This window comes from Serratia sp. BNK-17, from assembly GCF_048684935.1.
Classification (GTDB): Bacteria; Pseudomonadota; Gammaproteobacteria; order Enterobacterales; family Enterobacteriaceae; genus Serratia; species Serratia nematodiphila.
In genome coordinates, this window is sequence record NZ_JBLQTR010000001.1 from 2,215,501 (window position 1) to 2,270,047 (window position 54,547).

General features: G+C 60.4%; 58 protein-coding genes and 1 other RNA gene (1 of these 59 cut by a window edge). 21 read left to right on the forward strand and 38 right to left on the reverse strand.

The window, feature by feature from the left end; translation table 11 throughout:
* Window positions 1-92: 92 nt before the first annotated feature.
* From ptsN to ACMGF7_RS10600, 9 genes are all read right to left on the reverse strand, one after another.
* Complete coding sequence (gene ptsN, locus ACMGF7_RS10560) at window positions 93-554, reverse strand: PTS IIA-like nitrogen regulatory protein PtsN (protein WP_016930212.1); 462 nt, start codon at window positions 552-554, stop codon at window positions 93-95.
* 155 nt (window positions 555-709) lie between these two features.
* Window positions 710-997, reverse strand: coding sequence for a ribosome hibernation promoting factor (gene hpf / locus ACMGF7_RS10565; protein WP_004937038.1), 288 nt, complete (start codon window positions 995-997; stop codon window positions 710-712).
* Window positions 998-1,020: 23 nt separating this feature from the next.
* Window positions 1,021-2,454, reverse strand: a complete 1,434-nt coding sequence (rpoN, locus tag ACMGF7_RS10570; RefSeq protein ID WP_021505109.1) for an RNA polymerase factor sigma-54 — start codon at window positions 2,452-2,454, stop codon at window positions 1,021-1,023.
* A gap of 52 nt (window positions 2,455-2,506) precedes the next feature.
* Window positions 2,507-3,232, reverse strand: a complete 726-nt coding sequence (gene lptB, locus ACMGF7_RS10575) for an LPS export ABC transporter ATP-binding protein (RefSeq protein ID WP_004937040.1) — start codon at window positions 3,230-3,232, stop codon at window positions 2,507-2,509.
* 6 nt (window positions 3,233-3,238) lie between these two features.
* Window positions 3,239-3,778, reverse strand: a complete 540-nt coding sequence (gene lptA, locus ACMGF7_RS10580; RefSeq protein WP_004937045.1) for a lipopolysaccharide ABC transporter substrate-binding protein LptA — start codon at window positions 3,776-3,778, stop codon at window positions 3,239-3,241.
* A complete protein-coding gene (lptC, locus tag ACMGF7_RS10585) occupies window positions 3,747-4,325 on the reverse strand; it encodes an LPS export ABC transporter periplasmic protein LptC (RefSeq protein WP_004937047.1) in 579 nt (192 codons plus the stop codon). Before lptC ends, lptA begins: the two co-directional genes overlap by 32 nt.
* Window positions 4,322-4,876 carry a 3-deoxy-manno-octulosonate-8-phosphatase KdsC gene (gene kdsC / locus ACMGF7_RS10590; protein ID WP_004937049.1) on the reverse strand — a complete coding sequence of 185 codons (555 nt, stop codon included), beginning with the start codon at window positions 4,874-4,876 and terminating at the stop codon, window positions 4,322-4,324. The genes lptC and kdsC overlap by 4 nt, the downstream gene beginning before the upstream one ends.
* Before the next feature lie 17 nt (window positions 4,877-4,893).
* Entirely contained in the window at window positions 4,894-5,880 is a 987-nt protein-coding gene (gene kdsD / locus ACMGF7_RS10595; protein WP_004937051.1) for an arabinose-5-phosphate isomerase KdsD, read from the reverse strand.
* 16 nt (window positions 5,881-5,896) lie between these two features.
* Entirely contained in the window at window positions 5,897-6,874 is a 978-nt protein-coding gene (locus ACMGF7_RS10600) for a calcium/sodium antiporter (protein WP_015379175.1), read from the reverse strand.
* Between the two features lie 303 nt (window positions 6,875-7,177).
* On the opposite strand from ACMGF7_RS10600, the gene mlaF reads away from it, so the two are divergent.
* From mlaF to murA, 7 genes are all read left to right on the forward strand, one after another.
* Window positions 7,178-7,993: a phospholipid ABC transporter ATP-binding protein MlaF gene (mlaF, locus tag ACMGF7_RS10605; RefSeq protein ID WP_004937055.1), complete on the forward strand. Its 816-nt coding sequence runs from the start codon at window positions 7,178-7,180 to the stop codon at window positions 7,991-7,993.
* A 4-nt stretch (window positions 7,994-7,997) separates the two neighbouring features.
* Complete coding sequence (gene mlaE, locus ACMGF7_RS10610) at window positions 7,998-8,780, forward strand: lipid asymmetry maintenance ABC transporter permease subunit MlaE (RefSeq protein ID WP_004937059.1); 783 nt, start codon at window positions 7,998-8,000, stop codon at window positions 8,778-8,780.
* Window positions 8,781-8,784: 4 nt separating this feature from the next.
* Window positions 8,785-9,333: an outer membrane lipid asymmetry maintenance protein MlaD gene (mlaD, locus tag ACMGF7_RS10615; RefSeq protein WP_420286431.1), complete on the forward strand. Its 549-nt coding sequence runs from the start codon at window positions 8,785-8,787 to the stop codon at window positions 9,331-9,333.
* A 14-nt stretch (window positions 9,334-9,347) separates the two neighbouring features.
* Window positions 9,348-9,977, forward strand: a complete 630-nt coding sequence (mlaC, locus tag ACMGF7_RS10620; RefSeq protein ID WP_420286432.1) for a phospholipid-binding protein MlaC — start codon at window positions 9,348-9,350, stop codon at window positions 9,975-9,977.
* The gene (mlaB, locus tag ACMGF7_RS10625; protein ID WP_004937064.1) at window positions 9,977-10,279 is read left to right on the forward strand and encodes a lipid asymmetry maintenance protein MlaB; all 303 of its coding nucleotides are present in this window, start codon (window positions 9,977-9,979) and stop codon (window positions 10,277-10,279) included. The genes mlaC and mlaB overlap by 1 nt, the downstream gene beginning before the upstream one ends.
* Before the next feature lie 140 nt (window positions 10,280-10,419).
* Window positions 10,420-10,674 carry a BolA family iron metabolism protein IbaG gene (gene ibaG / locus ACMGF7_RS10630; protein WP_004937066.1) on the forward strand — a complete coding sequence of 85 codons (255 nt, stop codon included), beginning with the start codon at window positions 10,420-10,422 and terminating at the stop codon, window positions 10,672-10,674.
* 55 nt (window positions 10,675-10,729) lie between these two features.
* Window positions 10,730-11,989 (forward strand): UDP-N-acetylglucosamine 1-carboxyvinyltransferase, encoded by a 1,260-nt coding sequence (gene murA, locus ACMGF7_RS10635; RefSeq protein WP_004937068.1) that lies wholly within the window; start codon window positions 10,730-10,732, stop codon window positions 11,987-11,989.
* A gap of 71 nt (window positions 11,990-12,060) precedes the next feature.
* Here the strand turns inward: murA and degS are convergent, their stop codons facing one another.
* The 3 genes from degS to zapG form a co-directional block, all read right to left on the reverse strand.
* Window positions 12,061-13,119, reverse strand: a complete 1,059-nt coding sequence (gene degS, locus ACMGF7_RS10640) for an outer membrane-stress sensor serine endopeptidase DegS (RefSeq protein ID WP_004937070.1) — start codon at window positions 13,117-13,119, stop codon at window positions 12,061-12,063.
* Window positions 13,120-13,207: 88 nt separating this feature from the next.
* Window positions 13,208-14,578, reverse strand: coding sequence for a serine endoprotease DegQ (gene degQ, locus ACMGF7_RS10645; RefSeq protein ID WP_004937072.1), 1,371 nt, complete (start codon window positions 14,576-14,578; stop codon window positions 13,208-13,210).
* A gap of 180 nt (window positions 14,579-14,758) precedes the next feature.
* A complete protein-coding gene (gene zapG / locus ACMGF7_RS10650) occupies window positions 14,759-15,160 on the reverse strand; it encodes a Z-ring associated protein ZapG (protein ID WP_004937074.1) in 402 nt (133 codons plus the stop codon).
* A 231-nt stretch (window positions 15,161-15,391) separates the two neighbouring features.
* On the opposite strand from zapG, the gene zapE reads away from it, so the two are divergent.
* The 5 genes from zapE to sspB all read left to right on the forward strand — a co-directional run bounded on the left by zapE (window position 15,392) and on the right by sspB (window position 19,093).
* The gene (gene zapE / locus ACMGF7_RS10655; RefSeq protein ID WP_197842968.1) at window positions 15,392-16,519 is read left to right on the forward strand and encodes a cell division protein ZapE; all 1,128 of its coding nucleotides are present in this window, start codon (window positions 15,392-15,394) and stop codon (window positions 16,517-16,519) included.
* 264 nt (window positions 16,520-16,783) lie between these two features.
* The gene (gene rplM / locus ACMGF7_RS10660; protein ID WP_004937079.1) at window positions 16,784-17,212 is read left to right on the forward strand and encodes a 50S ribosomal protein L13; all 429 of its coding nucleotides are present in this window, start codon (window positions 16,784-16,786) and stop codon (window positions 17,210-17,212) included.
* 15 nt (window positions 17,213-17,227) lie between these two features.
* Window positions 17,228-17,620, forward strand: a complete 393-nt coding sequence (rpsI, locus tag ACMGF7_RS10665; protein ID WP_004937080.1) for a 30S ribosomal protein S9 — start codon at window positions 17,228-17,230, stop codon at window positions 17,618-17,620.
* A gap of 325 nt (window positions 17,621-17,945) precedes the next feature.
* Window positions 17,946-18,587, forward strand: coding sequence for a stringent starvation protein SspA (gene sspA / locus ACMGF7_RS10670; RefSeq protein ID WP_004937082.1), 642 nt, complete (start codon window positions 17,946-17,948; stop codon window positions 18,585-18,587).
* Window positions 18,588-18,592: 5 nt separating this feature from the next.
* Window positions 18,593-19,093 (forward strand): ClpXP protease specificity-enhancing factor, encoded by a 501-nt coding sequence (gene sspB / locus ACMGF7_RS10675; RefSeq protein ID WP_004937084.1) that lies wholly within the window; start codon window positions 18,593-18,595, stop codon window positions 19,091-19,093.
* Between the two features lie 63 nt (window positions 19,094-19,156).
* Here sspB and ACMGF7_RS10680 read toward each other — a convergent pair whose 3' ends face one another.
* The 3 genes from ACMGF7_RS10680 to gltB form a co-directional block, all read right to left on the reverse strand.
* The gene (locus ACMGF7_RS10680) at window positions 19,157-19,636 is read right to left on the reverse strand and encodes a hypothetical protein (RefSeq protein ID WP_156866266.1); all 480 of its coding nucleotides are present in this window, start codon (window positions 19,634-19,636) and stop codon (window positions 19,157-19,159) included.
* A gap of 165 nt (window positions 19,637-19,801) precedes the next feature.
* On the reverse strand, window positions 19,802-21,220 hold the full coding sequence (locus ACMGF7_RS10685) for a glutamate synthase small subunit (RefSeq protein WP_015379170.1): 1,419 nt from the start codon (window positions 21,218-21,220) through the stop codon (window positions 19,802-19,804).
* Window positions 21,221-21,234: 14 nt separating this feature from the next.
* Window positions 21,235-25,695: a glutamate synthase large subunit gene (gene gltB, locus ACMGF7_RS10690; protein WP_164095403.1), complete on the reverse strand. Its 4,461-nt coding sequence runs from the start codon at window positions 25,693-25,695 to the stop codon at window positions 21,235-21,237.
* Window positions 25,696-26,386: 691 nt separating this feature from the next.
* Here gltB and ACMGF7_RS10695 point away from each other — a divergent pair.
* The 4 genes from ACMGF7_RS10695 to mtgA all read left to right on the forward strand — a co-directional run bounded on the left by ACMGF7_RS10695 (window position 26,387) and on the right by mtgA (window position 31,376).
* The gene (locus ACMGF7_RS10695) at window positions 26,387-27,325 is read left to right on the forward strand and encodes a TIGR01212 family radical SAM protein (protein ID WP_075684998.1); all 939 of its coding nucleotides are present in this window, start codon (window positions 26,387-26,389) and stop codon (window positions 27,323-27,325) included.
* A gap of 92 nt (window positions 27,326-27,417) precedes the next feature.
* On the forward strand, window positions 27,418-29,757 hold the full coding sequence (gene arcB, locus ACMGF7_RS10700; protein ID WP_015379167.1) for an aerobic respiration two-component sensor histidine kinase ArcB: 2,340 nt from the start codon (window positions 27,418-27,420) through the stop codon (window positions 29,755-29,757).
* Between the two features lie 237 nt (window positions 29,758-29,994).
* Entirely contained in the window at window positions 29,995-30,648 is a 654-nt protein-coding gene (gene elbB, locus ACMGF7_RS10705) for an isoprenoid biosynthesis glyoxalase ElbB (RefSeq protein ID WP_015379166.1), read from the forward strand.
* A complete protein-coding gene (gene mtgA, locus ACMGF7_RS10710; RefSeq protein ID WP_004937100.1) occupies window positions 30,645-31,376 on the forward strand; it encodes a monofunctional biosynthetic peptidoglycan transglycosylase in 732 nt (243 codons plus the stop codon). The genes elbB and mtgA overlap by 4 nt, the downstream gene beginning before the upstream one ends.
* A gap of 39 nt (window positions 31,377-31,415) precedes the next feature.
* Here mtgA and dolP read toward each other — a convergent pair whose 3' ends face one another.
* The 4 genes from dolP to ACMGF7_RS10730 are packed head-to-tail and all read right to left on the reverse strand — an operon-like array spanning window position 31,416 to window position 35,032.
* Window positions 31,416-31,991 (reverse strand): division/outer membrane stress-associated lipid-binding lipoprotein, encoded by a 576-nt coding sequence (dolP, locus tag ACMGF7_RS10715; protein WP_004937101.1) that lies wholly within the window; start codon window positions 31,989-31,991, stop codon window positions 31,416-31,418.
* Window positions 31,992-32,000: 9 nt separating this feature from the next.
* Window positions 32,001-32,591, reverse strand: a complete 591-nt coding sequence (gene diaA, locus ACMGF7_RS10720; protein ID WP_004937103.1) for a DnaA initiator-associating protein DiaA — start codon at window positions 32,589-32,591, stop codon at window positions 32,001-32,003.
* A 51-nt stretch (window positions 32,592-32,642) separates the two neighbouring features.
* Window positions 32,643-32,996 carry a YraN family protein gene (locus ACMGF7_RS10725; RefSeq protein WP_134942552.1) on the reverse strand — a complete coding sequence of 118 codons (354 nt, stop codon included), beginning with the start codon at window positions 32,994-32,996 and terminating at the stop codon, window positions 32,643-32,645.
* Entirely contained in the window at window positions 32,993-35,032 is a 2,040-nt protein-coding gene (locus tag ACMGF7_RS10730; protein ID WP_420286433.1) for a penicillin-binding protein activator, read from the reverse strand. Before ACMGF7_RS10730 ends, ACMGF7_RS10725 begins: the two co-directional genes overlap by 4 nt.
* Window positions 35,033-35,094: 62 nt before the next feature.
* Here ACMGF7_RS10730 and rsmI point away from each other — a divergent pair, with 62 nt between their 5' ends.
* Both rsmI and rnpB read left to right on the forward strand, forming a co-directional pair.
* On the forward strand, window positions 35,095-35,958 hold the full coding sequence (rsmI, locus tag ACMGF7_RS10735; RefSeq protein ID WP_015379162.1) for a 16S rRNA (cytidine(1402)-2'-O)-methyltransferase: 864 nt from the start codon (window positions 35,095-35,097) through the stop codon (window positions 35,956-35,958).
* Between the two features lie 41 nt (window positions 35,959-35,999).
* Window positions 36,000-36,377, forward strand: an RNA gene (rnpB, locus tag ACMGF7_RS10740) — RNase P RNA component class A.
* Window positions 36,378-36,433: 56 nt separating this feature from the next.
* Here the strand turns inward: rnpB and ACMGF7_RS10745 are convergent.
* Window positions 36,434-37,135: a pirin family protein gene (locus ACMGF7_RS10745; protein WP_004937111.1), complete on the reverse strand. Its 702-nt coding sequence runs from the start codon at window positions 37,133-37,135 to the stop codon at window positions 36,434-36,436.
* A gap of 107 nt (window positions 37,136-37,242) precedes the next feature.
* On the opposite strand from ACMGF7_RS10745, the gene ACMGF7_RS10750 reads away from it, so the two are divergent.
* Window positions 37,243-38,139 carry a LysR family transcriptional regulator gene (locus ACMGF7_RS10750; protein WP_004937113.1) on the forward strand — a complete coding sequence of 299 codons (897 nt, stop codon included), beginning with the start codon at window positions 37,243-37,245 and terminating at the stop codon, window positions 38,137-38,139.
* Between the two features lie 50 nt (window positions 38,140-38,189).
* Here the strand turns inward: ACMGF7_RS10750 and ACMGF7_RS10755 are convergent, their stop codons facing one another.
* The 11 genes from ACMGF7_RS10755 to ACMGF7_RS10805 form a co-directional block, all read right to left on the reverse strand.
* Window positions 38,190-39,176 carry a glutathione S-transferase family protein gene (locus tag ACMGF7_RS10755; protein WP_004937116.1) on the reverse strand — a complete coding sequence of 329 codons (987 nt, stop codon included), beginning with the start codon at window positions 39,174-39,176 and terminating at the stop codon, window positions 38,190-38,192.
* 70 nt (window positions 39,177-39,246) lie between these two features.
* Window positions 39,247-39,642, reverse strand: coding sequence for a DoxX family protein (locus ACMGF7_RS10760; protein WP_420286754.1), 396 nt, complete (start codon window positions 39,640-39,642; stop codon window positions 39,247-39,249).
* Between the two features lie 294 nt (window positions 39,643-39,936).
* On the reverse strand, window positions 39,937-40,224 hold the full coding sequence (locus tag ACMGF7_RS10765) for a YqjK-like family protein (RefSeq protein WP_004937121.1): 288 nt from the start codon (window positions 40,222-40,224) through the stop codon (window positions 39,937-39,939).
* On the reverse strand, window positions 40,221-40,622 hold the full coding sequence (locus ACMGF7_RS10770) for a phage holin family protein (protein ID WP_015379160.1): 402 nt from the start codon (window positions 40,620-40,622) through the stop codon (window positions 40,221-40,223). The genes ACMGF7_RS10765 and ACMGF7_RS10770 overlap by 4 nt, the downstream gene beginning before the upstream one ends.
* Window positions 40,623-40,624: 2 nt before the next feature.
* The gene (locus tag ACMGF7_RS10775; protein ID WP_004937125.1) at window positions 40,625-40,930 is read right to left on the reverse strand and encodes a DUF883 family protein; all 306 of its coding nucleotides are present in this window, start codon (window positions 40,928-40,930) and stop codon (window positions 40,625-40,627) included.
* A gap of 164 nt (window positions 40,931-41,094) precedes the next feature.
* Complete coding sequence (locus ACMGF7_RS10780; protein ID WP_015379159.1) at window positions 41,095-41,466, reverse strand: DUF1090 domain-containing protein; 372 nt, start codon at window positions 41,464-41,466, stop codon at window positions 41,095-41,097.
* Window positions 41,467-41,709: 243 nt separating this feature from the next.
* Entirely contained in the window at window positions 41,710-42,084 is a 375-nt protein-coding gene (gene mzrA / locus ACMGF7_RS10785) for an EnvZ/OmpR regulon moderator MzrA (protein ID WP_004937130.1), read from the reverse strand.
* Window positions 42,081-42,761 (reverse strand): DedA family protein, encoded by a 681-nt coding sequence (locus ACMGF7_RS10790; RefSeq protein WP_004937132.1) that lies wholly within the window; start codon window positions 42,759-42,761, stop codon window positions 42,081-42,083. The genes mzrA and ACMGF7_RS10790 overlap by 4 nt, the downstream gene beginning before the upstream one ends.
* Before the next feature lie 136 nt (window positions 42,762-42,897).
* Window positions 42,898-43,344 (reverse strand): hypothetical protein, encoded by a 447-nt coding sequence (locus tag ACMGF7_RS10795; protein WP_049241480.1) that lies wholly within the window; start codon window positions 43,342-43,344, stop codon window positions 42,898-42,900.
* 186 nt (window positions 43,345-43,530) lie between these two features.
* Complete coding sequence (exuR, locus tag ACMGF7_RS10800) at window positions 43,531-44,307, reverse strand: transcriptional regulator ExuR (RefSeq protein WP_004937137.1); 777 nt, start codon at window positions 44,305-44,307, stop codon at window positions 43,531-43,533.
* Between the two features lie 119 nt (window positions 44,308-44,426).
* Entirely contained in the window at window positions 44,427-45,725 is a 1,299-nt protein-coding gene (locus tag ACMGF7_RS10805) for an MFS transporter (RefSeq protein ID WP_015379157.1), read from the reverse strand.
* A gap of 294 nt (window positions 45,726-46,019) precedes the next feature.
* Between ACMGF7_RS10805 and uxaC the strand changes: the two genes are divergently transcribed.
* Together uxaC and ACMGF7_RS10815 are read left to right on the forward strand one after the other, a co-directional pair.
* Complete coding sequence (gene uxaC / locus ACMGF7_RS10810; protein WP_004937143.1) at window positions 46,020-47,432, forward strand: glucuronate isomerase; 1,413 nt, start codon at window positions 46,020-46,022, stop codon at window positions 47,430-47,432.
* Window positions 47,433-47,452: 20 nt separating this feature from the next.
* On the forward strand, window positions 47,453-48,940 hold the full coding sequence (locus tag ACMGF7_RS10815) for a UxaA family hydrolase (RefSeq protein WP_021505094.1): 1,488 nt from the start codon (window positions 47,453-47,455) through the stop codon (window positions 48,938-48,940).
* Between the two features lie 53 nt (window positions 48,941-48,993).
* Here the strand turns inward: ACMGF7_RS10815 and sstT are convergent, their stop codons facing one another.
* From sstT to ACMGF7_RS10850, 7 genes are all read right to left on the reverse strand, one after another.
* On the reverse strand, window positions 48,994-50,229 hold the full coding sequence (gene sstT / locus ACMGF7_RS10820; RefSeq protein WP_004937146.1) for a serine/threonine transporter SstT: 1,236 nt from the start codon (window positions 50,227-50,229) through the stop codon (window positions 48,994-48,996).
* Between the two features lie 262 nt (window positions 50,230-50,491).
* Window positions 50,492-51,460, reverse strand: a complete 969-nt coding sequence (locus ACMGF7_RS10825; RefSeq protein ID WP_015379153.1) for a TerC family protein — start codon at window positions 51,458-51,460, stop codon at window positions 50,492-50,494.
* A 252-nt stretch (window positions 51,461-51,712) separates the two neighbouring features.
* Window positions 51,713-52,444: a glutamine amidotransferase gene (locus ACMGF7_RS10830; protein ID WP_004937150.1), complete on the reverse strand. Its 732-nt coding sequence runs from the start codon at window positions 52,442-52,444 to the stop codon at window positions 51,713-51,715.
* A gap of 1 nt (window position 52,445) precedes the next feature.
* Window positions 52,446-53,426, reverse strand: coding sequence for a Gfo/Idh/MocA family protein (locus ACMGF7_RS10835; protein WP_273874959.1), 981 nt, complete (start codon window positions 53,424-53,426; stop codon window positions 52,446-52,448).
* Window positions 53,427-53,475: 49 nt separating this feature from the next.
* Window positions 53,476-53,988 (reverse strand): M48 family metallopeptidase, encoded by a 513-nt coding sequence (locus tag ACMGF7_RS10840; protein ID WP_016930176.1) that lies wholly within the window; start codon window positions 53,986-53,988, stop codon window positions 53,476-53,478.
* On the reverse strand, window positions 53,981-54,304 hold the full coding sequence (locus ACMGF7_RS10845; protein ID WP_015379150.1) for a HigA family addiction module antitoxin: 324 nt from the start codon (window positions 54,302-54,304) through the stop codon (window positions 53,981-53,983). Before ACMGF7_RS10845 ends, ACMGF7_RS10840 begins: the two co-directional genes overlap by 8 nt.
* Window positions 54,305-54,318: 14 nt before the next feature.
* Window positions 54,319-54,547 carry the 3' portion of a type II toxin-antitoxin system RelE/ParE family toxin gene (locus ACMGF7_RS10850; RefSeq protein WP_048325546.1) on the reverse strand. 62 nt of this gene lie beyond the right edge of the window, so 229 of the gene's 291 nt are visible here — the last part of the coding sequence; its start codon lies off the right edge, out of view — the gene reads right to left on this strand; its stop codon occupies window positions 54,319-54,321.

Genomic DNA, 54,547 nt, shown 5'->3' on the forward strand with positions numbered 1-54,547 from the left:
GCCACCGTTAAACTTTGTTATTCCGGCCGCAGCCGGATCCATCATCGTAAAACAGTATCGTTATCCGGGCTGGAAGTCACGCCGGCCGGGCATCACTCGGTGATGATTTGGTAAAGTTCTTCGTCGCTCTGCGCGGCGCGCAGGCGGCGGCATACGGTTTTGTCGGCCAGGCGTTTGGCGACCAGCGACAGCGTATGCAAATGGGTTTTGCACTGATCGGCAGGCACCAGCAGCGCGAACAGCAGGTCGACCGGCTGGTTGTCGATAGCGTCGAAAGCGATGGGTTGGTCGAGACGGATAAACACGCCAACGGCCCGCAGTGTGTCCTCTTCCAGTTTGCCGTGGGGAATGGCGATACCGTTGCCGATACCGGTGCTGCCCATGCGCTCCCGGGTGAGAACCGCGTCAAACACCACCTGCGAAGGCAGATTGAGCTGTTTGGCGGCCAGTTCGCTGATAATTTCCAAAGCCCGCTTCTTGCTGGTGCAGTGTACCGAGCTTTTGGTGCACTCGATGTTTAACACCGAGCTTAATTGCATATATTCGTTGTTCATCTCATCTTCACTTAAAACCGCGCCGCCGGGCGAACCCGGCAAGGCGGTTTTTCGTCGGTTTTAACCCTGATTACCGTTCGGCGCGTCACCCATGCGGGTCACGCGCCGAAGGGTGAGGCGGCGACGGATGCCGCCTCATGGAATGGGTTAGGGTGTCAGTGTTGCTTCAATTTGTCTTTATGTTTGTTCAATTGACGTGCCAATTTGTCGATCAGCGTATCAATTGCGGCATACATATTCTCGTCTTCCGAGGTGGCGTGCAACTCGCCTCCATTCACGTGCACCGTTGCTTCCGCAATTTGCTGCACTTTTTCCACACTTAATACAACATACACCTGATTGATGCGATCAAAATACTGTTCGAGTTTGGCGAACTTGTTGTTCACGAACTCGCGCAACGGATCGGTGATTTCGATGTGGTGTCCGGTAATGTTGAGCTGCATAGTGTCTTCCTTCTCAATAGAGGTCAAACCAACTGTTTACGCTGGTTCGACGGCGGGATGGACAAAGACTCTCGGTACTTGGCGACGGTGCGCCGCGCCACGATGATCCCCTGATCGGCGAGCAGGGTGGCCAGCTTGCTGTCGCTGAGTGGTTTGGCGGGGTTTTCCGCCGCAATCAATTTCTTCACCAACGCGCGGATCGCCGTCGAGGAGGCTTCGCCGCCGCTGTCGGTATTCACGTGGCTGGAGAAGAAATATTTCAATTCGAAAATGCCGCGCGGGCTGTGCAGAAACTTCTGCGTGGTGACGCGCGAGATCGTCGATTCATGCATCTCCACGGCCTGGGCGATATCCGCCAGCACCATGGGTTTCATAAACTCTTCGCCTTGCTCGAAGAACGCCTGCTGTTGATCGACGATGCAGCGGGTGACTTTCAGCAGCGTCTCATTGCGGCTCTCCAGGCTTTTAATCAGCCACTTGGCTTCCTGCAGGTTGCTGCGGATGAACTGGCCGTCGGCTTCGCTGCGGGCGCTGTTGCCCAGCGCGGCGTATTGCTGATTGATCTTCAAACGCGGCACGCTGTCGCCGTTGAGCTCGACCGTCCATTTGTTCTGCGTCTTGCGCACCAGCACGTCCGGAATCACGTATTCCGATTCGCCGGTATTGATCGACTGCCCCGGGCGCGGATCGAGCGACTGAATCAGCAGCATCGCTTCTTTCAGTGTATCTTCTTTTAGCCGGGTTGATCGCATCAGGCTGCGAAAGTCATGGTTGGCCAGCAGATCCAGATGGTCGCTGATGATCAGCCGCGCTTCGGCCAGGTAAGGGGTGTCTTTGGCGTATTGGGAGAGCTGCACCAGCAGGCAATCGCGCAGATCGCGCGCGGCGACGCCGATCGGATCGAAACGCTGCACGCGCTTCAACACCGCCTCGACTTCCTCGAGGGTCACGTTTTCGTCACCCAGGCTTTCCAGAATGTCTTCCAGCGGCACGGTGAGATAGCCGGTGTCGTCCACCGCGTCGACGATGGAGGTGGCGATGGCGGCGTCGGTATCGGAAAACGGCGTCAGATCCACCTGCCACATCAGGTAATCCTGCAGCGTTTGGGTGGTCTCGCCCTGATAGACCGGCAGCTCGTCGTCGCTGTAGTCGGTGCCGGTGCCGGACGGCGTGCCGGCGGTGTAGATCTCATCCCAGGTGGCGTCCAGCGGCAGCTCTTCCGGCATGTCTTTCTGTTCCAGCGCCTCGCGGGTATCGAGCCCCTCGGTCTCCTGGGTTTCTTTGGCGTCGATTTCGTCGTGCAGATCGGTCTGTTCAAGCAGCGGATTGCTCTCCAGCGCCAGCTGGATCTCTTGCTGAAGCTCAAGCGTGGACAACTGCAGCAGGCGGATCGCCTGCTGGAGCTGAGGAGTCATGGCCAGCTGTTGACTGAGCCTGAGTTGCAAACCTTGCTTCATAGTTTTCTGTCTACTTCCGTTAACGGTGTCGCCCCGCAGGGCGCGCCGGCGCTTAGAGGCGGAACTCTTCGCCCAGATAAACGCGTTTAACCTGCTCGTCGGCCAGAATAGCATCCGGCGTGCCGTGGGCAATCAGTTTGCCCTGGCTGACGATGTAGGCGCGTTCACATACGTCCAGCGTCTCGCGCACGTTGTGGTCGGTGATCAGCACGCCCAGGCCGCTGTCACGCAGGTGCTCGATGATTTTTTTGATGTCGATAACGGAAATCGGATCCACCCCGGCGAAGGGTTCGTCCAGCAGAATGAATTTCGGGTTGGCCGCCAGCGCGCGGGCGATTTCGACGCGGCGGCGTTCACCGCCGGACAACGCCTGGCCAAGGCTGTCGCGCAGATGGGAGATATGGAACTCTTCCATCAGCTCCTTGGCGCGGTCTTCGCGCTGTTCGCTGGTGAGGTCGGGGCGAATCTCCAGCACCGCCATCAGGTTGTCGTACACGCTCAGGCGGCGGAAGATCGAGGCTTCCTGCGGCAGATAGCCAATACCGCGGCGCGCGCGGGCGTGCAGCGGCAGCAGGCTGATGTCTTCTTCGTCGATCACGATGCGCCCGGCGTCGCGCGGCACGATGCCGACCACCATGTAGAAGGTGGTGGTTTTACCTGCACCGTTCGGGCCGAGCAGGCCGACGATCTCGCCGGATTTCACTTTCAGGCTGACGTCTTCGACAACTTTACGGCCCTTGTAGGCTTTCGCCAGGTTTTCTGCGATGAGTGTTGCCATAAGTGATTAGTTACTCTTTTTTTGCTCGTTTTTGTCTTGCAACTGCGACGGTACCAGAACCGTTGTCACGCGTTTGCCTTTATCGCTAAACGCCTGCATTTGCTGCTGTTGCACCAGATAGGTGATGCGATCGCCTTTCACGTTGCTGTCGAGCTGCTCCAGATAGGCGTTGCCCGTCAGGGTCACCAACTGGGTCGCCACGTCGTAACGCACTTTCTGCGCGTGGCCTTTGACCGGCTTGCCGCTGTCCTGCATCTGGTAGAAGGTTACCGGGTTGCCGAACGCTTCAATATAGGTCTTATTCTGATCTCCGCCCGGGCGGGTGACCACCACCTTGTCGGCGCGAATATCGATGGTGCCCTGTTTGATCACCACGTTGTCGGTGAAGGTGCTGACGTTGCTTTGCATGTCCAACGACTGCTTGAGCGAGTCGATGCTGACCGGCTGGCTGGAGTCGGATTTCAGCGCCAGAGCGGGGGCGCTGGCGGCCAAAACTAAGCTGCCGAGCAACAGGTTACGGAGTTGGTTTTTGGTTCTGAATTTCATAGTTGGTCTTAACCTTATCAATCAGCTCAGCGGTTTTGGTCCGCAGGTTCCCACGCATTTTCATGCCGTTAGAGGTAAAATTGGTCCCGTAAAGCGTGACTTCGTCATCGGAGGTGACGTCCTGGGTGACCAGGTTTACCTGAGCGTTGTCCGTCTTAATTTTTTCCAGCTGCGAGGTGGTGGTCAGGCTGTTCACCTCGACGTGACCATACAGATACAGCATTCGGTCTTTAGTCAGTTTGGCGCGATCGGCGCGAACTGACCAGGTGGCCACCGCATTCTCATCGAACAGCGTCATCACCGGCTGGGTGAACCAGCTCAGCTCGCCGGCGGTGTAATACTTCGCGTCTTCCGCCACCAGTTTGTAATTCAGCTTGCCGGCCGGGTTGTACACCACGGTGACCGTGTGCTGGCTCTGGTAGGTCGGATCCTGATCGTTGACCGGGCCAGGGGCCGTGTCGTCGCTGAAGTCCGTCATGTTCCAGCCGATCAGCGCCAGAACGATCACCGTCAACAGGATGGTGATCCACAGTTTGGTTTTACTCATATCGACAGCCCTTTGGCGTCCTCCAGCTTATTTTGAGCCAAAAGAATGATGTCGCACAGTTCGCGCACCGCGCCGCGGCCGCCGGCAATGCGGGTGACGTAGTGGGCGCGCGGCGTCAGCAGCGGATGGGCATCCGCCACCGCGACCGCCAGGCCGACCTGCGCCATCACCGGCCAGTCGATCAGGTCATCGCCGATATAGGCGACCTGATCCGCCGTTAACGACAGTTTATCCAACAGTTCGCGGAAGGCCAAAAGCTTATCGGACTGCCCCTGATACAGATGGGTGATGCCGAGCGTCTGCGCGCGGTCCTCCAGCAGCCTGGCGGAGCGCCCGGTGATGATCGCCACCTCGATGTCTGAGGTTTTCAAGCAGCGGATGCCGTAGCCGTCGCGCACGTTGAACGCCTTCAGTTCTTCACCGTTGTTGCCCATGAAGATCAGGCCGTCCGACAGCACGCCGTCAACGTCGCAAATCAACAGGCGGATGTTCCCGGCACGCGCCATAACCTCTTGTTCTACCGGCCCGTAGCAGGTTTCTACCATACCCATTCCGTTCTATTCCTTAATTAAACGACGCCGGCGCGCAGCATGTCATGCATATGTACCACACCCAGCAACTGGTCGCCATCGGCAACCAGCAGCGCGGTGATGTGGCGTTGTTGCATCAGGTTCAATGCATCGACCGCCAGGATGTTGGGGCGCACCCGCACGCCGCCCGGCGTCATGACATCGGCAATCTTCGCCTCGTGCAGGTTGATGCCCATGTCGAACACCCGGCGCAGGTCGCCATCGGTAAAGATGCCGGCGATTTTCATCAGATCGTCGCAGATCACCGTCAGGCCCAGATTTTTGCGGGTGATTTCCAGCAACGCGTCGCGCAACGAGGCGTCGGCGCTGACGTGGGGAATTTCATCGCCGCTGTGCATGATATCGCTAACCCGCAGCAGCAGTTTGCGGCCGAGTGCGCCGCCCGGATGCGACAGCGCGAAATCTTCCGGCGTGAAACCGCGCGCTTTCAGCAGCGCGACGGCCAGCGCATCGCCCATCACCAGCGTGGCGGTGGTGCTGGTGGTCGGCGCCAGCCCCAGCGGGCAGGCTTCCTGCGGCACCTTGATGCACAGGTGGATATCCGCCGCTTTACCCATCGAGCTTTCCGGATTGTTAGTCATACAGATGAGGGTGATCTGTTGGCGTTTCAACACCGGGATCAGCGCCAGGATCTCGCTGGACTCGCCGGAGTTGGAGATGGCGAGCACGATGTCCTGCGGGGTGACCATGCCTAAATCGCCATGGCTGGCCTCCGCCGGATGAACGAAGAATGAGGGCGTGCCGGTGCTGGCGAAGGTCGCGGCGATCTTGCAGCCGATGTGGCCGGATTTGCCCATGCCCATCACCACCACTTTGCCGCCGCAGGCGGCGATGGTTTCGCAGGCGCGGGTGAAGTCTGCGTTGATGTAGCTGTCGAGCTGAGCCAGCCCTTCACGCTCTATCTGAAGCACTTCTTTGCCGGCCTGTTGAAAATCGAAGCCCGGTTGCAACTCAATGTTCGACATACTCATTCCCGTCGGTTTAGCCGAAAGTACTGAAAGGGTTAAAGAACAGCACCGCAAGATACGCAATAAAGCCGCATAATAACAGCGCGCCCGCCAGGTGGCCGATGCGATGTTTGCGGCCGATGCACAGCACGCTCAGCAGCACGCTGGCCGCCAGCATCACCCAGTAATCGCGATGGAAGGCGGCGGTGTCAACGCTGCCCGGCGACAGCAGGGCGGGTACGCCCAGCACGATCACCGTGTTGAAAATATTGGAGCCGATGATATTGCCAATCGCCATATCATCCTCGCCCTTGAGCGCCCCGGCGATGGAGGTGGCCAGTTCGGGCAGGCTGGTGCCGATGGCGATAATGGTCAAACCGACCACCAGTTCGCTCAGACCGAAATAGTGTGCGATCACCGTCGCGTTATCGACCACCATTCTGGAAGAGAGCGGCAGAATGATAAACGCCAGCACCAGCCACAGCACCGCCACGGTATTGCTGCTGTCCTGCGGCAGCTCGGCGATCTGCTCCATGGTCAGGCTGTCGCTGCCCTCGCGCTGCGCCAGCCGGGCGATTTTCAGCATCAGCAGGATGAAGCCGGCGGCGGCGGCCAGCAGCAGCACGCCGTCCAGCCTGCTCAGGGTGCCGTCCATCAACACGAAACCGCATAATACTGTGACCGCTAACATCAGCGGCAGTTCGCGCCGCAGTATCTCAGAGCGCGCGGCCAGCGGGTGAATCAGCGCCGCCACGCCCAGAATCAATAAAATGTTGGTGATGTTGGAACCTAATACGTTGCCAACGGCCATATCTATCTGCCCGTTCAGCGCGGCGGTGGTAGACACGATCAGCTCCGGCAGCGAGGTGCCGATGCCGACGATGGTCATGCCGATGATCAGCGGCGGTACGCCGAGCGAGCGGGAAATCACGGCAGCACCATAAACTAAGCGGTCTGCACCGTACACCAGTAGAAATAAACCAACGATTAATAATGCTATCGCGAGAAACATGCAGGGTCCTTTGTCGGGTATTATCCCGGTTCGTTGGTTAAAGCCGTCAATGCGGCGGTATTGCTTGCCCTCCGTTGCGCGCGTTTGAGCCGCAGCAACGGTTTTCCCCGGCTAATAGTTGAACAGTTTCGTTTTTTTTCGTTATGGCGCCAATTTTGACCGGGTGGCGCGGAAAAGTAAAACCAATGGCACCATTGGTTGCGAAATGGCAGTAAGTTTTTGTAAAGATGAGACGGATTGCGCCCATTGCTTTAACATCACGGGTAGATTCAGCAAAAGATGAGTCGTAAAGGGTCCATTAACATGCTCCAAAAGGCAGATAATTTGGTCGAAGTGCGCGACATGAGCTTCTCGCGCGGCGACCGACGGATATTTGAAGACATCAACCTGACGGTGCCCCGCGGTAAGGTCACGGCGATCATGGGGCCATCAGGCATCGGCAAAACCACGCTGCTGCGCCTGATCGGCGGCCAGCTGGCGCCGGACAGCGGGGAGATTTGGTTCGACGGCGACAACATTCCCGCGTTGTCCCGCCGTCAGTTATACGACGCGCGCAAAAAGATGAGCATGCTGTTCCAGTCGGGCGCGCTGTTTACCGATTTGACCGTATTCGAAAACGTGGCCTACCCGCTGCGCGAGCACAGCAACCTGCCGGAGCCTTTGTTGCGCAGCACGGTGCTGATGAAGCTGGAAGCGGTGGGGCTGCGCGGCGCGGCCCAGCTGATGCCCAATGAGCTTTCCGGCGGCATGGCGCGCCGGGCGGCGTTGGCGCGCGCGATCGCGCTGGACCCTGAGATGATCATGTTCGACGAACCCTTCGTTGGCCAGGATCCGATCACCATGGGGGTGCTGGTCAAGCTGATCGATGAGCTGAACCATGCGCTGGGCATTACCTGCATCGTGGTGTCGCACGACGTGCCGGAGGTGCTGAGCATCGCCGACTACGCCTACATCGTGGCCGACAACCGGGTGATCGCCGAAGGCACCACGCAGCAATTGCAGAACAATCCTGATGCGCGCGTGCGCCAGTTCCTGGATGGTATAGCGGATGGGCCGGTGCCGTTCCGCTATCCGGCCGGGGATTATCAGACCGAACTGCTAGGCTTAGGGAGTAAATAAGCTCATGTTATTAAGAGCGTTAGCGTCGTTGGGGCGCAGTGGCATCAACACCAGCGCCAGCTTCGGCCGCGCCGGGTTGATGCTGTTCAACGCGTTGATTGGCCGGCCGGAACCCGGCAAGCAGTGGCCGCTATTGTTGAAACAGCTTTACAGCGTCGGCGTGCAGTCGCTGCTGATCATCATGGTCTCCGGGCTGTTTATCGGCATGGTGCTGGGCCTGCAGGGCTATATCGTGCTCACCACCTACAGCGCCGAGGCCAGCCTTGGCATGATGGTGGCGCTGTCGCTGCTGCGCGAGCTGGGGCCGGTGGTCACGGCGCTGCTGTTTGCCGGCCGCGCCGGTTCCGCGCTCACGGCGGAAATCGGCCTGATGAAGGCGACGGAGCAGATCTCCAGCCTGGAAATGATGGCGGTCGATCCGCTGCGGCGCATCGTGGCACCGCGCTTCTGGGCCGGACTTATCAGCATGCCGCTGCTGACCATCATCTTCGTGGCGATCGGCATTTGGGGCGGTTCGGTGGTCGGCGTGGATTGGAAGGGCATCGACAGCGGCTTCTTCTGGTCGGCGATGCAGGGCGCCGTGGAGTGGAAAAAAGATCTGCTCAACTGCCTGATCAAAAGCGTGGTATTCGCCATTACCGTAACCTGGATTGCCATTTTCAATGGGTACGACGCCGTGCCTACCTCTGAAGGGATTAGCCGGGCGACGACGCGTACCGTGGTGCATTCGTCACTGGCGGTGTTGGGATTGGATTTCGTGCTGACCGCACTGATGTTTGGGAATTGATTCGATGCAAACGAAGAAGAGTGAAATCTGGGTTGGGGCATTTATGCTGATCGCGCTGTGCGCCATCGTGTTTATCTGCCTGCAGGTGGCGAACCTTAAATCGATCGGCAGCGAGCCGACCTACCGCATTTACGCGACGTTCGACAACATCGGCGGCCTGAAACCGCGTTCGCCGGTGAAAATTGGCGGCGTGGTGATCGGCCGCGTGGCGGACATCGAACTCGATTCGAAAACCTACACGCCGCGCGTGGCGCTGGATATCCAGAAAAAGTACGACCAAATCCCGGATACCAGCTCGCTGGCGATCCGCACCTCCGGCCTGCTGGGCGAGCAATATCTGGCGCTTAACGTGGGCTTTGAAGATCCTGATATGGGCACCACCATCCTGAAAGATGGCGGCACCATTCAGGACACCAAATCAGCCATGGTTCTGGAAGACCTGATCGGCCAGTTCCTGTATAAAAGCGGCGCTCAGGACAGCGCCAAATCGGGAGACGCGGCCGCTGAGCCGGCTGCCGGCGCCGCACCGCAACCCGCTGTTCCAAATCATTAAGAGAGGATACCTGCATGTTTAAACGTTTACTGATGGTGGCTCTGCTGGTGGTTGTACCGCTGGCGAGCGCAGCCGACCAAACCAATCCCTACAGCATGATGCAAGAAGCGGCGCAGAAGACTTTCAGCCGTTTGAAGAACGAACAGCCGAAGATCAAGCAGGACCCGAACTACCTGCGTGCCATCGTGCATCAGGAACTGATGCCGTTCGTGCAGGTGAAATACGCCGGCGCGCTGGTGCTGGGGCGTTACTACAAAGAGGCAACGCCTGCGCAGCGCGAAGCTTACTTCACCGCCTTCCAGGCTTACCTGGAGCAGGCTTACGGCCAGGCGCTGGCGATGTATCACGGCCAGACTTACCAGATCGCGCCTGAACAGCCGCTGGGCAATGCCGACATCGTGGCTATTCGCGTCACCATCATCGACAACGGCGGCCGCCCGCCGGTGCGTCTGGATTTCCAATGGCGCAAGAACAGCAAAACCGGCTACTGGCAGGCGTATGACATGATCGCCGAAGGCGTCAGCATGATCACCACCAAGCAAAATGAGTGGGCGTCTACGCTGCGTACTCAGGGCATCGACGGCCTGACCAAGCAGCTGCAGGCCGCCGCCGCGCAGCCTATCACGCTGGACAAGAAAAACTGATGTCGGCAGCGCTCAGCTTCGAATCAGAGCGGCAGACGCTGATCCTGCGCGGTGAACTGGACCGGGAAACGCTGCAGCCGCTGTGGCGGCAGCGCGCCGCGCTGATGGCGGATAAAACCGCGATCGACGTGGCGCAACTGCAGCGCGTGGACTCCGCCGGGCTGGCGCTGTTGCTGCATCTGCAGGAAGAGCAGCGCCAACGCGGCGTAGCGCTGAAAATTTTCGGCGCTACCGAGCGCCTGAAAACGCTGATCGCGCTCTACAACCTGCAGGCGATAATGCCTGTCGATACCGCCGGTTAGCGGCGTTTTAGGCCGCTCTTGCGTGGTAAAACGATACAAAGCCCCTGTTATGCAGGGGCTTTTTCTTTAGTTTAAGAAAACATCGTATTCCACTAAGATACTAGGCTGTTTATGATCCTTTAGCGGCAGAACTGGATACTATGGAAACCAACGAGATTAAAGACGTGCTGATGCAGGCATTGGCACTGGATGAAGTACATGTGACGGGCGACGGTAGCCATTTTCAGGCGATCGTGGTCGGTGAACTGTTCGCCGGCATGAGCCGCGTCAAAAAACAGCAGACGGTTTACGCACCGCTGATGGAATACATTGCGGACAACCGCATTCATGCCTTGTCTATTAAGGCGTACACCCCTGAAGAGTGGCAGCGAGACCGCAAACTCAACGGATTTTAAGGCTGTTTGCCCTGCCGGGCGGGCAGCTTCAGATTAGATAACAGAGAGTAGTCAGATGGATAAATTTCGTGTGCAGGGTCGGACCCGCCTGAGCGGTGAAGTGTCTATTTCCGGGGCCAAAAACGCCGCCCTGCCGATCCTGTTCGCCGCCCTGTTGGCGGAAGAGCCGGTCGAGCTGCAGAATGTCCCTAAGCTGAAGGACATCGACACCACCATTAAACTACTCAACCAGTTGGGTACCAAGATTGAGCGCAACGGTTCGGTCTTCGTGGACGCCAGCGGCGTGAACGAGTTTTGCGCCCCTTACGATCTGGTGAAAACCATGCGCGCTTCCATTTGGGCGCTGGGGCCGCTGGTGGCGCGTTTCGGCCGCGGTCAGGTTTCCCTGCCGGGCGGCTGCGCGATTGGCGCGCGTCCGGTCGATCTGCACATCACCGGCCTGGAGCAGTTGGGTGCCGAGATCAAGCTGGAAGAAGGCTACGTCAAGGCGTCCGTCGAGGGCCGCCTGAAGGGCGCGCACATCGTCATGGACAAGGTGAGCGTGGGCGCGACCGTGACCATCATGAGCGCCGCGACCCTGGCGACCGGCACCACCGTTATCGAAAACGCCGCGCGTGAGCCGGAAATTGTCGATACCGCCAACTTCCTCAACACGCTGGGCGCGAAGATCAGCGGCGCAGGCAGCGACAAGATCACCATCGAGGGCGTCGAGCGTCTGGGCGGCGGCGTGTACCGCGTGCTGCCTGACCGCATCGAGACCGGCACCTTCCTGATCGCCGCCGCGGTTTCCGGCGGCAAAGTGATGTGCCGCAACACCCGTCCGGACACGCTGGATGCGGTGCTGGCCAAGCTGCGCGAAGCCGGTGCCGATATCGAAGTGGGCGAAGACTGGATCAGCCTGGACATGCACGGCAAGCGCCCGAAAGCGGTCACCGTGCGCACCGCGCCGCACCCGGGCTTCCCGACCGACATGCAGGCTCAGTTCAGCCTGCTGAACCTGGTGGCGGAAGGCACTGGCGTCATCACCGAGACCATCTTCGAAAACCGCTTCATGCACGTGCCGGAACTGATCCGCATGGGCGCACACGCGGAGATCGAGAGCAACACCGTGATCTGCCATGGCGTTGAACAGCTGTCCGGCGCTCAGGTGATGGCGACCGATCTGCGCGCTTCCGCCAGCCTGGTGATCGCCGGCTGCATCGCCGACGGTGTGACCGTTGTCGATCGCATCTATCACATCGATCGCGGCTATGAGCGTATTGAAGACAAGCTGCGCGCGCTGGGTGCGAACATCGAGCGCGTGAAAGGCGAGTAAGTCATTAGCGCCGGCGCGGCTGCGTCGGTAGGATGAATAGCAAAGGGCCGGCTATCAATGCCGGCCCTTTTTTAATTGCTGTCTTCCGGGAATTCACCCACCGTCATTTTCAACGTAATGCGTTTGCCGTCGCGCAGCACGATAACCGGTATCTCGGTGCCCGGTCTGATCTCCGCCACCTGATCCATGGTTTCCAGCACGGATACCGCCGGTTTGTTATCCACGTTGATGATGATGTCGTTGATCTGGAAGCCGGCGTTGCTCGCCGGGCCGTTCGGCGTAATTTCGGTCACTATGATGCCCTGCAGGCGATCGATGCCGGAATTGGAGGGGCGCAGCGGAATGATCTCCTTGCCCTGAATGCCGAAATAGCCGCGGATAACGCGGCCGTCGCGGATCAGCTTGTCCATGATCTTGGTAGCCAGTTCGATCGGGATCGCAAAGCCCAGTCCTTCCGGCGTTTCGCCGTCGGTGATTTTATCATAGGTCAGGGTGTTGATACCGATCAGCTCACCCAGCGAGTTGACCAGCGCGCCGCCGGAGTTGCCGCGGTTGATTGAGGCGTCGGTCTGCAGAAACGTCTGCCGGCCGGTGGTGCTCATACTGATGCGCCCGGTAGCGCTGAGGATGCCCTGAGTCACGGTTTGCCCCAGGTTATAGGGGTTGCCGATCGCCAGCACCACGTCGCCGACGTGGGCAACGCGATTTTTATTGGTCGGGATCACCGGCAGGTTGCCGGGATCGATCTTCAGCACCGCCAGGTCGGTCAGGCCGTCGGAGCCGACCAGCAGCGCTTCATAGCGGCGGCCATCCTGCAACACCACGGTGATCTGCTGAGCGTCTTTGATCACGTGGCGGTTGGTGATGATATAGCCGCGTTCGTTCATGATCACGCCGGAACCGAGCGACAGCACGTTGGCGGCGCCGTTCAGGTTACGGTTGTAGATGTTCACCACGGCAGGGGCGGCGCGGCGCACCGCCTTGTTGTAGCTCACCGGCGTTTCGTCGCTGGTATTCTCGGTTTTCTCTGCAAACAGGCCGTTGGAAGAGCGCAGCATGGGCAGGGCGGCCAACAGCAGGCCGGCAACGATGAGACCGATAACGACAGAACGCAAGAGCTTAGCAAACATGGAGTTTTCGTGGTGTGGTGAACGATGTTCGGAGGATAGCATGAGTTAACCGGGCGCAGTATGTCACCGAGCCCGGTTTTTGCACAAATTAACGCAGCAGCAGATAAATGGTTTCGTTACCGCGCACGATATTGAGTGCCATCACCGGCGGCTTGGCTTCCAGCACCTTGCGCAGCGCGGTGATACTGTCCACGCGCTGGCGGTTGACGCCGATGATCACGTCGCCTTTTTGCAGGCCGATTTGCGCCGCCGTCGAGCCTTTATCCACGTTCTCCACCTTCACGCCCTTGTCGCCGCTCGGCAGCGCACCGTTGCTGAGGGATACCCCCTGCAGCGCCGGCGACAGCGTTTCGGCATTGGTCGAGGCGCTCTCGCTGTTGTCCAGCGTGACCGAGACTTCCTGCGGTTTACCGTCGCGCAGCAGGCCTACCTTGAGCGTTTTGCCCGGTGCGGTGGTGCCGACCTTGGCGCGCAGTTCGGCAAAGCTGTTCACCGGTTTGCCGTCGACGGAAACCAGAATATCCCCGGCTTTGATGCCGGCCTTGGCGGCGGCGGATTTCGGCAACACTTCGCTGACGAAGGCGCCGCGCTGCGCGTCGGTGTTGAAGGCTTTGGCCATGTCCGGGGTCATTTCACTGCCCTTGATGCCAAGCAGGCCGCGTTTCACTTCACCGAATTCGATCAGCTGCTGGCTCAGGTTCTGCGCCATATTGCTCGGAATGGCGAAGCCGATGCCGACGTTGCCGCCGCTCGGCGCCAGAATGGCGGTATTGATGCCGATCAGTTCGCCGTTCAGGTTAACCAGCGCACCCCCGGAGTTGCCGCGGTTGATGGAGGCGTCGGTCTGAATGAAGTTTTCCAGCCCTTCCAGATTCAGGCCGGTGCGGCCCAGCGCTGAGATGATGCCGGAGGTGGCGGTTTGGCCCAGGCCGAACGGGTTGCCGACCGCCACGGCGAAGTCGCCGACGCGCAGCTGGTCGGAATCGGCCATCTTGATGGCGGTCAGGTTTTTGGTATCGCTGAGCTGCAGCAGGGCGATGTCGGACTGTTCATCGCGCCCGACCAGCTTGGCGTCCAGCTCGCGACCGTCGTTCAACTGCACGCGGATTTTATCGGCGTTGTTGATGACGTGGTTGTTGGTCAGCACGTAACCCTTGGCGGCGTCGATGATCACGCCGGAACCCAGCCCTTCAAACGGGCGGGAGCTCTGCTGTTGGCCGGGGAAGTTGGGGCCGAAGAAGCGTCTGAACTCTTCCGGCAACTGTTGACGCTGCACCTGGGTGCCGGCGACATGCACGCTCACGACGGCGGGCAAGACTTTTTCCAGCATCGGCGCCAGGCTCGGCAGCGGCTGCCCCTGCACGGCGACGGGCAGGGCCGCGTTGGCCGCCGGTGCGGCGCTGAGCGCCAGACCGAGGCTCATTGCCAATGCACTAAGAATTAACGACTTTTTCTTCATTGATGATAACTCTCTCAATACCTGCCGATGAAAATTTGATGATAAGGCAATCGCCTTGTCATAGTGAAGGGTAAGACCGTGAATTTGCGTGCAAAGTTCAGTAAAGGTAATGCGAGGGAAGGTCAATATGGCACAAACGGGATTAAACCCGCGGGAGGCCCCGCGGGCGAAGAAGGAATATCAGTCGCGGCGTGCGCTTTGACCGCGCAGCAGGCCGGAGGCCCCTTCCGAATAGTCGCGCGGCATTTCCACCGGCGCCTGATCGTTGTCCGCTTCCGCTTCGGTCAGGCGATAGCGGAACGGGTTCTCCTGCATCGGCAGATCCGGCAGCAGGTTGTTGGAGCTTTTCGCCATGTGCTGATACAGCTGGCGATAATCGCGCGCCATGTTATCCAGCAGCTCGGCGCTGCGGGCGAAGTGGCCGACCAGCTCCTGACGGTACTCTTCCAGCTCGGTTTTGCTCTTGTCCAGCTCATTCTGCAAGACTTGTTGTTGACGCAATTTACGGTTGCCAAAACGCATCGCCACCGCACCAATCACGATACCGACGACCAAACCAATCAGCGCATACTCCCAGGTCATGATGACTCCTATTTTGACTTCGTTGTTCCGCAGGGATTTTTCACTTAATAATATCCACTATAACCGTTAACCTTGTCCGAGTGGAATCCTGATGCGCTTCCACCTAATTTTTACAGGGTTTTCAGCGGCGCCCGCAGCGGGCATTTGTGGCGATAACGGTGCGAATCGGCATCAACTTGCCGCCAACGTTGGCTAAATAATTTCTAAGCGTTCTTAGGGAACATCGAACAGATGCAGGCACTATCACCGTTATCTCGCTACCAGCAGGCGCTGGATGCGGGGGAATATCAGGCCGATGAGGTTCAACGCCGGGCCGTCACTCAACTGGATCGCATTTATCAGGCTCTGCGGCAAAAGCCGGCGGCGAGTGCGCCGGCCGGCGGGCTGCGCGGCAAGCTCAGCCGCTTGCTGGGCAAGGGCGGCGACACGGCGCCGCAGCGCCCGGTGCAGGGGCTGTACATGTGGGGCGGCGTCGGGCGCGGCAAAACCTGGTTGATGGATATGTTCTTCCACAGCCTGCCGGGCGATCGCAAAATGCGCCTGCACTTCCACCGCTTCATGCTGCGGGTGCATGAAGAGCTGACCGAGTTGCAGGGGCGGGAAAACCCGCTGGAAATCGTCGCCGACGGCTTTAAGGCCGAGACCGACGTATTGTGCTTCGACGAATTCTTCGTCTCCGACATCACCGACGCCATGCTGCTGGCCACGCTGCTGCAGGCGTTGTTCGCGCGCGGCATCACGCTGGTGGCCACCTCGAACATCCCGCCGGACGATCTGTACCGCAACGGTCTGCAGCGGGCGCGTTTCCTGCCGGCCATCGATCTGATCAACGAGTACTGCGACGTAATGAACGTCGACGCCGGCATCGACTATCGTCTGCGCACCCTGACCCAGGCGCACCTCTACCTGACACCGCTAAACGACCAGACGCGTGAGGCGCTGGATCGGATGTTCGTCAAGCTGGCGGGCAAGGCGGGGGAGGACGCGCCGGTGCTGCAGATCAACCATCGGCCGCTGCAGGCGATCCGTTCGGTGGACGGCGTGCTGGCGGTGGATTTCCACACGCTGTGCGAAGAGGCGCGCAGCCAGCTGGACTACATCGCGCTGTCGCGGCTGTATCACAGCGTGATCCTGTATAATGTGCAGGTGATGGGGCCGCTGAAAGAGAATACCGCGCGCCGTTTCCTGGCGCTGGTGGATGAATTTTACGAGCGTCACATCAAGCTGGTGATCGGCGCCGAAGCGTCGATGTTCGAGATCTATCAGGGGGTGCAGCTGAAATTTGAATTCCAGCGCTGCCTGTCGCGCCTGCAGGAAATGCAGAGCGAAGAGTACCTCAAGCTGCCGCATCTGCCCTGAGCCCGCCGGGCCTATCGCCGGTTGTCCGCCGCCGGCGATAAATTTATTTTCCATTCAAAAACCGTTCGATCTTTGTGAGCGACTTCTCTATAATCTTGCGACCCCACGTTACAACAAAGTTTTTTTTCCCAAAAACTTTATAGTGCCGGCAATGGCTATTCGAAGGGGTAGGTTTGCTGGACTTGTATGGTCGTGTGAGCCTCAACTGTTTTCGAGCGTTTGGGTGTTCACCAACGTGTAACTAATTATTGGGTAAGCTTTCTAATGAAAACTTTTACAGCTAAACCAGAAACCGTAAAACGCGACTGGTACGTTGTTGATGCAGATGGTAAAACTTTAGGCCGTCTCGCTACTGAACTGGCTCGTCGCCTGCGCGGCAAGCATAAAGCGGAATACACCCCGCACGTGGATACCGGTGATTACATCATCGTTCTGAACGCTGACAAAGTTGCTGTAACCGGCAACAAGCGTACAGACAAAGTGTACTACCACCACACCGGCCACATCGGTGGTATCAAGCAAGCGACCTTTGAAGAGATGATTGCCCGCCGTCCTGAGCGCGTGATTGAAATCGCGGTTAAAGGCATGCTGCCAAAGGGCCCGCTGGGTCGTGCTATGTTCCGTAAACTGAAAGTTTACGCGGGCACCGAGCACAATCACGCGGCACAGCAACCGCAAGTTCTGGACATTTAATCGGGATTAATGGCAATGGCTGAAAATCAATACTACGGCACTGGTCGCCGCAAAAGCTCCGCCGCTCGCGTCTTCATCAAGCCGGGCAACGGTAACATCGTTATCAACCAGCGCAGCCTGGAACAGTACTTCGGTCGCGAAACTGCCCGCATGGTAGTTCGTCAGCCGCTGGAACTGGTCGACATGGTTGGCAAACTGGACCTGTACATCACCGTTAAAGGTGGTGGTATCTCCGGTCAAGCTGGCGCTATCCGTCACGGTATCACCCGTGCACTGATGGAATACGATGAGACTCTGCGTTCTGAACTGCGTAAAGCTGGCTTCGTCACCCGTGACGCTCGTCAGGTTGAACGTAAGAAAGTCGGTCTGCGTAAAGCACGTCGTCGTCCGCAGTTCTCCAAGCGTTAATTTTCGCTGCTTCGGCAGTGCGATTTACGCAAAAAACCCGGTGCTTCACCGGGTTTTTTTACGCCTGAAATCCGCCGTCCCCGACTAAAATCTGTGGCATATCAGACAATTCAACATGAATTCGCCGCACCGCCCCCACAAAACAAGCAGAATCTGGTAAACTATCATCCACTTTTGCGCCTGTTCGCCGTGCAGTTGACCTCCTGGGCCGGTTTTTTATGGGCTCGGGTCGCGCTGCGTGCTGCCGGCCTGCGGCAAGATTATTCAGGATAGCAGCCTGTCAGTTGGCTATTCGCAGTATTTTCTAGATAACTTGGAGGTTTTCATGGCTGTCGCTGCCAACAAACGTTCGGTAATGACGCTGTTCTCTGGCCCGACCGACATTTTTAGCCATCAAGTACGTATCGTACTGGCGGAGAAAGGTGTCAGCGTCGAGATCGAGCAGGTCGAAATGGATAACCTGCCGCAAGATCTGATTGACCTCAACCCTTACCAGACGGTGCCTACGCTGGTCGATCGCGAACTGACCCTGTATGAATCCCGCATCATCATGGAATATCTGGATGAGCGTTTCCCGCACCCGCCGCTGATGCCGGTTTACCCGGTTGCCCGTGGTGAGAGCCGTCTGATGATGCTGCGCATCGAGAAGAACTGGTACTCGCTGATGGACAAGATCGAGAAGAGCAGCGGCCAGGAAGCGGAATCCGCCCGTCGCCAACTGCGCGAAGAGTTGCTGGCGATCGCGCCTATCTTCGGTCAGGCGCCGTATTTCATGAGCGAAGAGTTCAGCCTGGTGGATTGCTACCTGGCGCCGTTGTTGTGGCGTCTGCCGCAGCTGGGCATCGAATTGAGCGGTGCCGGTTCCAAAGAGCTGAAAGGCTACATGACCCGCGTCTTCGAACGCGACGCCTTCCTGGCTTCCCTGACCGAAGCCGAGCGTGAAATGCGCCTGCAGACCCGGGGCTAAGCGCGATGGACATGTCTCAGATGACGCCGCGTCGCCCGTATCTGCTGCGGGCGTTCTACGACTGGCTGTTGGATAACCAACTGACGCCGCACCTGGTGGTCGACGTGACTCGCCCGGACGTGCAGGTGCCGATGGAGTTCGCGCGTGACGGCCAGATCGTGCTGAATATCGCGCCGCGCGCGGTAGGCAACCTGGCGTTGGGTAACGAAGACGTGCAGTTCAACGCGCGCTTCGGCGGCGTGCCGCGTCAGGTTTCGGTGCCGATGGCCGCCGTGCTGGCGATCTATGCGCGTGAAAACGGCGCCGGCACGATGTTCGAACCGGAAGCCGCCTACGACGAGAGCGAAGGCGTGTTCGAAGGTCTGGACAATGAGACGATCCCTTCGGAAACCCTGATGTCGGTCATCGACGGCGATCGCCCGGATACCGCGGAAGACAACGGCCCGGATGACGAACCGCCGCAGCCGCCGCGCGGTGGCCGCCCGGCGCTGCGCGTGGTGAAATAACCCCGTGAGAACAAACGAAAAAGCACCCCATGGGGGTGCTTTTTTTTGCCCGGCAGACGCGGGTCAGCCTTTCAACGCGGCAATGCAGGCGTCGCGCGGCGCGCTGAGATCGCCTACGCGCACGGTAGATAGGGCGTGGGTTGCGCGCTCACGGAAACTGCTGATGGCGGTGTCGCCTTGCACTTCCGGCGGTGCGGTGCAAATGTCATTGAGCGGCAGATCGTTGCCTTTGTTGAGCGCCTGCAACACCGCCGCCGGATTGTAGATCAGGGCTGCGGAGAGGGCCGATTTGATGCCGGCGGTAAAGCCGGCATTGCCGCCGCCGGCCAACTTGGGCGCCAGGGCAATCCAGCTGTCGTCCCCCAGCCGGATGCTGTTTTCCACGGCGCCGAACTGCCCGGCCTTGCCCAACTGCGCCACGACCGGCCGTGCGCCGCGCGCTTCGATATTGTAACCAACCTCCTGCGAATCCAGCGCCATGGCTGAAGCGCTGAAACTGACGGCCAGCAGCGCGCCGGCCAACAGGGAAATGGAGCATTTCATGTTCGCTATCCTTATCTCGGTGTCAGGCGCAGCCGCGCCCCGCAATGGTGCTAACTCAATACTATAGCGCGTTGAGGCGGTGAGGAGCGGGGAGGTTGTTACAAAGCGTGGCAGGCTAAAAACAGAGGCCCGGCAATATGCCGGGCCTCTGATGGTACGGAAGGTTTACACTTCGAGGTAGTTCATGATGCCGTCTGCCGCTTTGCGGCCTTCGGCGATCGCCGTCACTACCAGGTCAGATCCGCGCACTGCGTCACCACCGGCGAAGATTTTCGGGTTGCTGGTCTGGAACGCGTTGTCGCTGCCTTCCGGCGCCAGGATGCGGCCCTGTTTATCCAGCTGCACGTCGTGCGCCGCCAGCCAGTCCATGCGGTGCGGGCGGAAGCCGAACGCCATCACCACCGCGTCCGCGTCGATCACGTGTTCGGAACCTGGCACCTGCTCTGCCGTCTGACGGCCGTTGGCATCCGGCGCGCCCAGCTGAGTGCGCACCATTTTCACCCCGGCCACGCGGCCGGCGCTGTTCAGTTCGATGCTCAGCGGCTGCAGGTTGAACTGGAAGTCCACCCCTTCTTCCCGGGCGTTCTTCACTTCGCGCTTGGAGCCCGGCATGTTGGCTTCGTCGCGGCGGTAGGCGCAGATGACCTGCGTTGCACCCTGACGCACCGAGGTACGCACGCAGTCCATGGCGGTATCGCCGCCGCCCAGCACCACCACCCGTTTGCCTTCCATGCTGACGTAAGGCTCGTGCTGCTCGGTTTCATACCCCATCAGCTGCTTGGTGTTGGCGATCAGGAACGGCAGCGCGTCGTACACGCCCTGCGCCTCCTCATTCTCCAGGCCGCCGCGCATCGACTGATAGGTGCCGACGCCGAGGAACACCGCATCGTACTCGCTCAGCAAGGTCTCCATGCTGACGTCTTTACCCACTTCAGTGTTCAACTGGAACTCGATGCCCATCTCGCTGAAGATGCCTCGGCGTTTGACCATCACTTCCTTTTCCAGCTTGAAAGCCGGGATGCCGAAGGTCAGCAGGCCGCCGATCTCCGGATGACGATCGTATACGACCGCCTTGACGCCATTGCGGGTCAGCACGTCGGCGCAGGCCAGCCCGGCGGGGCCGGCACCGACGATCGCCACGCGCTTGCCGGTCGGCTGCACGTGCGACATGTCCGGCTTCCAGCCCATTTCGATGGCCTTATCGCTGATGTAGCGCTCGATATTGCCGATGGTGACCGCACCGAACTCGTCGTTCAGGGTGCAGGAGCCTTCGCACAGGCGATCCTGCGGGCATACGCGGCCGCACACTTCCGGCAGGCTGTTGGTCTGATGCGCCAGGTCCGCCGCTTCCATGATGCGGCCTTCGTTGGCCAGTTTCAGCCAGTTTGGGATGTAGTTGTGCACCGGGCACTTCCACTCGCAGTACGGGTTGCCGCAGGACAGACAGCGGTCCGCCTGGGCCTTGGCCTGGGTTTCCGAAAACGGTTCGTAGATCTCGACGAACTCGATTTTGCGGATCTTCAGCGGTTTCTTTGGCGGATCAACACGCTGCAGGTCGATAAATTGATAAACGTTCTGGCTCATTAATGACCTACCTCTTACTGCGCCTGCACCCGCAGCTCGGCTGCGGAACGGCTACGGTGACCCAACAGCGCTTTGACATCGCTGGACTTCGGTTTGACCAGGGCGAACTTCGGCGCCCACTCCGGCCAGTTGGCCAGGATCTCTTCCGCGCGGGAAGAGCCGGTCGCCTGCACGTGTTCGGTGATCAGGCCGCGCAGGTGCTCCTCATGGATCGCCAGCTGATCGACATCCAGCACTTCCACCAGCTCCGGGTTCACGCGCTTGCGGAACTCGCCGTCTTCGTCCAGCACGTAGGCGAAGCCGCCGGTCATGCCGGCGCCGAAGTTGATGCCGGTTTTACCCAGCACGCAGACGATGCCGCCGGTCATGTATTCGCAGCCGTTGTCGCCGATGCCTTCCACCACGGTGATGGCGCCGGAGTTGCGCACCGCGAAACGTTCGCCCGCGCGGCCGGCGGCGAACAGCTTGCCACCGGTGGCGCCGTACAGGCAGGTGTTGCCGACGATGCTGGCTTCATGGCTGCGGAAGGCGGAACCGATCGGCGGGCGCACCGCGATGCTGCCGCCGGCCATGCCTTTGCCGACATAGTCGTTGGCGTCGCCGGTCAGGGTCAGCTCGACGCCGCCGGCGTTCCAGACGCCGAAGCTCTGCCCGGCGGTGCCGGAGAAGTGCGCCTTGATCGGATCGCCTGCCATCCCCTGATCGCCGTGTACGTTGGCGATCGCGCCGGACAGCATGGCGCCCACGGAGCGGTCGGTGTTGCGAATGTCGAAGTAGAAGGTTTTACCCTGCTTCGCTTCGATGTACGGCTGCGCCTGCGCCAGCAACTCTTTGTTCAGCAGACCCTTGTCGAACGCCGGGTTGCTGCTTTCGGTACAGTACACCGCTTTGCCCGGATGCGGCGTGGCGGTTGTCAGCAACGGCGACAGATCCAGCTTGTTCTGCTTGGCGGAAATGCCGTCCAGCTCGGTCAGGAATTCGGTGCGGCCGATCAGATCCACCAGTTGGCTCACGCCCAGCTGGGCCATGATCTCGCGGGTCTCACGCGCGATAAACTGGAAGTAATTCGTCACGCGTTCCGGCAGGCCGTGGTAGTGATCGCGGCGCAGCTTGTCGTCCTGAGTCGCAACGCCGGTCGCGCAGTTGTTGAGGTGGCAGATGCGCAGGTATTTGCAGCCCAGCGCCACCATCGGCCCGGTGCCGAAGCCGAAGCTTTCCGCGCCCAGGATCGCCGCTTTGACGATGTCCACGCCGGTTTTCAGGCCGCCGTCCACCTGCAGGCGGATCTTGTGGCGCAGGCCGTTGGCCACCAGCGCCTGCTGGGTTTCCACCAGGCCCAGTTCCCATGGGCAGCCGGCATATTTCACCGAGGACAGCGGGCTGGCGCCGGTGCCGCCGTCGTAACCGGCGATGGTGATCAGATCGGCATAGGCTTTCGCCACGCCGGTGGCGATGGTGCCAACGCCCGGCTCGGACACCAGTTTCACCGAGATCACCGCCTTCGGGTTGACCTGCTTCAGATCGAAGATCAGCTGCGCCAGATCTTCGATCGAGTAGATGTCGTGGTGCGGCGGCGGGGAGATCAACGTCACGCCCGGCACCGAGTAACGCAGTCTGGCGATATACGGGGTGACTTTGTCGCCCGGCAGCTGGCCGCCTTCGCCCGGCTTGGCGCCTTGGGCCACCTTAATCTGGATCACGTCGGCGTTCACCAGGTACGCTGGCGTTACGCCGAAGCGGCCGGAGGCCACCTGTTTGATGCGCGACACCTTGTTGGTGCGGTAGCGCGCCGGATCTTCGCCGCCTTCGCCGGAGTTGGAGAAGCCGCCGAGGCCGTTCATGGCGATCGCCAGTGACTCGTGCGCTTCCGGGCTCAACGCGCCGATCGACATCGCTGCCGTGTCGAAGCGTTTGAACAGCGATTCCGCCGGTTCAACCTGATCGACCGGGATCGGTTCGCCTTTCGGCGTGATGGCCAGCAGATCGCGCAGCATGGCGACCGGCCGCTCGTTCACCAGCTTGGCGTAGGCCTGGTAGTCGCTGTACTCGCCGCTGTGCACCGCTTTTTGCAGCGAGTTCACCACGTCCGGGTTGTAAGCATGGTATTCGCCGCCGTGCACGAACTTCAGCAGGCCGCCTTGCTCCAGCGGTTTGCGTTTCAGCCAGGCGCGCTTGGAGAGGTTCTGCAGATCCTGCTGGAAGTCGCTGAAGCTGGCGCCGCCGATGCGGCTGACCACGCCCTGGAAGCACAGATCCGCCAGATCGCGGTGCAGGCCGACCGCTTCGAACAGCTTGGAACAGCGGTAAGAGGCGATGGTCGAGATGCCCATTTTGGACATGATCTTGTACAGGCCTTTGTTGATGCCGTTGCGGTAGTTCAGCATCACGTCGCGGTATTTCTTGTCGATCGCCTGGCTGTCCACCAGCTTGGCCAGGGTTTCATAGGCCAGATACGGGTAGATGGCGGTCGCGCCGAAGCCGAGCAGCACGGCGAAGTGGTGTGGATCGCGGGCGCTGGCGGTTTCAACGATCAGGTTGGCGTCGCAGCGCAGGCTTTTCTCCACCAACCGGGTTTGCACGGCGCCAACGGCCATCGGGGCCGGTACCGGCAGGCGGCCGGGCGCGATGGCGCGGTCGGACAGCACCAACAGCACCGCGCCTTCGCGCACCTTGCGTTCCGCTTCGTCGCACAGGGCGCGAATGGTCTGCTCCAGATCCTGCTGTTGCGGGTCGAAGGTCAGATCGAGCGTCTCGGCGCGATAGTATTCGCCTTCCAGCGTGGTGAGCTGTTTGAAATCGGAGTACAGCAGGATCGGCGATTTGAAGCTCAGGCGGTGCGCCTGGCCTTCGGCTTCGCAGAACACGTTCATTTCACGGCCGATGCTGGTGGCCAGCGACATGACGTGCGCTTCGCGCAGCGGATCGATCGGCGGGTTGGTGACCTGCGCGAACTGCTGGCGGAAGTAGTCGTAAACGATTCGCGGCCGGCTGGAAAGCACGGCGAACGGGGTATCGTCGCCCATCGAGCCGGTGGCTTCCTGGCCAATTTCGCCCAGCACGCGGATCACCTGATCCAGCTCTTCACTGCTGTAGCCGAACTGTTTCTGGTAGGTTTCGAGCTGCGCGTCGTCGAGCTCGCGGCTGCCGACCTGATCGTCCGGCAGATCTTCGAACGGCACCAGGCGTTTGACGTTTTTCTCCATCCACTCTTTATACGGATGGCGGCTTTTCAGATCGTTGTCGGTTTCCGCCGAGTGCAGGATGCGGCCGCTGCGGGTGTCGATCACCATCAGCTCGCCGGGGCCGACGCGGCCTTTTTCCACCACTTCATCCGGCTGGTAATCCCAGATGCCGACTTCGGAGGCGCAGGTGATCAGCTTGTCTTTGGTGATCACATAGCGCGCCGGCCGCAGGCCGTTGCGATCGAGGTTACAGGCGGCGTAGCGGCCGTCGGACATCACGATGCCGGCCGGGCCGTCCCACGGCTCCATGTGCATCGAGTTGAAGTCGAAGAAGGCGCGCAGATCGCCGTCCATGTCCGGGTTGTTCTGCCAGGCCGGCGGCACCAGCAAGCGCATGGCGCGGATGAGATCCATCCCGCCCGCCAGCAGCAGCTCCAGCATGTTGTCCAGCGAGCTGGAGTCGGAGCCGGTTTCGTTGACGAACGGCGCGGCGGCCTGCAGATCCGGGATCAGCGGCGTTTGGAATTTGTAGGTACGGGCACGCGCCCACTGGCGGTTGCCGGTGATGGTGTTGATTTCGCCGTTGTGCGCCAGGTAGCGGAACGGCTGAGCCAGCGGCCAGCGCGGCACGGTGTTGGTGGAGAAGCGCTGGTGGAACAGGCAAATGGCCGATTCCAGGCGCAGGTCCGCCAGATCGAGATAGAAGCGCGGCAGATCCGCAGGCATGCACAGGCCTTTATAGATCGTCACCAGGTTGGAGAAGCTGCAGACGTAGAAACTGTTGTCCTGCACGCGTTTCTCGATGCGGCGGCGCGCCACGAACAGGCGGCGTTCCATATCGCGCGGGCGCCAGCCGGCCGGGGCGTTAACGAAGATTTGCTCGATGCGCGGCAGGGAGGAGAGGGCGATTTCACCCAGCACGTCCGGGTTGGTCGGCACTTCACGCCAGCCGACGATCGACAGCGTTTCGTTTTGCAGCTCTTCTTCCACGATGCGGCGGCTGAGGCGCGCTTCCTCTTCATTCTGGCTGAGGAACATCATGCCGACGGCGTAGTTCTTGGCCAAACGCCAGCCGCGCTCTTCCGCCACCATGCGGAAGAAGCGATCGGGTTTTTGCAGCAACAGGCCGCAGCCGTCACCGGTCTTGCCGTCGGCGAGGATCGCGCCGCGGTGCTGCATGCGGGCCAGCGCGTGAATGGCGGTGCGCACCACCTTGTGGCTAGGTTCGCCTTCTATGTGGGCGATCAGGCCGAAACCACAGTTGTCCCTCTCTTGGGATTTATCGTACAACATATCGTGAACCTCCCCAGGCTCTGCGTGACTCTCACAACCTACTGCGAGGGGGCTTCCCAATTTCAGGCAGAAGTCCAATCAGCAAGTTAACCCCGCCAATCTGCTTTTCCGCCCTCCATCAATGGCCTCTCGTGACGGTCTCACAAGTGGTATAGGACTTGTTTTAAGAGGGAGTCTTCAATTACTGCATAAATATGACGAGACGTTTGCCCGTCCAGAAAGCTTCCAGCGGACTTCCAACTTAGCGAGAAAGAATTCGCAGGTCAAATGTGGGCTTAAGATAGATTCTTATCGAATTGATGACGTTTATTTATTTGAAAAATAAGTGTTTTAATGCATTTTTGCACTATCATGGGGCAACGCCGATCCACTCAGAAGTGTGAGCTGTCTCACTATAGTGCAACCCCTTAATCTCTGCACCATGCTAGTGCGAGGGGTAATGCCAGAATTTTATTCTATAAGATATTGCTTTTTTGATGCTTATGACTATTTTTCACCGTGTTGTCATATTGCCGTTAACGGTTGCGTGACGATTAGAATAATTCATCAGAATTATAGTGAATTGATTTGCATTTATGATGAATAGTTATGCCTGGTGGCGCCTTGCGGGGAAAGCGTTGATCTCTGTCATCGCGGGAAAAGCCGTTTCTTATTAGCATCGCGGCTTTGAACACAGAGAACCACCAAGATTATGCAGTTGCCGCAATTAGTCAATATGTTTGGCGCGGATCTCCAGCGCCGCTATGGCGAAAAGATCCATAAACTCACGCTGCACGGCGGATTCGGCTGCCCTAACCGCGACGGCACGTTGGGGCGCGGCGGCTGTACGTTCTGCAACGTCGCCTCGTTCGCCGATGAGGCGATGCAGCGGCAGAGCATCGCCGAACAGCTGGCGCAGCAGGCCGCGCGGGTCGATCGGGCGCGGCGCTATCTGGCCTATTTCCAGGCCTATACCAGCACCTATGCGGAGGTTGAACGGCTGGAGGCGATGTATCGGCAGGCGTTGGCGCAGAGCGCCATGGTCGGCCTGTGCGTCGGCACCCGGCCGGACTGCGTGCCTGCCGCCGCGCTGGATCTGCTGACGGGCTACCGCGAGCAAGGCTATGAGGTGTGGCTGGAGCTGGGGCTGCAGACGGCGCACGATAAAACACTGAAGCGCATCAACCGCGGCCATGATTTTCGCTGTTATCAGCAGACTGCGCGGCTGGCCCGGCAGCGCGGGCTGAAGGTGTGCTGCCATCTGATCGTCGGGCTGCCGGGAGAAACCCAGCGCGATCATCTGCTCACGCTGCAGCGGGTGACGCAGACCGGCGTCGACGGCATCAAGCTGCACCCGCTGCACGTCGTCACCGGCAGTATCCTGGCGCGGGCGTGGCAGGCCGGGCGGTTGCCCGAACTGGCGCTGGAGGATTACGCCGCCAGCGCCGGGGAGATGATCCGCCATACGCCGGGCGAGGTGGTGTACCACCGCCTTTCCGCCAGCGCCCGCCGGCCGACGCTGCTGGCGCCGCTGTGGTGCGAAAACCGCTGGAGCGGCATGCAGGCGGTCGGCGCTTATCTGCAACGGCACGGCGGGCAGGGCAGCGCGCTGGATGAAAAGTGGCGCTACCGCCCTGGCATGCCGCTCTGAAGTGCAATCTTTGCCACACTTCGGCGTTTGCCGCCTTATCTCACCGCTGTTTTACGGTATGATTCAAAAGATTGTGTCTGATGGGAGCCGCTATGAAGCAAATCCGGGTGTTGGCCCAGTACTACGTTGATTTAATGGTGAAACTGGGGTTGGTGCGCTTCTCGCTGCTGCTGGCCTCGGCGCTGGTGGTGCTGGCGATGGTGGTACAGATGGCGGTGACCATGCTGCTGCGCGGCGAAGTGGAAAGCATCGACGTGGTGCGTTCGATCTTCTTCGGCCTGTTGATCACCCCGTGGGCGGTCTATTTTCTCTCGGTGGTGGTGGAACAGTTGGAAGAGTCGCGCCAACGGCTGGCGCGGCTGGTGGACAAGCTGGAAGAGATGCGCCACCGCGATCTGGAGCTCAATCAGCAGCTCAAAGACAATATCAGCCAGCTGAATCAGGAGATCGCCGACCGTATCAAAGCGGAAGAAGAGCGCCTGCAGGTGATGGAAAAGCTGACGGAAGAGATGGAGCAGCGCGAGCAGGCGCAGATTGAGCTGGGCCAGCAATCGGCGCTGCTGCGTTCCTTCCTCGATGCCTCGCCGGATCTGGTCTACTACCGCAACGAAGACAAAGAGTTTTCCGGCTGCAACCGCGCGATGGAGCTGTTGACCGGCAAGAGCGAGAAGCAATTGATCGGCCTGACGCCGTTCGACGTCTACGGCCAGGAGATCGCCGAAAAGGTGATCGAAACCGACGAGAAGGTGTTCCGCCACAACGTCTCGCTGACCTACGAACAGTGGCTGGTGTATCCCGATGGCCGCAAGGCCTGTTTCGAGCTGCGCAAGGTGCCGTTTTACGACCGGGTGGGCAAACGCCACGGGCTGATGGGCTTTGGCCGCGATATTACCGAGCGTAAGCGCTATCAGGACGCGCTGGAGAACGCCAGCAGGGAGAAGACCACCTTTATCTCCACCATCAGCCACGAGCTGCGTACGCCGCTTAACGGCATCGTCGGCCTGAGCCGCATTCTGCTCGATACCGAGCTGAACGACGAGCAGCTGAAATACCTGAAGACCATCCACGTCAGCGCCATCACCCTCGGCAATATCTTCAACGACATTATCGAAATGGACAAGCTCGAGCGGCGCAAGGTGCAGCTCGACAACCAGCCGGTGGACTTCACCGGTTTCCTGGCGGATTTGGAGAACCTCTCGGGCCTGCTGGCGCAGCCGAAAGGGCTGCAGTTCGTCATGGAGCCGCAGACGCCGCTGCCGCAGCAGATCGTGACCGACGGCACCCGCCTGCGGCAGATCCTGTGGAATCTGATCGGCAACGCGGTGAAATTTACCCAGCAGGGGCAAATTGTGGTGCGCGTGCGGCGCGAGGCGCAGGAGAAGCTGGTGTTCGAAGTGGAAGACTCGGGCATGGGCATCCCGCAGGACGAGCAGGACAAGATCTTCGCCATGTATTATCAGGTGAAAGATCAGCGCGGCGGCCGCCCGGCCACCGGCACCGGCATCGGGCTGGCGGTCTCCAAGCGGCTGGCGCAGAGCATGGGCGGCGACATTACCGTGCGCAGCGAACAAGGGCACGGTTCTTGCTTTACCTTAACCATCAAGGCGCCGGCGGTGCAGGAAGCCGTCAGCGCGGCGCCGGAGGAAGAGGCGCTGCCGTTGCCGGCGCTGCACATCCTGCTGGTGGAGGATATCGAACTGAACGTGATCGTGGCGCGCTCGGTGCTGGAGAAGCTGGGCAACAGCGTCGACGTGGCGATGAACGGCCACGACGCGCTGGCGATGTTCGATCCGGACGAGTTCGATCTGGTGCTGCTGGACATCCAACTGCCGGACATGACCGGGCTGGACATCGCCCGAGCGCTGCGCGAGCGCTATGCCGGGCAGGCGCTGCCGCCGTTGGTGGCCCTGACCGCCAACGTGCTGAAAGACAAAAAAGAGTATCTCGAGGCGGGCATGGACGATGTGCTGAGCAAGCCGCTGTCGGTGCCGGCGCTGACCAAGGTCATCAAACACTATTGGGATCATCAACCTTCTCACACTTCAAAGAAAACGGAGCACAAGGCGATGCAGATTAATGAGTCGTTACTCGATACCGCGATGCTGGAACAGTACATGGATCTGGTTGGCCCGCAGCTGATCCACCAAAGTCTGGAGATGTTCGAACAGATGATGCCGGGCTATCTGGCGGTGCTGGACTCCAACATGACGGCGCGCGATCAGAAAGGCATCACTGAGGAAGGGCATAAGATCAAGGGCGCCGCCGGTTCGGTCGGTCTGCGCCATCTGCAGCAGCTGGCGCAGCAGATTCAAACGCCGACGCTGCCGGCCTGGTGGGATAACGTGCAGGATTGGGTGGATGAGCTGAAACAAGAGTGGCGCAACGACGTGCAGGTACTGCGGGCTTGGGTTGAGAACGCTGAAAAAAAATGACCCCGACCTAAGCCGGGGTGCGCGAATATTGCGCCAACACCAGGGAAATTGTGAACCTGCGTATTGGTTTCAGTGTTCTGGTCGAGCAGGTTGTTGCGAATTCCTAAACATCATACAGCCAACAACATAGCAAATGTAAGCGCTCTTGTTAGAAGATTCATTAAAATGTGTGATGTAGATTAGTGTTTGTCAACTCCGAGCACGAACCAGTTGACAGCAGCGACAGGAGTAAGAGTGATGAAAAAGGTGGGTGTAGTCCTCAGCGGCAGCGGCGTTTATGACGGTACGGAGATCCATGAAGCGGTGCTGACGCTGCTGGCGTTGGATCGTGCCGGCGCCCAGGCGGTGTGCTTGGCGCCTGATAAACCACAACGCCATGTTATTAATCACTTATCTGGTGAGGAGATGGCGGAGTCGCGCAATGTTCTGATTGAATCGGCGCGCATTGCCCGCGGTGCGGTGCAGCCGCTGGCGCTGGCGGAGGCCGCGCAGCTGGATGCGCTGATCGTGCCCGGCGGCTTTGGCGCCGCCAAGAACCTCAGCAATTTCGCCGAAGCCGGCGCGGAATGTTGGGTCGATGAAGATTTGGCGCGCCTGACGCGCGAGATGCATAAGGCCAACAAACCAATTGGCCTGATGTGCATCGCGCCGGCGCTGTTGCCGAAACTGCTGGATCAACAAGCGCGGCTGACCATTGGCAACGATCCGGATCTGGGGGAAGTGATTGACGCCATGGGCGGCGAACCGGTGATTTGCCCGGTGGACGACATCGTGGTGGACAGCGAACATAAGATCGTGACCACGCCGGCCTATATGCTGGCGCCGTCTATCGCGCAGGCGGCCCTGGGCATCGATAAGCTGGTGGCGCGGGTGCTGGAACTGGCTGAATGAGAAAATCGCTCGTCGGATGGCGGCGGCTGCGCCCGTGGTATTGGCTGAAGCGCGGCGTCATCGCGATTATCGGCCTGTGGGTGTTGGGCATTGTGCTCTTCGCCTTCCTGCCGGTACCGTTTTCCGCCGTGATGGTGGAACGGCAGGTCAGCGCCTGGCTGAGCGGCGACTTCGGCTATGTCGCCCATTCGGACTGGGTGTCGATGGACGACATCTCGCCGCAAATGGCGCTGGCGGTGATGGCGGCGGAAGATCAGAAGTTTCCAGACCATTGGGGCTTCGACGTGGCGGCCATTGAAAAGGCGCTCAGCCACAATGAGAAGCGCCCGACGCGCATCCGTGGCGCGTCCACGCTGTCGCAGCAAACCGCCAAGAACCTGTTTTTGTGGGATGGCCGCAGCTGGCTGCGCAAAGGATTGGAGGCCGGGCTGACGTCCGGCATCGAATTGGTGTGGACCAAGCGGCGCATTCTGACGGTGTACCTGAACATCGTCGAGTTCGGCGATGGGGTGTTCGGCGTGGAAGAGGCTTCACAGCGCTTTTTCCATAAGCCGGCCAAGCGCCTGAGCGCGGCCGAAGCGGCGCTGCTGGCGGCGGTATTGCCGAATCCGCATCGCTTCAGGGCCGATGCGCCGTCCGGCTATGTGGTGCAGCGTCAACAGTGGATCATGCGGCAGATGCGGCAACTGGGCGGGGAAGCGTTTTTACGCGAGAACAAGCTGGATTAAACGGGCGGGAACGGCACGGTGCCGCTCCCGCCAGGCGGATTATTTCACGTAGGTAAAGGCGGTCGTGACGTGCTTCACGCCGCTGACCTGGCTGGCGATCTGCGCCGCCGACTGCCCTTCCTGCTGCGTGACCAGGCCCAGCAAGAACACTTCGCCGTTTTCGGTGGTGACCTTCACGTTGGACGATTTCACCGTATCGCTGGTGAGCAGCTGCGAACGCACCTTGGTGGTGATCCAGGTGTCGGAGGACGCGGTGCTCAGGCTGACCGGCGTGCCCTGACGGATTTCGTTATACACTTCGGTCGTGCCTTCCACGCCCATGGCGATCTGCTTGGCGCGCGCGGTGAGATCGGCGTTAGGCGACTGGCCGGTCAACAGCACCTTGCCCTGATAGGCGGTGGCGACCACCCGGGCATCTTTCTTCAACTGCTGGTCTTTGCTCAGGGCGCTTTCGACCCTGGCTTCCAGCGTGCCGTCATCCACCTGGGTCCCTACGCTGCGCGGGTCGGTGGCGGTTTTGGTGGCGACGGCCGCACTGCCGACGACGACGCCGGCGATACAGCCTTGCAACAGCAGGGCGCTGGACAGCACTGCAAATGTGGCTTTTAGCTTCATCTCAGTTCCTTAATCGTCCTGGTGGGGGAATAACGTATTGTCTATCAGGTCGCACAGGCAGTTTACGGTCAGCATATGCATTTCCTGAATGCGCGAGCTGCGGTGCGACGGGATGCGGATTTCGACATCCTGCTGGCCGAGCAGCCCGGCCAGCTCGCCGCCGTCGTAGCCGGTAAGTGCGACGATGGTCATATCGCGCGTCACGGCCGCCTCGACCGCCTTCACAATATCACGGCTGTTGCCGCGGGTGGAAATCGCCAGCAGCACGTCGCCGGTGTGCCCGAGCGCACGCACCTGCTTGGCGTACACTTCGTCGTGCAGCCGATCGTTGCTGATTGCCGTCAGCACCACGTTGTCGGCGTTGAGAGCGATGGCCGGCAGGCTGGGGCGCTCTGTTTCAAAACGGTTGATCATGCTGGCGGCGAAGTGCTGCGCGTTGGCCGCCGAGGTGCCGTTGCCGCAGCACAGGATTTTGTTGCCGTTGAGTAAGGATTGAACCAGCGTCATCGCAGCACGGGAAATGGCGTCCGGCAGTGCTTCCGCCGCCGCGATCTGGGTTTGGATGCTTTCGGTGAAACAGACTTTAATTCTATCCAGCACGTTGTATTAATCCACTAAGTCAAAGGGCCGGTCTGCGCCGCAAAACCCCGATTAATCCGTATTGAAGGCGTTGGGTATCCATTCTAACTGGCTACCGGTAATGGCCAAAACATCAAAACGGCAAGATGATGTGTCAAAACTGGCTCCGCGCCCCGCCAGCCAGACGGCGGCGGCGTGCAGCAACCGCTGTTGTTTGCGAAAGGTGACGCTGGCGGCCGCGCCGCCGAAGGCGTCGTTGCGGCGGTAGCGCACTTCGACGAACACCCAGGTGGTGCCGTCGCGCATGATGAGGTCGAGCTCACCGCCGCGCACCGCGACATTGGCGGCGCAGAAGGTGAGCCCGGCGTGTTCCAGGTGACGGCGGGCCAGTAACTCATAGCCCGCCCCTGAGGCGCGTGGGTTCAAGAGACTGGAACGACCGTGCCCTGACGGTATTGCAGCCAAGGCAGCTTACGGTTGATCACGCAGTTCGGCGACGCGCTCAGCGTACCGGTGGTGCCGGAAACCTGGAAGCCCGGCAGCTGGCGCATTTCAGCAAAGTGGTTGGCCAATGTCCAGGCATCCATCCCCATCGCATACAGGCGCACCAGCGAGTAGTCGTTGCGGAAACGCGCGCTGGCCTGCTGCAGCAGCTGAGGGTTTGAGCCGGCCAGCAGCGGAATATCGCTGAACTGCAGGCCTTCCATTTCCAGACGGAAGTCCGGGCCGGCGCCGGCCTGGTAGCTGCGCGAGCTGGCGTACATCGCCGGCTTGCCGCGCGAGCTGGTGGCCATGTCGATCATCGGTTTGATCAGCGTCAGCTGAGACTGCGTGGCGACGATGTACACCGCGTCGACGCTGCCGCCGGTGGCGGCGGGCACGTCGCTCGGCGGCGCAGGAATGGTCAGCCCGGCGATGGTGACGCTCTGCGGCGCCGGGGCGCTCGACATCGGCGTACCGGTCATGCGGATGCCGCCGCTGTTCACCATTTGGCGCAGCTCGCCGGCGGAGCCGATATCCTGGCGCAGCACAGTTTGCCCGCCTTGCTTCTGCCATTCCTGGTTAAAGGCCCTGGCGACGCGATCGCCGAAGGCGCCGCGCGGCACCAGCAGCAGCGGTTGACGCTTCTGCTGTTCCCAGATGTGGCGGGCGGCGTCGCGGGCTTCATCTTCCGGCGACAGGGCGAAGTAACAGATGTTCAGGTTGTCCTTCGGCGTTTCGGGTTGGTTGAGCGCCAGCACGTTCAGCGTGGTGGTGCTGGCGGACAGCTGATCGACGTTCTCTTTCAGCAGTGGGCCGACCACCAGGGTGGCGCCATCCTGCTGCGCCTGGCTCAGCAAGGCGGCCAGCGGCTGGCTGGTGGTGTCGTACACTTTGACCTGCGCGTTGGCGGCCTGCAGCGGCGTTATCGGCGCGCTGGACGGCGCAGCGGGTTGCGCGGCGGTGACGGCAGGCTGGCTCTCTTGCGCCGAAGGGCTGACCGCGCCGTTGGCGTTGATGTCACCCGTAGCGGCCTGATCGGCTGGCGCCGTTTGAGCCGGCGTGCTGGCCGGTTGCGCGGCTTGAGGCTGCGGCGCCGGCATGGAACCGCCGTTTTTCGCCGCTTCGAAGCCTTGCTGGATAGCGTCGGCGAACACTTTCGCCTGGCCGTTCAACGGCAGCAGTAGGGCGATTTTCGAGGTGGAGGCCTGGGTGAAGTTCAGCACCTGATTCAGGCGAGCCGGCAGCGTTTTGGCCGCCGGGTTATTCGGATAACGGTTCTGCCAGTCTTTGATGCCGGCCTTCAGCAGATCGGGATCCTGCTTGTTGTCCTGATAAACGCGCAGCAGATCCAGCCAGCCTTGCAGCACGTTCTCGTCGGCGTTGATCACCAGGCTGTTCATCTCCTGCGGCGTCAGCTGCAGCAGCGCCTGCCAGGTTTGATCCAGATTGTCCTGGTGCGCCTTGCCGGTCAGCAGCGGCTCCTGGGCGATATAGGCGCGGATCAGCGGCAGCGATGCTTTGCCCTGATTGGCGGCGATCTGCGCCTGGTAGTAGCGCACCTTCTGATTCGGCGACAGCGTGCCGCTGTCCAGGTGGCCCAGCGTGCTGCGGGCGCTGACGTAGCTCTTGTTGGCGATCTGCAGTTCGGCGGTCAGCAATTGGCGTTCGGTCTGCTGCGCGCCGCTGAGATTTTTCGGCAGTTGATTCAACTGGTCGCCGGCCTGCGGCAGTTTTCCTTCACGCAGCAAGGCGCGAATAGCAAGTAATTGCCAGTCAGCCTTGTTATCATCGCTGCTTTGCTGCAACTGCTGCAGGTAGTAATCGGAGCTGGCGCTCGCTTCGTCCTGTATATTGGCGGGCGGCGTTTGCGGGGCCCGACTTGGACAGCCCGCCAGGAAAAGGGCGGCGGCGATGACTGCGGTCAGTCGGACAGGCTTGGAACGCCCTGCTTTGGTACGAACGAATGTTGAGGAAAGCATACTGTATCCAGTGATGTTTTTTTCAAGATGCTCAATATTAAATCGGCAACCCGGATGAAACAATGAATCAACACCAACAATCAGTCATTTCTGCATCAACGCTGTATGTGGTGCCCACCCCCATCGGCAATCTGGGCGATATTACCCACCGTGCGTTAGAGGTACTGAAAAGCGTTGATCTGATCGCGGCGGAAGATACGCGCCATACCGGATTGCTGTTGCAACACTTCGCGATCAACGCGCGTCTGTTCGCGCTGCACGATCACAACGAACAGCAAAAGGCCGAGCAACTGCTGGCGAAACTGCAGGAAGGCCAAAGCATTGCGCTGGTTTCCGACGCCGGCACGCCGCTGATCAACGATCCCGGTTATCACCTGGTGCGCCGCTGCCGCGAGGCCGGCATTCGCGTGGTGCCGCTGCCGGGCGCCTGCGCCGCCACTACCGCGCTGTGCGCCGCGGGCGTCGCTTCCGACCGTTTCTGCTACGAAGGTTTCCTGCCGGCGAAAACCAAGGGGCGCAAGGATACGCTGATGGCGCTGGCGGAGGAACCGCGCACGCTGATTTTCTACGAATCCACCCACCGCCTGCTGGAAAGTCTGCAGGACATGGTCACCGTCTGGGGCCCGCAGCGCTATGTGGTGCTGGCGCGCGAGCTGACCAAAACCTGGGAATCCATCCATGGCGCGCCGGTGGGCGAGCTGCTGGCGTGGGTGCAGGAAGATGAAGTGCGCCGCCGCGGTGAGATGGTGCTGATCGTCGAAGGCCACAAGGCGCAGGAGGATGCGCTGCCGCTTGAGGCGCTGCGCACGCTGGCGCTGCTGCAAAAAGAGCTGCCGCTGAAAAAGGCGGCGGCGCTGGCGGCGGAAATCCACGGCGTGAAGAAAAATGCGCTGTATAAGCACGCGCTGGAGCAACAACAGCCGTAAAGCGGTTGACCTGCCGCCGCCGCGACGCTACTATCCGCGCCGGAGTTGACCAGACAGTCGCCGCTTCATTGCCGTCCTCTTCGGGGAGACAGATGGAGGGGAGGAAAGTCCGGGCTCCATAGGGCAGGGTGCCAGGTAACGCCTGGGAGGCGCAAGCCTACGACTAGTGCAACAGAGAGCAAACCGCCGATGGCCCGCGCAAGCGGGATCAGGTAAGGGTGAAAGGGTGCGGTAAGAGCGCACCGCGCGGCTGGCAACAGTTCGTGGCACGGTAAACTCCACCCGGAGCAAGGCCAAATAGGGGTTCACATGGTACGGCCCGTACTGAACCCGGGTAGGCTGCTTGAGCCAGTGAGCGATTGCTGGCCTAGAGGAATGACTGTCCACGACAGAACCCGGCTTACCGGTCAACTCCCTCGACAAAAGAAAACCCCGCGCAACGCCTGTTGCGCGGGGTTTTTCGTTTTCGGCCGGCTTACACCGGCAGGTCAATCAGCAGCGCGCGCAGCGGCGTCTCGGCGCGGATCGTCAGGCGGTTTTCCTCACGCACGAAGGCGCCGTCGCCGCAGGTCAGGCGTTGCGCTTCGTGGCGCTCGCCGGTAGCGGCGATGGTGCCGTGAATCGATTGCAAATAGGCGCGCGGCCCGTTAATCGTCAGCGTTTGTTCTTCGCCCGGCTGCAGATCGAGATGGTGGATCCAAACCTGCTGGCGCAGCTGCAGGCTGCCCTGCGCGCCGTCCGGCGAGGCCAGCAGCAGGTTGCCCGCCGCCGGCAGCGCCAGGCGCTGCACCCGCTCGTTGTTGCGTTCCGGGCAGGCGTCCAGCCACAGCTGCAGGCGGGTCAGCGGCGTATCGCTGCTGACGTTCTGTTCGCTGTAACTCAGGCCCGGCTGGGTGGCCAACAGCAGCGCTTCGCCGGCTTTGGCGCGCGCGGTGTTGCCGTCGCTGTCGCGGTATTCCGCCTCGCCCTGCAGGATCAGGTTCAGGATATCCACGCTGGGATAGGTGCGCGGCTGGAACGACGCGCCCGGTGCCAGCACCTCCTGATTCAGCACCCGCAGCGACGCGTAGCCCATCAGTTTGGGATCGAAGTAGTGACCAAAGGAAAAGGTGTAGCGAGCCTGCAGCCAACCAAAGTCAGCTTGCCCGCATTGTTGTGCTGTTCTGCATGTAATCATGGCAATCGGCTCTCTAAATTCATTATCCAAATGGTAAGCATCTGGACGTCGGATTGTTAGCCAGTTAATCTGGTCGGCATATTCAAATTTCCTGACAGAGGGATGTGATGGCCAGAGATCGGGCGCTCACGCTTGAGGCGCTGAGAGTGATGGACGCGATCGACCGGCGTGGCAGTTTCGCCGCGGCCGCCGACGAATTGGGCCGGGTGCCGTCGGCGCTCAGCTACACCATGCAAAAATTGGAAGAAGAATTGGACGTGGTGCTGTTCGACCGTTCGGGCCACCGCACCAAGTTCACCAACGTCGGGCGCATGTTGCTGGAGCGCGGGCGGGTGCTGCTGGAGGCGGCCGATAAGCTGACCACCGACGCCGAGGCGCTGGCGCGCGGTTGGGAAACCCACCTGACCATCGTCAGCGAAGCGCTGTCGCCGCCGAGCCTGCTGTTCCCGCTGGTGGACAAACTGGCGCTGAAGGCCAACACCCAGGTGTCGATTTTCACCGAAGTGCTGGCGGGCGCCTGGGAGCGGCTGGAACAGGGGCGCGCCGACATTGTGATCGCGCCGGACATGCATTTTCGCGCGTCGTCGGAGATCAACACCCGCAAACTGTACAAGGTCATGAGCGTTTATGTTGCCGCGCCGGATCATCCTATCCACCAGGAGCCGGAGCCGCTGTCTGAGGTGACCCGCGTGAAGTACCGCGGCATCGCGGTGGCGGATACCGCCCGCGAGCGCCCGGTGTTGACCGTACAGCTGCTGGACAAGCAACAGCGCCTGACGGTGAGCACCATTGAAGACAAACGCCTGGCGCTGCTGGCCGGGTTGGGGGTGGCGACCATGCCGTATCCGATGGTGGAGAAAGATATCGAGGCCGGACGGCTGCGCGTGGTGGGGCCGGAATACAGCCGCGAAGCCGATATCATCATGGCCTGGCGGCGCGACAGCATGGGGGAGGCGAAAGCCTGGTTCCTGCGCGAAATTCCGCGCCTGTTCGCGCAGCGCTAACGTCGGTTGGATGACATCCCCTTGCCGGGCGGCAAGGGGATTTTTTTGCCTTAGCCGAAGCGCTGGTCGCGGCCGTGCGGCTCGTCCAGATCCTGCGCCGGCCCGATGGAAATGATGCCGTGCGGGTTGATGGTGGCGTGGCTGCGGTAGTAGTGGTTGCGAATGTGCGGCAGGCTGACCGTTTCGGCGATGCCCGGCATCTGGTAGATGTCGCGCAGGAAACCGTACAGGTTCAGATAGTCGCTGATGCGGTGTTTGTCGCACTTGAAGTGGGTGACGTACACCGGATCGAAACGCACCAGCGTGGTCCACAGACGCAGGTCGGCCTCGGTCAGCCGATCGCCGGTCAGGTAGCGATGTTGCCCCAGGATCTGCTCAAGGCGCTCCAGCGCGTTGAATACCCCGTTGACCGCTTCGTCATAGGCTTCCTGGCTGGTGGCGAAACCGGCCTTGTACACGCCGTTGTTCACTTGATCGTAAATCCAGCCGTTCAGCTCATCGATCTTACCGCGCAGATCGGTCGGGTAGTAGTCCCCAGCCCGAGCGCCGACGCCGTCAAACGCGCTGTTGAACATGCGGATGATGTCGGCGGATTCGTTGCTGACGATGGTTTGCCGCTGTTTATCCCACAGCACCGGCACGGTCACGCGCCCGCTGTAGTGCGGATCGGCCCGCAGGTAGATCTGGTACAGGAAGTCGGCGTGATACAGCGGATCGCCGGTGGTTTCAGGAAAATCCTGGCCGAAGGTCCAGCCGTTTTCCAGCATCAGCGGGTGCACCACCGAGACCGGAATAATCTGCTCCAGCCCTTTCAATTTGCGCATCAGCAGCGTGCGGTGCGCCCAGGGGCAGGCGAGAGAAACATACAGGTGATAACGGCCCGCTTCGGCCTGAAAGCCGCCCGCGCCGTGTTCGCCGGGCTGACCGTCGGCGGTCACCCAATTGCGAAACTGAGCGGTTGAACGTTTGAAACGGCCGCCGGTAGATTTCGTGTCATACCAGATGTCTTGCCAAACGCCATCGACGAGTTGTCCCATGGGAATCTCCTTGGTGTCCGAGTGAAAAACGACAGGGCCCGGCATGCCGGGCCCTGAATGACAGTTTAGATTACCATTTCTTGTTCAGAAGACGGTCGATGCTGAAGTCGCCCGGGCCTGCGATCGCCAACACGATGAAGCCGCCGGCGATGGTCAGGTTTTTCATGAACATCAGCTGGTTTACGCCTTCCGCAAAGTCAGTGTGGAACAGCAGCGCGGTCAGGATGGTGAAACCGGCAGTGAACAGCGCCACGGTGCGGGTCAGGAAGCCGAACAGGATCGCCAGACCGCCGCCAAACTCCAGCAGAATGGTCAGCGGCAGCAAGAAGCCAGGCACGCCCATCGATTGCATGTACTGTTGGGTTCCGGCATAAGCGTCACCCATTTTGCCGTAGCCTGCCACGATAAACAGGATTGGCATCAGAATACGAGCAACCAACAAACCTGTATCTTCTAATTTTTTCATCATCTACTCCAAAGTGTTTTTGTATGCCTGTTCGGCGGAAGCCATGTCAACGAGCGGTATATCAGGACATTCGCCCTGTCCGGCTCGTATCGTATTGATGGAGTGAATGTTAAGCGGGAAGTGCTCAGGTTGTTAGCAAGTAAAACTGTCGTAATTTTTCAAAAAATCTGAATCTTTAGCGTGCTAATAAACTGACGCTTGTCAGCAGGTTGCCCAGCCCTCGGGATAAACAGCGCTGTTTTAAGGGGAAAACGAGGGCAGAGCAACAGGATGTTTGAAGGAAAAACGCGGGGCTTACTTGGCGGAGAAGGTCTTTTTAAACAGTCGGATAGCGCTCCAGGCACCGAAAGCGCGACGCGACCAGCGGATCATCTTGCTGGGGTGGCGGATGCCGTACAGCGCCATAACGCTGGAACCGAGTACCAGATAGCGGCGCAGGCCAAAAACGGTCTGCCAGCCGCGGTCAATGCGTTCGGTTTTTTCCAGCCACAAAGACTTGTGTTCGGCCAGATCCAGACGCTGTTGCTGGATCTGGCGAATCAGCCTCTCTTTTTTCCATTCCAGGTAGCGGCGGCGGCTCATGGCTCGCGCTCCAGTTCGGCGCGGTCGAGTTCCAACTGCTTGCGCGTGGCGCCCAGCAGCGTGGTGCGACGGGCCTTGACCAGCGTCCAGATGGTGCCGACCACGGCCAGAAACAGCAGCACGCCAGTGGTGGCGCCCAGCGCCACCAGCCGGTAGACCGGATCGATGGCCCAGAAGATCAGGATCAGCAGGCTCATCAAACCGAAGGCGGTGAACAGCAGTGTCATACCGGCCATGATCAGCAGCTGAATGAGGTTGGCTTTCTCCTCTTCCAGCTCGACCACCGCCAGCCGGACACGGGTTTCCACCATGCCGACCAGGATCGTGATGATGCGCTGACCGATATCCAGAACCCCTTTGGCGGGGCCCTGCGCGCGCACTTGCGGTTGTTCAGCCATGATTAGCGACGCGCGAGCAGCACGCCCAGCACCACGCCGACCGCCGCGCCGATACCGATGCCGGTCCACGGGTTGTCGCGCACATAGTCGTCGGCCTGGCCGGCGATCTGTTTGGTTTGCGAAGCCAGCTTGTCACCGGCGTCGCTCAGGCGAGCGCGGGTCTCTTTCAGCGCGCCTTCCGCCTTCGAACGCAGCTTCTCCAGCTCGGCTTTCGGCTTGTCGGTGGAGGAGTTCAGCACTTCCTCCAGCGTATCGGCTAAGGACTTCAGTTCAGCGCGTAAGTTTTCTGCATTTGAATCATGTGCCATGTGATTATTCCTTAACGTTTATTTCGACAGACTTTTAACATAGCGGATTTTTTCGCCGGAGCAAAGGGGTGATGGCCAGCAGATAACACCAGACATCAATTCCATATGCTTAAGAAATCCCGTGTGATGGGGCTCTCATCGATAAATCCGCTGGTGTAAAAAAATTATTCCGCCTGGGCGCGTTTCAACTCAGCTTGCGCTTCCGCCAGCTTTTGCTGCTTCTTGGCGACCTTGTCCAGCTTGCCGGTTTGCTGCGTTTCTTTCAGCTCCTGCCGGCGTTCTTCGACCTTGCGCTGTTTCTCTGCGATGTTTTTCTGGCGTTCGGCCTGCAGGCCGGCTTCGGTGCAGTGAGTCTGCACTTCGCTCAGCGCTTTTTTCAGCCCGTCCACGCGGTGGGTGTTGCCGTGTTGGGTGGCGTAGTCGATTTGCTGTTGGATGTTTTGCGCTTTGGCGGCGCAACCGCCCTCTGCGGCCGAAGCGAGGGCCGGCAGCGTGCAGAGTGGCAACAGCAGTAACAGGGAGTGGCGTAATTTCATCTTTCAGTTCCTTGTTCATGGGATGCCTGAACAGGCATCCGCTTTCCTGGCTGCCGAAGGCGGCAGCGCGAGAGGAGGGCGTTCATCGCCGGCTGAAGTTACCCTTCAGCATAGTCATGAAACCGGCGAGCCCCCAAAGAATCAGCCGTGACCCAGTGCTGACTGATTAATTCTTGAGCTAATCGATGCGAATGAAAATGAAGATTATGGCAATGAAAGGAAACCCCTTCATATGAAGGGGGATTATCCCAGATTGAGCGGGGAGCGCGCAAATTCGCGCACCCAATGCGACGGCACGGGGGACTCGCTCAATGCGATGTGGTAACCGGGTGGCAGAATGGTTTGCAAAGCTTCGCGCGCCAGCAACTGCTGCTCCGGCGAATCCAGACGGATGACCAGGCCATCGCCTTCCGGCGTAATGCTTTTGATGCGGATGCCGCGTTCATCCAGGCGCTGGTAGACATAAAAGCCGTCGGGCAGCGACAGCCCTTGCTGGCTGGCGCGGATGCGCAGCTCGCTCTCGGTGCGCACCATGCAGGGCACCAACAGCGTCGCCAACGCCAGCAGGGCGAGCGCGATCATCAGGACGTATTGCCAGCGCGGGCGCTTTGCTGTCACGCCCCTTTCCCCGGATTCTGGCTGTTGGCGCGCTTCTTGCGCCACAACACGATCAGCGAGCCGACCAGCCCGACCACCAGCAATACCAGCGGCAGCATCATCAGGCAGAACATCAGCTGATCTTCATACTTGCGGAACACCGGAGTTTTCCCCAGGGCGAAGCCCAGCGTCGTCAGGATCAAGACCCACAGCAGGCCGCTCATCCAGTTGAAGAACTGGAAGCGTGCGTTGCTCAGGCCGGACAGGCCGGCGATGGTCGGCAGCAGGGTGCGCACGAAGGCCAGGAAGCGGCCGACCAGCAGGGCGGAAAGGCCGTGACGGTGGAACAGGTTATGTGCACGCTGATGGTAGTGGGCCGGCAGATGCGAAAGCCAGCCTTGCACCGTTCGCGTATTGCCGAGCCACCGGCCTTGTATATAACTGACCCAGCACCCCAGGCTGGCGGCGACGGTCAGGATAACGATGGTCAATGGGAAGCCCATGGTGCCTTTGGCGATCAGCACGCCGACCAGGATCAGCAGGCTGTCACCCGGCAGGAAAGCGGCCGGCAGCAGGCCGTTCTCCAAAAACAGGATCATGAACAGCAGGATGTAGAGGGTCCACACCAACGAAGGGTTCGCCAGCGTCTCAAAATCCTGCTGCCATAAGGCATGTATCAGTTCTTTAATGATGTCCATCCGGTGTTCCTAAAACGTCATTGTTTATTTTTATCTCAGCGGCGGAGCGGGCGTGAGCTGAAAGCGCGCGGCGATCCTGAGTGCTGATAACGATGAAACGGCGTTGCTTTAAGGTTTCTAAGCGATGCGACACCGGTCATAGGTGGTAAGTCAGCGTGCCACGGTACTGCATGTTGCTTTCTTTCCAGCCGGCCTGCCGACTTTGTTGCCTGGAGGCGTCCAGCATCCAGTCGACCTGGGCAAGCCGGTTGGGGGCCGGGGTGTCCTGGCGGGGGAAACGAATTCGGTAGCCCGGCTCTGCGGCCAGGGTATAGACCGGCGCCGGCAGGGAGGACGCGAGCAGCGAACCGGGGAAAGAGTACGCTCTGGGCAGCAGCAGCGGCAACTTGCCGGGGGCTTTGCGGCGCGCTTCGGCCGGCGCCCGATACACATGATCATAGGGGGAAAGCGCCGGCTCCGCCAGCGGCGGCAGGCTGCTCAGCGCGTTGGGGGTGGGCTTGGATGACGCCACGCATAGCTGTTGGCCGGAGACCGAACCGGTCCAGCAGAAAAGAGCAATCAGCATGGCAAACAACCAGCGCATTTATTCGCGTCCCGCCCCCGCAGCAATGGGTAAAAAAGTGGGCTAACTCTACCAAAATAGCACGATTGGCAACAGGGAAATCTACGTTGCCGACGGTGAAATAGTACACGGCAAACGGCGGTTCCGGCATCGATTCAGCGGATTTTACATTACCTGACATAAGCCGACGGTTTTTGACCGCCGTGGCTATTTCGGCTCGTGGTTCACGCCATCCAGATGCACCACCGGATTCTCGGCGAACAGGTAGCGATCGGCGTTGTATTCGAAGTCATCGCTGGTGGCGTTGAACAGCATCTGTTTGGTGTTTTCCAGGTGCTGCCACATCGCCAGTTTGGCGGCGTAAGGGTCTTTGCGCATCAGCGCCTTGAGGATCTGATCGTGATCGTCACACCAGCTGGCGATCGAGCGTTCGTCGATATGCTCGTGCAGCTTTTTCCAGTAAGGGTTGTTGACCCGCTGCACCCACATTTTTTCCACGATGGTGGCCATGGCGGTGTTCTGGGTGGCCAGCGCCACCTGCACGTGGAACTTCAGATCCCACTGCGAGTCGCGGAAGCGATCCTCTTTACGGGCGTGCTCCTGGATCTCCATCAACTGCACGATATCCTGCTTGGTCACCTGGGTGGCGGCGAATTCGGCGATGTTGCTTTCGATCAGCTGGCGCGCCTGCAGCAGCTCGAACGGGCCGGCGGTGGCGAACTCGATGCTGTCGCCCGGCACCACCAGGTGTTTTTGCTGGTTGGACACCACGTGGATCCCGGAGCCCTTGCGCACGTCTACATAGCCTTCCACTTCCAGCATGATGATCGCTTCGCGCACCACGGTGCGGCTGACATTCATCTCTTCGGCGATGTATCGCTCGGCCGGCAGCTTGTCGCCCACCGGGTAGCGGCCGCTTTCGATGCGTTGCTTAAGCTCGGCGGCCAGTTGCTGATACAGGCGTCTGGTTTCGGTGAATTCCATAGTGAATGCTCTATACGGTGCGGTGGGAAGGGGCGCGTGGCCATCGGATTTGTTATACCACTTATTCGGCACCGCTGCCAGAGGAGCAAGAGGCCCGGCGCGGCGGCCGGGCGGCGGGATCAGCTGCGCGCCGGGGCCGGTTGCAGCGTGGCCGGCTGGGTTTCGGCGGCCGGACGGTTTTGCAGCACCGTCCAGATGACGATGGCGCCGAGAATGTCGAAGACCGACAGCGCGGCGAACAGCGGGCTGAAGCCGAGGGTGTCCGCCAGGGCGCCGACCACCAGGGCGAACAGCGTGCTGGCTGTCCAGGCCGCCATGCCGGTGAGGCCGTTGGCAGTCGCCACCTCATTGCGGCCGAACACGTCGGAAGAGAGGGTGATCAGCGCGCCGGACAGTGCCTGATGGGCGAAGCCGCCGACGCACAGCAGCGCGATAGCCGCGTAAGGGCTGGTGAACAGGCCGATCATGCCGGGGCCGATCATCAACACCGCTCCCATCGTCACCACCAGCTTGCGTGAGACGATCAGGTTGACCTTGAAATACTTCTGGAACAGCGGCGGCAGATAACCGCCGACGATGCAGCCGAGATCGGCGAACAGCATCGGCATCCAGGCGAACATGGCGATCTCTTTCAGGTTAAAACCGTAGGCCTTGAACATGAACAGCGGGATCCAGGCGTTGAAGGTGCCCCAGGCCGGCTCCGCCAGAAAGCGCGGCAGCGCGATGCCCCAGAACTGGCGGTTGCGCACGATCTGCCAGGCGGACATCTTTTTGGCGTTAGAGGTCTGGTGCTGGGCTTCCTGGCCTTCGAGGATGTAACGGCGCTCTTCCTGGCTCAGTTTCTTCTGATCTTTCGGGTGTTTGTAGAACAGCAGCCAACAAATGGCCCAGATCAGGCTCAGCACGCCGGTGATGATGAACGCCATTTCCCAGCTGTGCGCCACGATGGCCCATACCACCAACGGTGGGGCGATCATGCCGCCGATCGATGAACCCACGTTGAAATAACCGACGGCGATCGAACGCTCTTTGGCCGGAAACCACTCGCTGCTGGCCTTCAGCCCGGCGGGGATCATGGCCGCCTCGGCCATGCCGACCGCGCCGCGCGCCAGCGCCAGGCCGCCCCAGCTGTTGGCCAGCGCGGTGCCCATACAGAACAGCGCCCACAGAATGGCGAACATGGCGTAGCCGACCTTGGTGCCCAGCACGTCCAGCACGTAGCCCGCCACCGGTTGCATCACGGTGTAGCAGGCGGAATAGGCGGCGACGATATAGGAATACTGTTGGGTGGTGATGTGCAGCGTATCTTCCAGCGTCGGCGCCGCGACGGCGATGGCGTTGCGGGTCAGGTAGCCCAGCACGGTGCCGATGGTCACCAGTCCGATCATGTACCAGCGTAACCCTTTAATTTTACGCATCCGAAATGTCTCCCCGTTTGAAGGTGTGGCCGTCGATGCGGCTGGCGAGACAATAACCTGTCATACAGGTTTAAAAGTTGAGTGATATCACAAAAGGAATTATTCGCCTGAGCGATACTGTCGCTGGTGAAATAGTGCGTTTACGCCGCACGCTTGCCGTAAAATTGAGCGAAAAAGGGATTAAAGGACCTTAAACCAGCAGCTCATGGGAAAAATTTGCTGGACGCCTGTGAAAATTGGTGTGATAACTTTTGTGATTCGACCCCGTGCCGCACGGCAAGTAAGGAGCCCGAGATGGCGACGTTTTTGAGCGAAGATTTCCTGCTGGACAACGAATTTGCCCGGCGCTTGTATCACGACTATGCGGCGCCACAGCCGATTTTCGATTATCACTGCCATTTGCCGCCACAGCAGATCGCGGAGAACACCCGTTTCAGCAACCTGTACGATATCTGGCTGCGGGGCGATCACTATAAATGGCGGGCGATGCGCACCAACGGCGTGGCGGAGCGGCTGTGTACCGGCGATGCGGGCGATCGCGAGAAATTCGACGCCTGGGCCGCCACGGTGCCGCATACCATCGGCAACCCGCTCTATCACTGGACGCATCTGGAGCTGCGTCGGCCGTTCGGCATCACGGATACGCTGCTGTCGCCGGCCACGGCGGATGAGATCTGGCAGCGCGGCAATGCGCTGCTGGCGCAGGATGAGTTTCGCGCGCGCGGCATCATGCGGCAGATGAATGTGAAAATGGTGGGCACCACCGACGATCCGATCGACGATCTGCGCCATCATCGGGCGATCGCCGACGATCGTGGCTTCGATATCAAGGTATTGCCGAGCTGGCGGCCGGACAAGGCTTTCACTGTCGATGCACCGGGCTTCAATGACTATCTGCGGCAGCTGGAGGCGGCGGCGGATACCGCCATCGGCCGCTTCAGCGCGCTGTGCGACGCCCTGTACAAGCGCATGGATCACTTCGCCGCCCACGGCTGCAAGGTGGCCGACCATGCGCTGGACGTGGTGGTGTTCGGCGAGGCCGATGAAGCGGCGCTGGATGCGATCCTGCTGCGCCGCCTGAACGGCGAGCTGCCGACGCCGGAACAGAGCGCCCAGTTCAAAAGCGCGGTGCTGCTGTTCCTGGCCGGCGAGTACCGGCGCCGCGGCTGGGTGCAGCAGTATCACATCGGCGCGTTGCGTAATAACAACAGCCGCATGCTGGCCGCCGTCGGGCCGGATATCGGTTTCGATTCGATCAACGATCGGCCGCTGGCGGAGCCGCTGTCGCGGCTGCTGGATGCCCAGGCGCGGCAGGGCGGCCTGCCGAAAACCATTCTCTACTGCCTCAACCCGCGCGATAACGAAGTGATCGGCACCATGATCGGCAATTTCCAGGGGGAAGGCACGCCGGGCAAGATGCAGTTCGGTTCCGGCTGGTGGTTCAACGATCAGAAGGACGGCATGCAGCGCCAAATGACGCAGCTGGCGCAGCTCGGGCTGCTGAGCCGCTTCGTCGGCATGCTGACCGACAGTCGTAGCTTCCTGTCGTACACGCGCCATGAATACTTCCGCCGCATTCTTTGCCAGATGATCGGTCGTTGGGTGGCGGACGGCGAAGCGCCGGCGGATATCGCGCTGCTGGGCGAAATGGTGAAAAACATCTGCTTCGACAACGCCAAAGACTATTTCGCCATTGAACTGGCGTAGCCGTTATCCGGGACCGGTTTATGCAAAGTACGATAAAGATTCACGAGCAGGATAACGTGGCGGTGGCGCTGCGCGATCTGGCTGCCGGAGAGTGCGTTGAGCTGGAAGGCGCGGTCATCCAACTGGCGCAGCCGGTGGCGCGCGGGCACAAATTTGCGCTCGGCCCGATCGCCAAGGACGAGGACATCATCAAATATGGCCAGCCGATCGGCCATGCGCTCGCGGCCATCGGGCCGGGGGAGCATATTCATTCGCAAAACGCCAAAACCAACCTGAGCGATCTGGACAGCTACCGTTACCAACCGCAGTTCCCGACGTTGCCGCCGCAGGCCGCGGATCGCGAGGTGCAGTTGTACCGACGGGCCGGCGGCGAAGTGGGGATCCGCAATGAGCTGTGGATCGTGCCGACCGTCGGCTGCGTCAACGGTATCGCTCGCCAGATCCAGCAACGCTTTTTGCAGCAAACGCAGGCAGAGGGGATCGACGGCGTGCATCTGTTCAGTCACCCGTTCGGCTGCTCGCAGCTGGGGCAGGATCATGCCAACACCCGCATCATGCTGCAGAACCTGGCGCGCCATCCCAACGCCGGCGCGGTGCTGGTGATCGGGCTGGGTTGCGAGAACAATCAGGTGGATGCCTTTCGCGCCACGTTGGGGATAGAGGACGAGCGACGGCTGCGCTTTATGGTGTGCCAACAGCAGGACGACGAAGTGGAAGCCGGGCTGGCGCTGTTGCACGAGCTGTACCGGGAGATGCGCCACGATCGCCGCGAGCCGGGCCGCCTGAGCGAGCTGAAGTTCGGCCTGGAGTGCGGCGGTTCGGACGGATTGTCGGGTATCACCGCCAACCCGCTGCTGGGGCGGTTCTCCGATTATGTGATCGCCAACGGCGGCACCACGGTGCTGACCGAAGTGCCGGAGATGTTCGGCGCCGAGCGCATTCTGATGAGCCGCTGCCGCGATGGGGAGACCTTCGACAAAACCGTCGACATGATCAACGATTTCAAACGCTATTTCATCGCCCATCAGCAGCCGATTTATGAGAACCCGTCGCCGGGCAACAAGGCCGGCGGCATCACCACGCTGGAGGAGAAATCGCTCGGCTGCACCCAAAAGGCGGGGTTAAGCCAGGTGGTTGACGTGCTGAAATACGGCGAGCGGCTGCGCGTGCCGGGGCTGAATCTGCTCAGCGCGCCGGGCAACGACGCCGTGGCGACCAGCGCGCTGGCCGGCGCCGGCTGCCATATGGTGCTGTTCAGCACCGGGCGCGGCACGCCGTACGGCGGCTTTGTGCCGACGGTGAAGCTGGCGACCAACAGCGAGCTGGCGGCGAAGAAACCGCACTGGATCGATTTTGACGCCGGCAGCCTGATCCACGGCGTGGCGATGGAGACGTTGCTCAGTCGCTTCATCGATCTGATTGTCGAGATCGCCAACGGGCGTCCGGCGCGTAATGAAACCAACGACTTCCGCGAGCTGGCGATCTTTAAAAGCGGGGTGACGCTGTAAGGCTGACAAAAAAGGCGCTCGAAGGAGCGCCTTTTTGATGAAGCAACGCGCGATTAACGCACCTTCAGCGGATCTTCGTTCGCCAGCCGCTGGTCTTCCGCCTGGCAGGCCGCGGCGGTGAACAGCACGTCGGTGGAGGAGTTGAGGGCGGTTTCCGCCGAATCCTGCAGGACGCCGATGATAAAGCCGACCGCCACCACCTGCATCGCCACGTCGTTCGGAATGCCGAACATGTTGCACGCTAGCGGGATCAGCAGCAGCGAACCGCCGGCCACGCCGGAGGCGCCGCAGGCGCAGAGGGCCGCCACCACGCTCAACAGCAGGGCGGTCGGGACGTCCACCGCGATGCCCAGCGTGTTTACCGCCGCCAGCGTCAACACGGTGATGGTGATCGCCGCGCCGGCCATGTTGATGGTGGCGCCCAGCGGGATGGAAACCGAGTAGGTGTCCTCATTCAGGTTCAGCTTCTTGCACAGTTCCATATTCACCGGGATGTTGGCGGCGGAGCTGCGGGTGAAGAAGGCGGTCACGCCGCTCTCGCGCAGGCAGGCGAACACCAGCGGATACGGGTTGCGGCGGATCTTCCAGTAAACGATCAACGGGTTGAGCACCAGCGCCACCAGCAGCATGCAGCCAAGCAGCACCATCAGCAGCTGGGCGTAGCCCCACAGCGCGCCGAAGCCGGTTTCCGCCAGCGTGGAGGCCACCAGGCCGAAGATGCCGAGCGGCGCACAGCGGATCACCGCGCGCACCACCAGCGTGACCGCATGGGACATGTCGTTGATCAGCCCCTTGGTGGTCTCGGAAGCGTGGCGCAGCGCCAGCCCCAGACCGACGGCCCAGGCCAGAATGCCGATGTAGTTGGCGTTAATCAGCGCATGGAACGGGTTGGCCACCACGCTCATCAACAGGCCCTTCATCACCTCCACAATGCCGCCCGGCGGGGTAATGTCCGTCGCGCCGGTGGTCAGCGCCAGCGTGGAAGGGAAGATAAAGCTGACGACCACCGCCACCAGCGCGGCGGCAAAGGTGCCCAGCAGGTAGAGGAACAGGATCGGGCGAATGTTGGTCTTCTGCCCCTGTTTATGGTTGGCGATCGAGGCCATGACCAGAATCAGCACCAGCACCGGCGCCACCGCTTTCAGCGCGCCGACGAACAGGGTGCCGAGCAGGCCGACCGCCGCTGCCGCCGCCGGTGAAACCAGCGCCACCAGAATGCCGGCCACCAGGCCGACCATGATTTGTTTGACCAGGCTGCCCTGCGTGATCTTTTGTAGTAGTTTTTGCATAGTGCTTTCTTCCTGATGTTATCTGGCCGCCGCGGCGGGAACGACGCCAGGCAGCTTTATATGATTCTGTAACTAAGTGTGTTTGCCGAATCAGTATTCAGCAATCGAATGATGTTGGAAAGAGGCGAGGGTGAAATTCTGAGCGCGGATCAACACTTGATAACATACTGGTTACATTTGTGTGATCGCAATAACGTTTGGCGTTTTGGGGGAATTGCCAAACAATCACGGGGCGACTAGCGCCCCGGATAACAGATTATGGTTATTTCTTCGCCAGGCGATCGTTGCGGTGATTGACCCAGGCGTTGATCAGCAAGGTGAACGTCAGGATGCCCGCCACCACGCCGAGCGACACGCCGATCGGGATGTGGAAGAAGTCGATAATCAGCATCTTGATGCCGATAAATACCAGGATCACCGACAGGCCGTATTTCAGCATCGAGAACCGTTCCGCCACGTTGGCCAGCAGGAAGTACATGGCGCGCAGGCCCATGATGGCGAACAGGTTGGAGGTCAGGACGATGAACGGATCGGTGGTCACGGCGAAGATCGCCGGAATGCTGTCCACCGCGAAAATCACGTCGCTCAGTTCCACCAGGATCAGCACCAGCACCAGCGGGGTGGCGAACAGAATGCCGTTGCGGCGCACGAAGAAACGCTCGCCTTCCAGGCTGTCGGTCATGCGCAAGCGGCTGCGCAGCCATTTCACCAGCGGTTTGTCGCCGATCGCCGAGTCATCTTCCTTCGCCAGCGCCATTTTAATACCGGTGAACAGCAGGAAAGCGCCGAACAGATACAGCAGCCACTGGAACTGGCTGACCAGCCAGCTGCCGGCGAAGATCATGATGGTACGCAGCACGATCGCCCCCAGCACGCCGTAGATCAGCACCCGCCGTTGCAGGTTGGCCGGCACGGCGAAGTAGCTGAACAGCATCAGCCAGACGAACACATTATCCACCGCCAGCGCTTTTTCGATCAGGTAGCCGGTCAGGAAGGCCAGCGCCTGGGTATCGGCGACGGCGCGCCCGGCGGTTTCATTCAGGTAGTACCAGAAACCGAAGTTGAACAGCAGGGAGAGGCTGACCCACACCAGCGACCAGCTGGCGGCCTGCTTCATAGTCATGGTGTGCGCGCCTTTACGGCCCTGCAACAGGAGATCGATTGCGAGCATCACGACTATGACGGCGGCAAAGCTGCCCCATAACCACGGTGTGCCAACGGAATTCATCATCAGAGGTATCCTTCAAAAACAAAAACGGCCAACGTCGGAAGACGCCAGCCGCTCTGTGAACGCTGCAAGCAAACCTCGCCTTCCGGCAAGGTCTCACTTACAACGTTGATGAAGGTGGTTACACCTTTGACATCAGGTTGCCCGGTAACCGGATGCTTGCGCATCGTAATGACGATTGACCGGCAATGAAGTTACTCCCCTTTGCAGAGCAGAAAGTAATGCAAAATGTGTCGGCGGTCAACGTGAATCGCGTTAACCGGCCATCGCTTTTTGCGCGCCGAGGCTGACGACGAATCCCTGCAGCAGCAGGCGGCTGAATGGCGTGTCGCTAACCTGTTGTTGTTGCTGTTGGTAGCGGGCCTGCTGCTCGGGATGCAGCTCGCCGAGCCACTGCAGATACTGGCTCATCACCGCGCCGTTGAATTCCGGGTGGAACTGGGTGGTCAGGGCGTGATCGCCATAGCGCAGGATCTGGTGCGCGTCCTGCTGCGAACGCGCCAGCGTCTGCGCGCCGGCGGGCGGCGTCAGCACGCTCTGCGAGTGGATCAGGTTGGCCTTGAAGCGCGGCGGCAGCAGGGTGAGCCGCCGATCGTCGGCTGCGGCGGGCAGCAGTTCGATCTCCAGCGTACCCACCTCCATGCCCTGCGGGTGGTAGCCCACTTCGCCGCCGAGCGCGTAGGCCAACAGCTGGTGGCCGTAGCAGACGCCGAACAGCGGCAGTTTGATCGCCATCGCCTGGCGCAGCCACTCGGCGGCTTCCTCGCTCCACGGCAGCCGTTCGGTCACCATCGCCGGCGAGCCGGTGATGACTACGCCGCAATAGGCGGCAGGCGGCAACGGCCGTTCGCCGGCGGGCAGGTGCACGATGTGCGCACGTTCGGCGTCGATATTGCCCTGTTGCAGGAACATGCCTTCAAAGTTGGCCAATTCCTGACGAATGGCCTGCGGCGCGTCGCCGGTTTGCATCACGAGCAGCGGTTTCATCTCATTCTCCGTCGGCGGGGAAGACGACGCCGGTCTGGCGGCGGATATCGGTCAGCAGGCGGGCGACGATCAGCGAATTCTCCAGTCCCGGATGTTCCACCTGATGCTGCTCAACCAGCTCGGCGAAGGCCAGCGCCTCATACAGCATGGTGTTGATGTGCTGCGGCTGGCTCAGATCCTGGCGGTTGCCGCCGCGCGGCGTCAGCGCCACGCCCTGGCACTCGGAAATCTTGTCGATAATCAGCGTGCCTTCCTCCCCCTGGATCTCGCTGGGGATCGCCGAGTCGCTGACCTTGGAATGGGAAAGCGTGACGTCGAAATCGCCGTAGTTCAGGCAGACGGTGCCGTGGGCGTCAACGCCGGTATCGAGCAGTGTGGCGCTGGCGAGCACCGACTGCGGCGCGCCGAACAGCGCTACCGCGCTGGCCAGGCAGTAGTAGCCGATATCCATGATTGAGCCGTTGGAGAACTGTGGGTTAAAGGTGTTGGGGTTCTCGCTGGCGAGATAACGCGGATAGCGCGAAGAGTATTGGCAGTAGTTGATAAAGGCTTTGCGTAACCGGCCGACGTTCGGCAATGCCTGTTGCAGCGCCAGAAAATTCGGCAGATAGGCGCTTTTGAATGCCTCGAACAGCACCACCTGGTTTTCCCGCGCGCAGGCTACCAGCTGTTCCGCTTCGCGCTGGTTGGAGGCCAGCGGTTTTTCGCAGATCACGTGCTTTTTATGGCGCAGGAACAGCAGCGATTGCGGGCAGTGCAGGGAATTGGGGCTGGCGATATACACCGCGTCTATGGCATCGGACTGGGCCATTGCCTCGAGCGAGTCGAAAAACTGCGTGACCTGATAGTTGGCGCCAAACGCCTGCGCCTGCTCCAGCGAGCGTGAATACACGGCGCTCAGCTTGAGTTTGCCGCTTTCATGGGCGGCATCGATAAAACGTTCCGTAATCCAGTTGGTGCCGACAACGGCAAAGCGAATCATAGCGAGCTCCGGTCCAGCCTAAAACCGCAGATTATCACGCCCTCACTCGCTATGCATACAGCTCGCCGAACAGCGAAAGGTGCGTCAGATACAGCCGGGTATCGAACTCCAACTGGTGGTAATCCGGCTCCATATGGCAGCACAGGCTGTAGAACGCCTTGTTGTGATCTTTCTCTTTCAGATGCGCCAGCTCATGCACCACGATCATGCGCAGGAACGGCTCAGGCGCGACCTTGAACACCGTCGCCACGCGGATTTCCGCCTTGGCCTTCAGCTTGCCGCCCTGCACGCGCGAGATGGCGGTGTGCAGGCCCAGCGCGTGCTTCATGACGTGGATCTTGCTGTCATAGGCCACCTTGCTCAGCGGCTGGGCGTTGCGCAGATACTGGTTTTTCAGATCGACGGTAAACTGATACAGCGACTTGTCGGTGGTGCAGTCATGCACCTGCGGATAGCGCTGCAGCAGCACGTCTCCCAGCCGATTCTGATGGATCAGTTGCTGCACCTGGCTTTGCAGATGCGTTGGGTAGCCTTGCAGGTAGGCGAGTTCGATGTCATGCATGAGTGATATTGCGTCCCAGTATTTCTTTGATTGGCCGCAGCCGCACACGTTGCGCATCGGCCTGTCTGGCTTCCCAGCGATCGTGTGCCGCCTGCAGGTTTAGCCAAAAGTCGGCGGTCGTTTCGAACAGGTCGGCAAACAGGTTGGCCTCGGCAACGCTCATGCGTCGATGCCCGTTGCACAGGCGGTTAACAGTGGCACGGGTGACGCCCAGTACCTTCGCCAGTTCTTCCTGGCCGATGCCCAACGGCGTTAAATACTCTTCCTGCAGCACTTCCCCCACCGTGGTGGGTTCGCGAGTCGTGGTTTCCAACATAGGTTCCCCCTCGTTCAGGTATCTTGGTGAGGATCGAGGTAAATTTTTTCAGCGGCATCATGCCGCCACTGGAACATCAGCCGCCAGTGCATATTGACGCGCAGACTTGACCATCCCTGAAATGGCCCGGATAGCCGCTTGTAATAGTTACCCGTGGGGTGATGCAAATCACGCTCTTGCTGCGCGGCGGCCAATATATCGAGCTTTCTGGCCAACTGCCGCTCGAGCACGCCGGGGATCAGA

Excerpts from the sequence above, each read along its gene's own strand:
- ptsN (WP_016930212.1), bottom strand. The coding sequence starts at position 554 with ATGAACAACGAATATATGCAATTAAGCTCGGTGTTAAACATCGAGTGC.
- hpf (WP_004937038.1), bottom strand. The coding sequence starts at position 997 with ATGCAGCTCAACATTACCGGACACCACATCGAAATCACCGATCCGTTG.
- rpoN (WP_021505109.1), bottom strand. The coding sequence starts at position 2,454 with ATGAAGCAAGGTTTGCAACTCAGGCTCAGTCAACAGCTGGCCATGACT.
- lptB (WP_004937040.1), bottom strand. The coding sequence starts at position 3,232 with ATGGCAACACTCATCGCAGAAAACCTGGCGAAAGCCTACAAGGGCCGT.
- lptA (WP_004937045.1), bottom strand. The coding sequence starts at position 3,778 with ATGAAATTCAGAACCAAAAACCAACTCCGTAACCTGTTGCTCGGCAGC.
- lptC (WP_004937047.1), bottom strand. The coding sequence starts at position 4,325 with ATGAGTAAAACCAAACTGTGGATCACCATCCTGTTGACGGTGATCGTT.
- kdsC (WP_004937049.1), bottom strand. The coding sequence starts at position 4,876 with ATGGGTATGGTAGAAACCTGCTACGGGCCGGTAGAACAAGAGGTTATG.
- kdsD (WP_004937051.1), bottom strand. The coding sequence starts at position 5,880 with ATGTCGAACATTGAGTTGCAACCGGGCTTCGATTTTCAACAGGCCGGC.
- ACMGF7_RS10600 (WP_015379175.1), bottom strand. The coding sequence starts at position 6,874 with ATGTTTCTCGCGATAGCATTATTAATCGTTGGTTTATTTCTACTGGTG.
- mlaF (WP_004937055.1), top strand. The coding sequence starts at position 7,178 with ATGCTCCAAAAGGCAGATAATTTGGTCGAAGTGCGCGACATGAGCTTC.
- mlaE (WP_004937059.1), top strand. The coding sequence starts at position 7,998 with ATGTTATTAAGAGCGTTAGCGTCGTTGGGGCGCAGTGGCATCAACACC.
- mlaD (WP_420286431.1), top strand. The coding sequence starts at position 8,785 with ATGCAAACGAAGAAGAGTGAAATCTGGGTTGGGGCATTTATGCTGATC.
- mlaC (WP_420286432.1), top strand. The coding sequence starts at position 9,348 with ATGTTTAAACGTTTACTGATGGTGGCTCTGCTGGTGGTTGTACCGCTG.
- mlaB (WP_004937064.1), top strand. The coding sequence starts at position 9,977 with ATGTCGGCAGCGCTCAGCTTCGAATCAGAGCGGCAGACGCTGATCCTG.
- ibaG (WP_004937066.1), top strand. The coding sequence starts at position 10,420 with ATGGAAACCAACGAGATTAAAGACGTGCTGATGCAGGCATTGGCACTG.
- murA (WP_004937068.1), top strand. The coding sequence starts at position 10,730 with ATGGATAAATTTCGTGTGCAGGGTCGGACCCGCCTGAGCGGTGAAGTG.
- degS (WP_004937070.1), bottom strand. The coding sequence starts at position 13,119 with ATGTTTGCTAAGCTCTTGCGTTCTGTCGTTATCGGTCTCATCGTTGCC.
- degQ (WP_004937072.1), bottom strand. The coding sequence starts at position 14,578 with ATGAAGAAAAAGTCGTTAATTCTTAGTGCATTGGCAATGAGCCTCGGT.
- zapG (WP_004937074.1), bottom strand. The coding sequence starts at position 15,160 with ATGACCTGGGAGTATGCGCTGATTGGTTTGGTCGTCGGTATCGTGATT.
- zapE (WP_197842968.1), top strand. The coding sequence starts at position 15,392 with ATGCAGGCACTATCACCGTTATCTCGCTACCAGCAGGCGCTGGATGCG.
- rplM (WP_004937079.1), top strand. The coding sequence starts at position 16,784 with ATGAAAACTTTTACAGCTAAACCAGAAACCGTAAAACGCGACTGGTAC.
- rpsI (WP_004937080.1), top strand. The coding sequence starts at position 17,228 with ATGGCTGAAAATCAATACTACGGCACTGGTCGCCGCAAAAGCTCCGCC.
- sspA (WP_004937082.1), top strand. The coding sequence starts at position 17,946 with ATGGCTGTCGCTGCCAACAAACGTTCGGTAATGACGCTGTTCTCTGGC.
- sspB (WP_004937084.1), top strand. The coding sequence starts at position 18,593 with ATGGACATGTCTCAGATGACGCCGCGTCGCCCGTATCTGCTGCGGGCG.
- ACMGF7_RS10680 (WP_156866266.1), bottom strand. The coding sequence starts at position 19,636 with ATGAAATGCTCCATTTCCCTGTTGGCCGGCGCGCTGCTGGCCGTCAGT.
- ACMGF7_RS10685 (WP_015379170.1), bottom strand. The coding sequence starts at position 21,220 with ATGAGCCAGAACGTTTATCAATTTATCGACCTGCAGCGTGTTGATCCG.
- gltB (WP_164095403.1), bottom strand. The coding sequence starts at position 25,695 with ATGTTGTACGATAAATCCCAAGAGAGGGACAACTGTGGTTTCGGCCTG.
- ACMGF7_RS10695 (WP_075684998.1), top strand. The coding sequence starts at position 26,387 with ATGCAGTTGCCGCAATTAGTCAATATGTTTGGCGCGGATCTCCAGCGC.
- arcB (WP_015379167.1), top strand. The coding sequence starts at position 27,418 with ATGAAGCAAATCCGGGTGTTGGCCCAGTACTACGTTGATTTAATGGTG.
- elbB (WP_015379166.1), top strand. The coding sequence starts at position 29,995 with ATGAAAAAGGTGGGTGTAGTCCTCAGCGGCAGCGGCGTTTATGACGGT.
- mtgA (WP_004937100.1), top strand. The coding sequence starts at position 30,645 with ATGAGAAAATCGCTCGTCGGATGGCGGCGGCTGCGCCCGTGGTATTGG.
- dolP (WP_004937101.1), bottom strand. The coding sequence starts at position 31,991 with ATGAAGCTAAAAGCCACATTTGCAGTGCTGTCCAGCGCCCTGCTGTTG.
- ACMGF7_RS10730 (WP_420286433.1), bottom strand. The coding sequence starts at position 35,032 with ATGCTTTCCTCAACATTCGTTCGTACCAAAGCAGGGCGTTCCAAGCCT.
- rsmI (WP_015379162.1), top strand. The coding sequence starts at position 35,095 with ATGAATCAACACCAACAATCAGTCATTTCTGCATCAACGCTGTATGTG.
- ACMGF7_RS10745 (WP_004937111.1), bottom strand. The coding sequence starts at position 37,135 with ATGATTACATGCAGAACAGCACAACAATGCGGGCAAGCTGACTTTGGT.
- ACMGF7_RS10750 (WP_004937113.1), top strand. The coding sequence starts at position 37,243 with ATGGCCAGAGATCGGGCGCTCACGCTTGAGGCGCTGAGAGTGATGGAC.
- ACMGF7_RS10755 (WP_004937116.1), bottom strand. The coding sequence starts at position 39,176 with ATGGGACAACTCGTCGATGGCGTTTGGCAAGACATCTGGTATGACACG.
- ACMGF7_RS10760 (WP_420286754.1), bottom strand. The coding sequence starts at position 39,642 with ATGAAAAAATTAGAAGATACAGGTTTGTTGGTTGCTCGTATTCTGATG.
- ACMGF7_RS10765 (WP_004937121.1), bottom strand. The coding sequence starts at position 40,224 with ATGAGCCGCCGCCGCTACCTGGAATGGAAAAAAGAGAGGCTGATTCGC.
- ACMGF7_RS10770 (WP_015379160.1), bottom strand. The coding sequence starts at position 40,622 with ATGGCTGAACAACCGCAAGTGCGCGCGCAGGGCCCCGCCAAAGGGGTT.
- ACMGF7_RS10775 (WP_004937125.1), bottom strand. The coding sequence starts at position 40,930 with ATGGCACATGATTCAAATGCAGAAAACTTACGCGCTGAACTGAAGTCC.
- ACMGF7_RS10780 (WP_015379159.1), bottom strand. The coding sequence starts at position 41,466 with ATGAAATTACGCCACTCCCTGTTACTGCTGTTGCCACTCTGCACGCTG.
- ACMGF7_RS10790 (WP_004937132.1), bottom strand. The coding sequence starts at position 42,761 with ATGGACATCATTAAAGAACTGATACATGCCTTATGGCAGCAGGATTTT.
- ACMGF7_RS10795 (WP_049241480.1), bottom strand. The coding sequence starts at position 43,344 with ATGCGCTGGTTGTTTGCCATGCTGATTGCTCTTTTCTGCTGGACCGGT.
- exuR (WP_004937137.1), bottom strand. The coding sequence starts at position 44,307 with ATGGAATTCACCGAAACCAGACGCCTGTATCAGCAACTGGCCGCCGAG.
- ACMGF7_RS10805 (WP_015379157.1), bottom strand. The coding sequence starts at position 45,725 with ATGCGTAAAATTAAAGGGTTACGCTGGTACATGATCGGACTGGTGACC.
- uxaC (WP_004937143.1), top strand. The coding sequence starts at position 46,020 with ATGGCGACGTTTTTGAGCGAAGATTTCCTGCTGGACAACGAATTTGCC.
- ACMGF7_RS10815 (WP_021505094.1), top strand. The coding sequence starts at position 47,453 with ATGCAAAGTACGATAAAGATTCACGAGCAGGATAACGTGGCGGTGGCG.
- sstT (WP_004937146.1), bottom strand. The coding sequence starts at position 50,229 with ATGCAAAAACTACTACAAAAGATCACGCAGGGCAGCCTGGTCAAACAA.
- ACMGF7_RS10825 (WP_015379153.1), bottom strand. The coding sequence starts at position 51,460 with ATGATGAATTCCGTTGGCACACCGTGGTTATGGGGCAGCTTTGCCGCC.
- ACMGF7_RS10830 (WP_004937150.1), bottom strand. The coding sequence starts at position 52,444 with ATGAAACCGCTGCTCGTGATGCAAACCGGCGACGCGCCGCAGGCCATT.
- ACMGF7_RS10835 (WP_273874959.1), bottom strand. The coding sequence starts at position 53,426 with ATGATTCGCTTTGCCGTTGTCGGCACCAACTGGATTACGGAACGTTTT.
- ACMGF7_RS10840 (WP_016930176.1), bottom strand. The coding sequence starts at position 53,988 with ATGCATGACATCGAACTCGCCTACCTGCAAGGCTACCCAACGCATCTG.
- ACMGF7_RS10845 (WP_015379150.1), bottom strand. The coding sequence starts at position 54,304 with ATGTTGGAAACCACGACTCGCGAACCCACCACGGTGGGGGAAGTGCTG.